Origin of the sequence: Microbacterium cremeum, from assembly GCF_015277855.1 — a bacterium.
Taxonomy (GTDB): domain Bacteria; phylum Actinomycetota; class Actinomycetes; order Actinomycetales; family Microbacteriaceae; genus Microbacterium; species Microbacterium cremeum.
This window is the reverse complement of record NZ_CP063812.1, coordinates 172,093-229,763: the sequence shown is the minus strand read 5'-3', so window position 1 is coordinate 229,763 and position 57,671 is coordinate 172,093. Positions and strand designations below refer to the sequence as shown.

Sequence of the window (57,671 nt, the reverse complement as noted above, 5' to 3'; positions counted from 1 at the left end):
CCATGATCTCGGCATCCGTCACCAGACCCCAGTCGGTGCAGACGATGCCGTCGAATCCGTAGCGCTCGCGCAGGAGCGCGGTGAGCACCGACTTGTTGAAGCCGAAGCCGACCTCCTCGTGCTCGGTGCCGACCGGCATGCCGTAGTAGGGCATCACCTGGCGGACACCCGCCTCGAACGCGGCCTCGAACGGCTTCAGGTGCAGCTCGAACTTCCCTCCCGGGTAGACCTGCTCGCGGCCGTAGGCGAAGTGGGGGTCTTCGCCGTCCTGCTGCGGGCCGCCGCCCGGGAAGTGCTTGACCATGGCCGACACCGCGCCGGGTCCGAACGAGGCGCCGTTCTGGAAGCCGCGGATGTAGGCGGCGCCGAGCTCGCCCGACAGCTCGGCGTCCTCGCCGAAGGTCTGCAGCGCGCGCGACCAGCGCGGTTCGGTGGCGAGGTCCACCTGGGGGTGCAGGGCGACGCGGATGCCGACCGCGGTGTACTCCTGTCGCGCGATGTCACCGAACCGCTCCACGAGCGCGGCATCGCGTGTCGCCGCGAGCCCCAGGGCATCCGGCCACTGCGAGAACGGCCCTGCGAGCATCGCCGCGCCGGGGTTCTCGGTGAACGAGTGGCGCGGGTCGGTCGAGATCGTCACGGGGATGCCGAGACGAGTGGATGCCGCCAGCTCCTGCAGCCGGTTGTGCCACCGCGCGATCGAGCCCGCGGTGGGGGCGACGCCGAGCAGGTTGAAGTGGTTCATCCGCCGGTCGAGCACGTACTCGCGGTTCGACGGCAGTCCGAACACCGGATCGGCCTCGGCGAGCTCGCCGTCCGGCCCCATCGTGATCATCGTCTGGAAGAGCAGGCCCGCCTTCTCCTCCAGCGTCATCTCGCCGAGGAGCAGCTCGACGCGCTCGTCGATCGGCAGGCTCGCGTCGAGCCAGGGCCGGCTCTCGGGAGCCGCCGGGGACGCGGCATCCGTCGTCGTCGCGGTGGTGTCGGACATCATTTCACTCCCTTGATGCGGTAGACGAGCACGGCGCCGGCGAGGGCCACGAGCGCGCCGAAGAGGTAGAAGGTGGCATAGCCGCCGAGGGCGGTCGTGGCGCCGATCGCGATGATCGCGGGGGCGATCGCGGGGGCGATCGACTGCGGCAGGGCGTTGGCGATGTTGAGCACCCCGAGGTCTTTCGCCGTGTCGTCGGGGTTGGGAAGCACCTGGGTCGCGAGTGCCAGATCGACCGACATGAACGAGCCCGCGCCGAAGCCGATGATCGCCTGCGCGACGATGATCGTCGCGATGTCGGGCGCGAACGCGAGCAGCACGAGCCCCGCGACCATGATGACGCCGGCGGCGGCCACGAACGGGCGGCGCTTGCCGATCCGGTCCGAGAGGATGCCGCCGATCGGGGCCGAGATCATCATCGCGGCCATCGAGGCCAGGTTCGCGAACAGGATCGTGGTGATCGCGGCCTGCTCGTCGAGGTGGAACTTCTCGGTGAGGTAGAAGGGCAGGAACGTCGCGATCCCGGCGTAGCCGAACATCACGAGGAACTTCGTCAGCCACGTCCAGCCGAAGTCGGGGTGCTTCACCGGGTTGAAGACGAACGAGCCGAAGAACTGGCCGGCGGTGAACCGCTGAGCCGGCTTCTGCTCGAGGCGACGGTCCTTGAGCACGAGGACGAACAGCACCGAGAGCACCGTCGCGATGGCTGCCGGCACGACGAAGCGCGCGAAGTCGTCGGGGAGGAACGTCACCAGGAAGTTGCCGCCCAGGATGCCGAGCGGCGTGGTGATGCCGATGACACCCGAGACCTTGCCGCGGCCGGCGGCGGGCACCTGGTCGGGGAGCGTCGCGTTCGCGGCGGCGAGCACCGCATTCATCGACGCCTGCACGATGCACCAGCCCACGAGCACCACCCACACCGACCCGGCGAGGCCGATGAGGGCGAAGGCGCCGAGCCCGACGATGCTGCCGCCGAGGATCCAGGGGCGCCGCATGCCCCAGCGCGACGTGGTGCGGTCCGAGAGCCGGCCGGCGAGCGGATTGGCGACGAGGGCGAACAGGGCGCCGACTCCGAGGACGAGCCCGAGGTTGGCGGTCGCCTGCTCGGGAGTCGGTGAGATGTGCTGGATCTTGAAGGCCATCGACACCATGACGGGCGTCAGCAGCGCCAGATACACGCCGCAGTTCACGGCGGCGAGACCCGGCGTGTAGCCGCGGGGCGTCCTGGCGGGCGTCGTGCCCGGGGCCTTGAAGCCGGTCGTGCCGACGGCCGCTGCCGTCGCGGCGGGAGACATCTCTGTCATCGCGAAGTCCTCTCTGAGCGTCGGGGTCGCTCGGCGGCGAGGCGACCCCTCCGGAACGATACATGAATATCGACCGAGTGGTAACTGAAATACGACCGAGTGGTAATCCGGGCGTCCTAGGATGAGAGACGCGAAGCGGGAGGGACACGCAGTGACGACGACGACGGGTTCGGTGCGCAGCGCGCGCACCGAGCGCACGCGCGCCGCGATCGTCGATGCGGCCCACGAGACGTTCGTCGCACGCGGGTACCGTGCCACGTCGCTGCGCGACGTCGCCGCCGCCGCCGGGATCAGCCATCCCGGCCTGCTTCGCCACTTCGCCACGAAGGACGAACTGCTCGCCGCGGTGGTGGACTCGTTCGAGAAGGAGAACGAGCGTCGCCTGCTCGACCGGCTCGCCGGCGACCAGCCCGGTGCATTCGGCTACGGCAGCGAGCTGGCACGGCACAACGAGACCGTGCCCGGCTACCTCGCCCTCTTCGCGGCGCTCACGGGCGAGGCATCCACCCCCGCCCATCCGGCGCACGAGTTCATGCGCGACCGCTACGCGCGGCTGCGAGCCCTGTCGGCCGATGCCATCGAGGAGTCCATCGCGCACGACGGTGTCGCGGCCGATCGGGATCCCGCCGGAGAGGCCGTCCGGCTGGCGGCCGCGTGGGACGGGCTGCAGCTGCTCGCGCAGTATCTGCCGGAGCGCGTCGACATCGTCGCTGCACTCGAAGCGCACGAACAGGACCTGACTCTGCCCGTCGGGTGGCGTGATCCGGCCGATCCGGCGCCCGCCGCCCACGCGGCACCCGTGCCCCCGATGCCCTCGTTCGCGGCCCTCGCGCCTGCCGCCGGCGCCGATGTCGGCTATCGCGTCGGGCGCGAACGGCGCGCGCTGATCCTCGAGGGCGCCAGCAGCCTGTTCGCCCAGGAGGGGTACGGCGACACGAGCCTGCGCGACATCGCCGAGCGGGTCGGCGTCTCGAAGTCGATGCTGCTGCACTACTACCGCTCGAAAGAGGAGCTCCTCAGCGCCGTGCTCAGCGAGCGCGACCGGCGCATCGAGACCCGCGAGTCGTACGTGCGAGCCGAGCGCGCGGCCGACGAGCTGCGCGCCCTCCCCGCCGGCGCGTCCGACAACGCCCAGGGCGCCCCCGGCCTCGTCGAGGTGTACGCGGTGCTCTCGTGCGAGGCCGTGCCCGCCGACCACCCGGCACACGCCTACTTCGAGCGCCGCTTCCGGGGTGTGGTCGACCACTTCGCGGCGTTGTTCCGCGCCGCCCGGCAGGACGGCGACCTGCCGTCGCACCGCGATCCCGAGTTCGAGGCCGTCTGGCTCGTCGCCCTGTGGGACGGCCTGCAGTACCAGTGGCTCTACGACCGCGACGCGGTGGATGTCGCGGCCGAGCTCACCGCGCACCTCGACGACGTCCTGCCCCGCGGTTGACCCGCGAGCAGGCGGCGGGCGACGGCGGGTGACCGCGAGCAGGTCAGGCGGGCGACCGCAAGCAGGTCAGGCGGCGACCGCACGCAGGTCAGGCGGCCGTCGCGACGACCTCGAGCACGGCCTCGCCATAGGCCTCGCGCTTCTTCGCCCCGATGCCGGTGACACCGTCGAGGTCGGCGAGGCTCGCGGGGCGCCGCTGCGCCAGCGCGCGGAGGGTCGAATCGCCGAACACGATGTAGGCGGGCACGCCGAGCTCTTTCGCGACGCCGGCACGCCACGCGCGCAGCGCCTCGAAGAGCGCGACGTCGCCCGGCGCGAGGTCGTCGGGAGCGGCGGTCTTGCGCACCCGGGTCGCCCCGCCGGCGCGGCCGAGCACATCGCGGCGCAACGGCACCGCCGTCTCACCGCGCAGCACGGCGGCCGCGGGCTCGCCGAGGGCCAGGGTTCCGTACTCGCCGCGGGCGACGAGGATGCCTCGGGCCAGCAGCTGCCGGATCACGCTGCGCCAGTCCTGGTCGCTGAGGTCGGCACCGAGCCCGTACGTCGAGAGCGAGTCGTGGCCCTGCTGCCGGATGCGGTCGGTCGAGGCGCCGCGCAGGATGTCGACGAGGTGACCGGCGCCGAACGCCTGGCCGCGCTCGCGCTGCAACCGCACGATCGTCGACAGCAGCTTCTGCGCGGGGATCAGGCCGTCCCACGTGTCGGGTGCTTCGAGGCAGGTGTCGCAGTTGCCGCACGGGGCGGAGTCCTCGCCGAAGTAGCCGAGCAGGTTCTGGCGGCGGCATCCGACCGTCTCGCACAGCGCCAGCATCGCGTCCAGGTGCTGACCCAGGCGCATCTTGTACGCGCGGTCGCCGGGCGACTGGTCGATCATGCGACGCTGCTGCACGACATCGCCGAGTCCGTAGGCCATCCAGGCGATGGATGCCTCGCCGTCGCGGCCCGCGCGACCGGTCTCCTGGTAGTACCCCTCGACCGACTTCGGCAGGTCGATGTGCGCGACGAACCGCACGTCGGGCTTGTCGATGCCCATGCCGAACGCGATCGTCGCGACCATCACGACGCCGTCCTCGCGGAGGAACCGGGCCTGGTTCGCCGCGCGCGTCTCGGCGGGAAGTCCCGCGTGGTACGGCAGCGCGTCGATGCCCTGGCCCGAGAGGAACTCGGCCGTCTGCTCCACCGACTTGCGGCTGAGCGCGTACACGATGCCCGCGGCGCCCGGGCCCTGGGCGCTGTCCTGAGCCTGTCGAAGGGCGCCGTCCTGAGCCTGTCGAAGGGAGCGGATGAAGGCGACCAGCTGACGCCGCGGGTCGGTCTTGGTCTCGATGCGGTACTGGATGTTGGGCCGGTCGAAGCTCGAGACGAAGTGGCGCGCGTTCGGCAGCACCAGCCGCTCGGTCATCTCGCGATGCGTCGCGGGCGTCGCCGTCGCGGTGAGCGCGAGCCGCGGCACCCCCGGGAAGCGCTCGGCGAGCGCGCCCAGCGCGAGGTAGTCGGGGCGGAAGTCGTGGCCCCACTGCGACACGCAATGGGCCTCGTCGATCGCGATGACGCTCAGCCGGCCCCGCGCGAGGAACCGGAGCATGGACTCGGTGTTGAGCCGCTCGGGTGCGACGTACAGCAGGTCGAGCTCGCCCTCGAGGTACGCGCGTTCGACCGCGGCGCGCTCGGGCGGGGACTGCGTCGAGTTGAGGTACGCCGCGCGCACGCCGTTGGCCAGCAGCGCGTCGACCTGATCGTGCATGAGCGCGATGAGCGGGCTGACGACCAAGCCGGTGCCCGGGCGCACGAGGGCCGGCACCTGGTAGCAGACGCTCTTGCCGCCACCGGTGGGCATGAGCACGACCGCGTCGCCGCCGCCGATGACGTGCTCGACGATCGCGCCCTGCTCGCCGCGGAACGCGTCGTATCCGTACACCTCGCGCAGCACCGTGCGCGCGTCGGCGCCCGTGTGTCTCGATTCGCTCGCCGCTTCGCGGCGTGCACTCGACGACCGGCGTGGCGGGCCGGCGCCCTCGGAGGCGTCGAACGCCGCGACGCCTCCTGCCTGCGGGTCGGGCGGCGGGAGCCAGCCGTCGTCCGGCCCTGCGGCGAACTCGGGGACCGGAGGATGGTCGTCGGGCGGCGGGGCGTCGGCGTCGGCCCACATGAGGTCGGCGTACGGGTCGCCCTGCGCATCGGTCACCCGTCCCAGGGTAGCCGCGGCATCCGACTCCGCCTCCGCCCACGGGGGATCCGTGGATACGCGTGCGAGGTCGCTTCCTGGGGAGGAGCGGGCGCTCAGCGCGGCAGCGGCGGCCGGCACACCAGCAGCTCACCCCGGCCGCGGATGCTCACCGGCCCTTCGGCGTGCGGGAGGACTGCCGTCGAGCCGCGGACAAGCAGCGTCGAGGCGCTGCCGTGCCCTCCGACAGCCTCGAGCTCGCCGCCGAGCACGATCACGACGGCGAATCCGCGATCGAGCAACGCCGAGCCGTCGACCACGACACGTTCGAGCCGGAAGAAGCGAGCCGCCTCGGCAGGCAGGAGCGGTCCGTCGGTGCCCGCGCGATGCACGAGCGCGGCCACGTCCTCGCGTGTGCGGGCCGTGCGTTCGACCGCGCCGAGGGCCGTCTCGAATCCGACGCCGAGGTGCCCCTTCGCCGGTCCGTCGATGGCGAAACCCTCCCACTCCACGAGGATCGACAAGTCCTCGGGCTCCTGAAGCTCGACGAGCAGGATGCCTTCGCCGATCGCGTGCAGCACTCCCGCGGGCACGTGGACGACATCGCCCGGGCCGACTTCCAGCCGGTGCATCGCGCCGAGCATCGTCGCGGTGTCCTGCCGTTGGACGACGGCGGCGAGCTCTTCCCGGCCCAGGTCGCGCGCGAGCGCGAGATGCACGTGACCGGGACGCAGGATGTACCACGCCTCGGTCTTGCCGTGAGACGCCCCGAGGTGGGCAGCCGCCCACGGACCGTCGGGATGCGCGTGCACCGGGAGCCGCTGCCCGGCGTCGAGGAGCTTGACGAGCAGCATCGGGTCTGCGCCGAAGGCGGCGGTGTGCGCAGGCCCGAGCCATCCGCGCGGGTCGGCGCCGATCTCGTCGGCGAGCAGCCTGCCGTCCGCCAGGGCGGTCTGCCCCGTGGGCGCCTCGCCGTTCACGGGCGTCACCGACGCCACCCAGTCCTCCGGTTCGTACTCCGCCGCGGGCGGTTCGCCGCGGAGGTCGGTGATGCGACGACCTCCGCGGTAGAACCGCGCGGCCGGCCGGTTGGACGGCAGCACCAGGATCGTCACGCCGCGTCTCCCTTCGCCGAGAACGCTGCTGCGGCTGGGCCCGTGCGCTCGTGGTGCGGCGCGAGTGCCGCGATGAAGCCGCCCACGAACGTATCGCCGAGCCCGATCGTGGTGGGGGATGCCACATCGAGGTCGTACGCGGGAACGCACGCGGCGCGGCCCGCGAACCGTCGCTCCAGCTCGGCCCCGAACGCGATCGCCGCGCGCTGCCGGGGAAGCTCCTGAGTCGCCGCGTACTCACGAGCGTCGAGCGCGTCGCCGATACGGAAGCGCGTCGCGGCCATAGTCGTGCCGCCCTCGAGCGCCGCCCGCCATCGCGGCGCCTCGTCGGCCACTGCGACGGCCCAGTGCTTGGTGTGCACGACCAGAGTACGGGCGGGGATCAGCTCGACCGCCCTGCTCAGCCCTCGATGCGCGGCCTCCGCGTCGAGCAGGTCGAACGCGCCGCCGAGGTAGGCGAACAGCTCGTCCTCGTTGAGCCCGTAGACGTCGACCACGGGCGCCATCGCGTCGCGCACGCGCAGTCCGTGGGCGGCTTCGTGCGAGCCGGCGTCCTCGAAGATCGCCACGGCGCCCGCGGGCCGCTCGGCGATGGCGCGCACCACGGTGGCGATCCGGTCGTCGAGGATCGAGGCATCCTGGATCGTGTTGAAACCGGAGGCGAGGAACACGTGGGCGCCCGCGATCAGCCCGGGCAGCTCCGGCGCGATGACGAGCTCACGGTTGGGCCGGTCGTTGACGTAGATGAGCCGGTTCGGATGCGGCGCAACGATGTCGGCATCGGCCAGGCGCACGACCGTTCCCGCCGGATACTGCACGATGACGTGCGGTTCGGTCGAATCCTGCTCGGCGCTGGAGACCCAGGACACCTCGGGCGGCAGGAGTGCACGCACGGTGTCGTCGATGCTCACGAGGTGCACGGTGCTCGCGATGCCCACGCGGGCCATCGCGAGGGCGGCGCGCACGCACGTGCCGCCGAGGGTCGTCTCGTGCCGGAAGCGCGAAGCGAATCGCTCGAGCACGTCGGCCGACGACACGAACCTCTCACCGCCCCGCCCGTCGCGCAGCAGCGCGAGCGTCGTGATCACGAGGCTCCGCTCGTCGTCCACCGGGACGGACGAGTCCAGATCGCGGGAGCGGATGCCGTGCTCGAGGGCCAGCGCCTCGAGCACGGCGGGATCCCACGCGATCTCGTAGTCGACGGTGCCGCCGAGGCCGAGCACCAGTTCCGGGGTCACAGCCAGATCCTCCCCCGCTCGGACCGGTCAGTACAGCGAAGCCTTGCCGGCGGCACCGAAGAGCTCGATCTTCTCGGCGGCCGTCACCTTCATCGCCGCGATCGGCGCCGGCTGGATCGCGTTCGGCTCGCGGAGGCGCTCGTCGGTGCCGAGCACCTGCCGCATGCGGTTGTGGTACGAGACCTTGATGTCGCTCGAGATGTTGATCTTGTTGATCCCGAGCTCCACGGCGCGGCTCAGCTCGCTGTCGGGGTTGCCCGACCCGCCGTGCAGCACGAGCGGGATCCCGACCGCCGCCTTGATCTCCTGCAGCAGGTCGTGGCGCAGCTCGGGATTGCGGTCTGCCGGGTAGAGACCGTGCGACGTGCCGATCGCGATCGCGAGGCTGTCGACCCCGGTCTGTTCCACGAAGCGCACGGCGTCGTCGGGGTTCGTGTAGATGATCTCGTCGGCGCCGGACTCGCCGTAGCTGTCGTTGGCGCCGATCGTGCCGAGCTCGCCCTCGACCTGGATGCCGACCGCGTGCGCCGCTTCGACGACCTTGCGCGTCAGGGCCACGTTCTCGTCGAACGGCTTCAGCGACGCATCGATCATGACCGACGTGAACCCGGCGTGGATCGCCGTGATCATCTGCTCGAACGTGCCGCCGTGGTCCCAGTGGATCGCGACGGGGACACTCGAGCGGTGCGCGCGGGCGTGCATCGCCGGGATGAGATCAGTCGTGATGTGCGAGACCTCGTCGGGGTGGATCGCGATGATGACCGGAGCCTGCGTCTCCTCGCTGATGTCCATGATTCCGTTGAACATCGCCCAGTCGCTGATGTTGAAGGCCGGGATCGCGAAGCCGTTCGCGTTCGCGACGTCGAGGATGGACTTGCCGGTGTAGAGCACGGGGTTTCCCTTTCGATGGTGGTCTGGGCGCGCGTCAGCTCTTGACCGACCCGGAGGTCAGCCCGCTGATGAAGTAGCGCTGGAAGAACAGGAAGAGGACGAGGACGGGGATCGACCCGAGGATGCTCATCGCCATGATCTCGTTCCACTCGTACGAGTGCTGGCCCATGAGCAGCTGGATGCCGATCGGCACGGTGCGCATGTCGACCGTGCGCGTGAGGGTCAGCGCGAAGAGGTACTCGTTCCACGCGATCATGAACGTGTAGACGCCGACCGAGACGATGCCGGGCACCGAGATCGGCACGAGCACGCGCCAGAGCGCGGTGAAGGATCCGGCTCCGTCGACCCGCACGGCCTCGTCGAGCTCGCGCGGGAGGGTGTTGAAGTAGCCCGTCATCATGATGATCGCGTAGGGCAGCGTGAACACCATGTACGTGAAGATGAGTCCGGGGTAGGTGTTGTACAGCCCGAGCAGCACCACGAGACCGAAGTACGGGATGAGCAGCGTGATGGGCGGCACCGCCTGAACGCTCACGATCATGACGTTGAAGATCCGCTTGCCGCGGAACTCGAACCTGCTGAACGCGTACGCCGCCTGGATCGCGACGAACAGGGTCAGCAGCGTGACCGAGCCGGCGACGATGTAGCTGTTGAGGAAGAAGCGGAGCTTCTCGGGGTCGGTGAAGATCGCGATGTACGCGTCGAACGAGAAGCTGTCGGTCAGCAGGCGCGGCGGCAGCTCGAAGATCTCGGTGTTCGACTTGAACGAGCTCGACAGCATCCAGAGCACGGGCGCGGCCGCGAAGATCGCACCGAGAACGAGGCCGATCACGACGCCGGCGCGCATCGTGCGCCGTCGCGCTTTGACGGTCATGGCCATGTCAGTCCCTCGCCTTCTGGTGACGCACGTAGAAGAACGCGAGCACCATCGACAGGAGCAGCACGAGCACCGCGCTGGTCGAGGCGAGAGCGAAGTCGTACTTGCTGAACGCGAGCTTGTACGTGTAGGTGCTGAGCATCTCGGTGACGTTGATCGGACCGCCGCCGGTGGTCATCCAGATCAGCGCGAACTGCTGCGACGTCCAGATGAGGTCGAGCAGCACCAGACTCACGATGATCGGCCGCAGCTGCGGGATGGTGACGTTGAAGAAGCGCTGGATGCCGCTGGCGCCGTCGACGCGGGCCGCCTCGTGCAGCTCTGCCGGGATGCCCTGGAGACCCGCGAGGAGGCTCACCATGAAGAAGGGGTACCCCGCCCAGATGTTGATGAAGGTCACCGACCCCAGGGCGAGTTCCGGGGACGCCAGCCACTCGACGTCGGTGTTGAGGAGGTAGTTGACGACGCCGTTGGGTGCGAGGAGCATCCGCCACAGCACCGCGATGACGGCGGCGGTGAACAGCCACGGGAGGATGTACAGCGCCCGGAAGATGGCGCGCGGCACGCGGCCGATGAGCTCGCTGTTGAGGAGCATCGCGAACGTGAGCCCGAGCACGAGGTGGGCGACGACGCTCGTGATGGTGAAGACGAGGGTGTTCGAGATCGCCCGGATGAAGCCGCTGTCACCCAGGATCGTCAGATAGTTCTGGATGCCGACGAACTCGGGGTTCTTGTTCAGGATCACGTTGTCCAGGAACGAGTACCCCACGACCATGACGATCGGGACGATCATCAGGACGAGCAGGAGGATCAGCGTCGGGGCGAGGAATCCGTAGGACTCCAGGGTCTTCGTCCGATTCCGCCGCCGCCGTCCCTGCTCGGGACCGACGACGAGAGTCACCGTGTCTGGTGCGATCACTGGTTGCATGAGTCAGCTCTTCTCTGGTCGGGTGCCACGCCGCGGCCGTTCACGGCGTGGCACCCGGTCTCGAGGGGGAAGGGGTCGTTCAGAACTCCGCTTCCCAGGCCGCCTGCGTGTTGTCGAGCATCTCGTCGACGCTCTGCTGGCCGTCCAGCATCGCCTGGAGCTGCTCGCCGAACTGGCGCATGAGCTCCTCGGCGACGGGGAGGCCCGTGAACTCGTTCGCCGGGTAGCCCGCCTGGTAGATCTCGAACGCCGTCGCGAAGAGCTCGTCGTCACCGACGAAGTCGGGAACCGAGTCGACGTTGCCGGGGAACGCGTTGGCGATCGACGACAGCTCCGAGTTGACGTCTTCACTCATGAGGAACTCCACGAACTTGAACGCCGCATCCTTGTTCTCGGAGTTCTCGGCGACGCCGATGCCCCACGAGGCGTAGGGGATGCCGCGCTCGCCGTCGTAGCCGTCCTCGGCGGGGATCGCCGAGATGGAGAAGCTCAGATCGGGGTTCGTCTCGCGGATCAGGTTGATGTGGGCGAGCGAGTCGATCATCATGCCGACGCGGCCGTTCGTGAACTCCTCGACCTTGTCCTGCTCCTTCATCGTGAAGGAGCCGGGAGCGATGACGTCGTCGTCCCACATGCCTTGGATGTACTCGACCGCGCCGCGGACGTCGTCGTTGGTGACATCGGGCTGACCGTCGTCCAGCATCGTGCCGCCCGAGGCCCATACCCACGACATGACGTCGTTCTGCACGCCGTTCGGGGCTTCGAGTGAGAGCGGGAGCACCCATCCCGATGTGTCGCCGCCGAGGCCCGCAACCGCCGCTGCGGCATCGGCGAACTCGGTGCGGGTGCTCGGCGGAGCGTCCACACCGGCCTGCGCGAGCAGGTCGTCGTTGGTGAAGAGCGGGTAGACGAAGTTGACGACGGGGATCATGTAGGTCGCGCCGTCGACCTGGATCTGGCTCGCCAGCTCGCTGTCGTCGTAGTCGGCCTCGGCCATGAGGGCGGTGAGGTCGGCGATCACTCCCTGGCTGGCGAAGTCGTTGACCCATGCGCCGTCCAAGCCGACGACGTCGGGCATTGTCCCCGACGCGGCACCCGCGAACAGCTGCTCCTTCGTCGAGGCATACGGCCCGCTCACCAGTTCGACGGTGATGCCGGGGTTCTCCTCCTCGAACTGGTCCATCAAGCCGCGGAAGGCGCCGTCGGGCAGTTCCGGCTCCCACCACTGTGCGAATTCGATCGTGACGTCGCCGGAGTCGGTGGCATCGCCGCCACCGGATCCCGAGCAGCCGGCGACCGCCAGCATGCCGACCGTCGCCACGGCCGCTCCGGCGATCTTCACCAGACGGCGGCGTCCGAGAGCGTCCTTGCTCATGATTCTCCTTCTTCCGGTATTTGCCGCTTTACGCTTTTCTTTGCAGTTTGTTGCGACGTCTGCGATGCTAGCCCTCGACGGCAGGATGGTCAACCAGCGAGATGAACTCGTGACTTTGCGGGCTCTGCCTGGCGGGCGAGTGGTGCTTAGGACTGTGCCGTTTTACGCTGTTTTCTGCACAACCGACCGTGACGGCGCCCACCGATGTGTTAGGAATTGCTTATGGCGAACGATGGGACCACGTCCGACCGGTCGCGCCGTTTGCCCGCGGGCCGCCGCGCGGCCGTCCTCGAACTGCTGACCACCACCGGCCAGCTGACGGTCGGTGAGATCGCCGAGCAGTTCAACGTCTCGATCGACACGATCCGACGTGACCTCGATCAGCTCGATGCCGAGGGACTCCTCATCCGTACCCATGGAGGAGCCGTCAGCATCGCCTCGGCGCCCCGCAGCGACCGCGGCATGGACGTGCGCATGCGCATGCAGACGGCCGAGAAGGAGGCCATCGCCGAGCTCGCCGCGGGTCTTGTCGTCGACGGATCGGTGCTCATGCTGAACGGCGGAACCACGACGCTCGCGGTCGCCCGCGCCCTGCGTGATCACCGGGAACTGACGGTCGCGACCAACAACCTCCGCATCCCGGCGGAGATCCCGGTGAAGGCGCTGCGCGACCTCTACGTGTTCGGCGGAGCCGTGCGCACGATCGCACAGACCACGACCGGTCCCGTGAGCTTCCAGCTCACGCCGGCGGGCGAGCAGCTGGAGGTGCAGGCCGACCTCGCCATCATCGCCGTCGGAGCGGTGTCGGGCACCGGCTACTCGACCAGCAACCTGGGCGATGCCGCGATGATGGCCGAGATGATGGCGCACGCCTCCAAGGTCGCGATCCTCGCCGACTCGACGAAGCTCGGTCGGCGTCTGTTCGCGCAGATCGCGGAGCTCGGCCGCGCCGACTGGTTCGTCACCGACGCGCCGCCGCCGCCCGACCTCGCGGCCGCGCTCGAGGCCGCCGAGGTGCAGGTGCTCACACCGTGACGCTCACGCCCACTTCTGCGCGAGCGTCGTCACGACGTTGAGATTGCGGTTCGTCGCGACGCCGAGCAGCTTCGCCGCGCCCAGCGGGTCGACCGTGCCCGCCTCGTACCCGGGGCGCAGCAGCGCATGCGCTGCGCGCCCGCGCACGACCATCTCTCCGGCATCCGTCTTCAGCGCCGCGATGCGGGCGACGGTCTCGTCGGGCAGCTCGTCCTTCATGAGGTAGACGTAGTGACGCGCGAGACCGGGGTTCTCGCCGCTCAGCCGGTCGGCGTCCCGGGCGATCTCGGCGAACTCGGCGATCGAGTAGACGATCGCCGGCACCTCGAACCCCCGGTCGGCGAGGAACGCCGACTCGAGCGCGGCCTCGATCTTCGCGCGCGAGCGCATGGGCGTCGAAAAGCGCACGTTGCCGGTGTTGATGTGGGTCTCGACGTCGGTGAACCCCACGCCCTCGACCGCACGGCGGATGTCGTCCTTGGGGAACTTCCGGTTGGCGCCGAGATTGATCGCGCGCAGGAACGCCACGTAAGTCGGCATGACGTCATCATGACGGATGCCGCGGCCCGCGGCATCCGTTATCGTCGTCGTCATGCAATGCCTGTGACCCGCCTTCGTCACCATCGCGTCCCGAGCGGGCGCCGAATCGGCATGCCGCGTCGCGGCTGCCAGGAAAGGCATTGCATTGTTCCCTCACACCGAACCCCTTCCGCTGCGCGGCAGGACCGCGCTCGTCACCGGCGTCTCGCGCCGTCGCGGCATCGGCTTCGCCGTCGCCCGGCAGTTCGCGCGGCTCGGCGCCGACGTCTTCATCCACCACTACTCACCCCACGACGACGATCAGCCGTGGGGCTCCGACGACCTCGACGCGGTGCGCGCGGGGCTGCGGGCGGAGCTGACGCCGGGCGCGCAGCTCGGCGACATCGGTGCCGACCTGCGGGATGCGGCATCCGTCCCCGTCGTCATCGAGGCCGCTCGCGCGTTGACCGGCCGGCTCGACGTCCTCGTCTGCAACCACGCCCTGTCGGGCGGCGACGGCTCGATCCTCGACATGACGGCCGAGCGGCTCGACGCGTTCTGGCAGACGAACGCGCGATCGACCATCCTGCTGACGCGCGAGTTCGCGGCGCTCCACGGCGGTGAGTCCGCCGGATCGCGCCCCGGCGAGCGCATCGAGCGGAAGGGGCCGTTCACCCAGCCGACGGGACGCGTGTTCTGGATGACGTCGGGCCAGATCCACGGGCCCATGCCGGGCGAGGTCGCGTACGCCGCGAGCAAGGCGGTGCTCGCGGGTCTCACCACGACGGTGGGCGCCGAGCTCCTGACCCTCGGGATCATCCTCAACACGATCGACCCCGGTCCCGTGAACACCGGGTACCTCGATCCCGAGACGACCGACCGGCCGCTCGAAGAGATCGAGGCCTGGATGCGCGCCACCCCGTTCGGCCGTTACGGCGAGCCGGACGACCCTGCGCGCCTCATCGGGTGGCTGGCGACGGATGCCGGAGCCTGGGTGGTCGGCCAGGTGCTGACCACCGACGGCGGCCTGCGCCTCGCCTAGACCCCCCCGGGCTCGGGGTTTCCGGGGCTCGGGGTTTCCCGGGGCTCCGGGGGCTCCGGGGGCTCCGGGGGCTCCGGGGGCTCCGGGGTTCCGCAGTCGCTTTTCGCGCATCTACCCCGCCCAGACCCGCACCTAGTGACTGCGGAGAACATCCCCCTCGGCGCCGCGCGCTCCCGCGCCCCGCACTCCACGCTCCCGCGCCCCGCGGCTCCGCAGTCACTTTCCGCGCATCCACCCCGCCCAGACCCGCATCTTGTGACTGCGGACCGCCATCGCGTTCCGCGTCGGAAGGCTCCGCAGTCACTTTTCGCGCATCCGAACCACGCGGAACCGCACTTTGTGACTGCGGAGCACCCGCACGTCGCACCGCGCACCCGCACCCCGCACCCGCGCCGCGCGGCGCGCCGACGCCGGGCGCTAGAGACGAACGACCTCGGTGATGCGCACCACGGCGGTGCCGGACTCCTCCGAGGCGGCGAGGTCGACGACGGCCCGGATGCGCCAGTCGTGGTGACCCTCGGGGTCGTCGATCGTCTGCTCGACGCGCCAGACGCCGTCGGCCGCGGCATCCGTCTCGTCCACTGTCACGAGGCGGGGCGAGCGCGCGGGGCCGCCGGTGAGGATCTCGTCGTGCTCGTCGAAGTAGGCGTCGAGGGCCGCCGGCCAGTCGGCCTCGGGATCGAGCTCGACGAGTTCGTCGTCACGCTGCCGGGCGGCCAGCTGCACGCGACGGAACAGCTCGTTGCGCACCAGCACGCCGAACGCGCGGCGGTTCGTGAGCACCGACGGTGGCGCGGGCGGCACCACCGGCGCCGTCGGGTCGTCGACGGGGTTGATCAGCGCCTCCCACTCGTCGACGAGGCTCGAATCGACCTGCCGCACGACCTCGCCGAGCCACGCGACGAGGTCGTGCAGGTCTTCGGTCTGCGCCTCGGCGGGAACGGTCTGCCGGATCGCGCGGTACGCGTCCGACAGGTACCGCAGCACGAGGCCCTCGCTGCGCGCGAGCTGGTACAGCGAGATGAGCTCCGAGAACGACAGGGCGCGCTCGAACATGTCACGCACGACGGACTTCGGCGACAGCTCGAAGTCGCGGATCCACGGTTGGCTCGACGCGAACACCTCGTAGGCCTGCGTCAGCAGCTCTTCGAGCGGCTTGGGGTAGGTGACCTCCTCGAGCGCCTCCATGCGCTCGTCGTAGTCCATGCCCTCCTGCTTCATGGCGGCGACGGCCTCGCCGCGAGCCTTGTGCTCCTGCTGCGACAGGACCGGCCGGGGATCATCGAGCGTCGCCTCGATGATGCTCACGACATCGAGTGCGTAGTGGCCCGTGCCGGCGCCGACGCCCGCATTCCCGGTCCCCGCGCCCTCCGCATTCCCGGTCCCCGCGCCCGTCGAGGGGTCGAGCAGCTCGATCGCGGCGAGCGCGAACGGTGAGAGCGGCTGGTTGAGCGCGAAGTTCGGCTGCAGATCGACGGTGAGACGGATGCGGGGACCGCCGTCGCCCGCACGCCCGGTGCGATTCGTCTCGCTCGCCCCTCGCTCGCTCGACGACCGGGTGCTCTCGGTCGCGGAACGAGCGAAGCGAGACGAGGCGTCGTCGGCATCCGCGCGGTCGATCTCGACCACGCCGGCCGTCAGCAGCGTGCGGAAGATCGCGATCGCGCGCCGCGCGAGCTCGTAGCGCCGCGCGCGCGGCTCGTGATTGTCGAAGACGAGCGACCGGACGTTCTCGAACACGTCCCCGCCGCGAGCGATGACGTTGATGAGCATCGCCGCGGTCAGCTGCAGGTGCGGCACGAGCGGCTCGGGCTCGGCCTCGACGAGGCGCTCGAACGAGCCGAGACCCCAGTTGACCACGCCGGTCGGCGCCTTCTTGCGCACGATCTTCTTGCGCTTGGCGGGGTCGTCGCCGGCCTTGCGCAGCGCCGCCTCGTTCTCGATCTCCCACTCGGGCGCCATCACCACGACGGTGCCGGCGGTGTCGAAGCCGGCGCGGCCGGCGCGGCCGGAGATCTGGTGGAACTCGCGGGCCGACAGCTGGCGCATCTTCGTGCCGTCGAACTTCGACAGCGCCGTGATGAGCACGGTGCGGATCGGCACGTTGATGCCGACGCCCAGGGTGTCGGTGCCGCAGATGACCCGCAGCAGCCCGCGCTGCGCGAGCGTCTCGACCAGGCGCCGGTAGCGCGGCAGCATGCCGGCGTGGTGCACGCCGATCCCCGCGCGCACGTACCGCGAGAGGGTGCGGCCGAAGGCCGTCGTGAACCGGAACCCTCCGATCGCCTCGGCGATGGCGTCGCGCTGCTCGCGGCTGACGATCTTGATCGACGACAGCGCCTGGGCGCGCTCCATCGCCGCGGCCTGCGAGAAGTGGACGACGTACACGGGCGACTGCCCGGTCTGCAGCAGCTCATCGACGGTCTCGTGGATGGGCGTGCGCGCGTACGAGAAGTGCAGCGGCACGGGGCGCTCGACTCCGGTGATGCGCGAGACCGGGCGGCCGGTGCGACGCTCGAGGTCTTGAGCGATCGCCGTGACGTCGCCAAGCGTCGCCGACATCAGCACGAACTGCGCGCGCGGCAGGAGCAGCAGCGGCACTTGCCACGCCCAGCCGCGCTCGGGGTCGCCGTAGTAGTGGAACTCGTCCATCACCACCTGGTCGACCGCGGCATCGGCGCCCTGGCGGAGGGCGAGGTTCGCGAGGATCTCTGCCGTGCAGCACACGATCGGCGCATCCGGGTTCACCGACGAGTCGCCGGTGACCATGCCGACGTTGGCGGCGCCGAAGATCTCGACGAGTGCGAAGAACTTCTCGCTCACCAGCGCTTTGATCGGAGCGGTGTAGTACGTGCGCCCGCCGCGGGCGACGCACGCCGCGTGCGCGGCGACTGCCACGAGCGACTTGCCGGTGCCGGTCGGGGTCGACAGGATCACGTGCGACTCCGACACGATCTCGATGACGGCCTCGTCCTGCGCCGGGTACAGCGCGAACCCCTGGTCGCCCGCCCACTCCACGAACGCGTCGTAGAGCGCGTCGGCGTCCGGCGATTCGCGTGCCGATGCCTCGGCCGCGGCCGCGATCGTCTCGAGGAGTGTCACCGTCCGAGTCTGCCCCACGATCCGGCGCCTGCCGCACGGTGGCGGAACATCCCCGCGCGCACCTACGTTGAGAAGAGGACGACGAAAGGATGCCGATGCCCGCCTCCGAGGACCAGATCACCGTCCGACGCAACGACGACGAGAACCGATACGAGGTGTGGGTGGGCGACGTGCTCGCCGGCTACACCGAGTTCTCGCTCGACTCCCGCGGGCGCTACGTGTACCCGCACACCGAGACCGATCCCGCGTTCCGGGGTCGCGGACTGGCGCAGACGGTGGTGGCCGAAGCGATGGCAGACTCCGCGCGCCGTGGGGAGACGGTCGTGCCGCTGTGCCCCGTCGTGGTGCGCTATCTGCGCGAGAACGACGTGCCGGGGCTCGAGGTCGAGTGGCCCTCGCGCGTGAGCGCACACTGACATGACCCGGCTGGACGCGACGCCGGGCGTCGAATCCGTCCTCCGACGCCCCCAGGAACCGGATTCCGCGGCCGACGGACCGCGGGCGCTGCTGCTCGAGACCCGCGAGGTGCCGCTCGGCGGGGTCCGGGCGATGGAGGTCCACCGCTCGCTGCCGCAGCGCGAGCTGCCGCTCGTCGGCGCGTGGTGCTTCCTCGACCGGTTCGGACCGCAGGTCGCGCGCATGCGCGTCGAGCCGCACCCCCACATCGGGCTGCAGACCGTGACGTGGCCCTACCGGGGCGAGGTTCGCCACCGCGACACCCTCGGCAGCGACGTCGTCGTGCGACGCGGGGCCCTCAACCTCATGACGAGCGGTGCGGGGATCGCCCACTCCGAGTACTCGGTCGGCGAGGATGCCGTGCCGCTCGACGCGCTGCAGCTGTGGGTCGCCCTCCCCGAGTCCCGGCGCCACGGACCTCCCGCCTTCGAGCAGCACGCCGTGCTGCCCGACGTGCCGCTCCCGGCGGCCGCGGGCGAGGACGGCAGCGCGACGGTGGTGCTCGGCGATTTCGCCGACGTCTCGTCGCCGGCGACGACGTACACCCCCATCGTGGGCGCCGAGCTGCGCATCGCGCCCGGGTCGACCGTGCGCGTGCCGCTGGACCCCGCGTGGGAGCATGCGCTGGTGGCGGTCGAGGGCGAGGTCGCCGTCGAGGCCGGCGCGGCCGGCGCACCCGTCACGCTCGACGGCGCGCACCTGCTCTATCTCGGCATCCGTCGGGATCACGTCGTGGTCTCGAGCACGACCGGCGCGACGCTGTTCCTGCTCGGCGGCGAGCCGTTCGAAGACGACATCGTGATGTGGTGGAACTTCGTCGGCCGCTCGCACGAAGAGATCGTCGAAGCGCGCGAGGCGTGGGAGGCGGACGCTTCGACCGGCGCCGGGACGGGCTCGGGCGCGGAGCGGTTCGGGCACGTCGTGGGTCACGGCGACGAGCGCATTCCGGCTCCGCCGCTGCCTGCCGTGCGGCTCACGCGCCGCCGGCGCCGCGTCTGACTCCACGCGGTCCGCAGGTGCGCCGCGCTTCGGGCGCCCCGCGAACGGAAGAGGCGCCCGGGCCTGGGCCCGGGCGCCTCCCCTTTGTGCAGTTCGTTACGGCACGTCGACCGAGACGACGGTGCGCACCTGCGAGTCGCCGTAACGGACGACACCCAGGTAGCTGCCGGCCTCGAGACCCGACCACGACAGCGTGTACTGCGTGGGCACGGACTCGGTGACCGGGAGCGGGTTCGGCGTCGCCGTGAGCGATCCGAGGCCGCCGGGCGTGACGACCGCCGAGGTGGCCGTCCACGTGAACGGAGCCGTGTACGAGTACACGTGCGCTTCGATCAGGTAGTAGCCCGGAGTCGGCGCGGTCAGCTGCACCGACTCGTCGGCGGACGCCGACGCGGACTGCCACACCTGGTAGTAGCGCCAGTCCTCGGGACCGACCACGCGGTAGACCGAGAGGTCGAGGTCCGACCCGGTGTCATCCGACGAGTCGAGCGCGAAGCGGGCGAGCTCCGTGCCCTCGGTCACCTCGACCAGCTCGTACGTGTAGCCGTCGTCGGCGGCGCCCGTGGTCTCGGTGCCGTTGATCAGCACCTGCTCCGGAGCGAGGCCCGCGAGGTTGAGCGGCAGCTCGCCCGACAGGCCCGGCGTGATCTCGATCTCGATGCTGCCCTCGGCGCCGTTGCCCTCCACGTCGGCCGGAGCGGCCGCCGTGACGGGGAAGATCGCGATCGGGGAGCGCACCGCGGTCGCGCCGGAGGTCCACGTCAGGAAGCCCGTGGCCCACTCCTCGACGGCGGCATCCGTCTTCGAGAAGGTGACCGTGAACTCCTTCGTCTCGCCCGCAGCGCCGAAGGTCAGCGTGCTGGGCTCGACGACCGCGTCGATTCCGGGGACGTCGATCGCAGCGGTGAACGTGCCGGCCTGCGTCGAGGTCACCGAGCGGGTGACGGTCTGCGGGCCGGGGAACGTGCCGATCGCGATCGAGGCGAGGTTGAGGTCGCTCGCGTCGATCGGGTCGATCCCGTCGAACGCGGCCAGGCCGAGTCCTTCGAGATAGGCCGCCCAGTCGGCAGCGCCGTTCTGGTAGACCAGGCCCGGCTCGAAGTACTTCGTCGGGTCGACGTGTCCGGCGCCCTGCGCGAACGGGTCGGTGCTGTCGGAGCCGTCGGCCCCCACCGTGTTGTACGCGGTCGTCATGAGCGCCGACTTGATCTCACCGGGAGCCGCGAGCGGCCGCTCGCCGAGGTACAGCGCGCCGAGGCCCGCCACCTGCGGCGACGACATCGAGGTGCCCGACTTGAAGCCGAAGGTCGGCGCGGCACCCGACGCGTTGTGCGTCGCCGCGAGGATCGCGACGCCAGGAGCCGACACGTCCGGCTTCAGCACGTCCGCACCGTCGGCGAGCATCGGGCCGCGGCTCGAGAACCCGGCGACCTGCGGGGTCGGGGTCTCGACGCCCGAGACGTTGTCACCCACGAGCGTCGCGGTGGCATCGGCCGTGTTGCGCACGTAGTCGAGCAGCGCCGTGCGGTGCTGCGCGTCGATGTGCACGGTCGGCACCGAGTGGAAGTCGTTGTCGAGCGAGCCCGGCGTGACGTTCACGAGGATCATGCCCGCACCACCGGCTTCGGCGACGGACTGCGACTTCTCGACGCGGGCGATGACCCCGCGGTCGCACACCACGATCTTGCCGGCGACCTTGGCGGGGTCGAGCGTGCCGAGGTAGCACAGCTCGGCCTCTGCCTGCGCGGCGCCCGCCGCGGCGACATCGCCCGAGTACACAACCGGTCCGGTCATGGTCTCGCCGAAGGGGACCGTGACCGACGCACCGACCGCCTCGAACCCGTTGGGCAGCTGGACGGTGCCCTCATACGTCGGGATGGTGGATGCCGCGACCGTGGTGTACCACGGCGACGCGTGGTCGGCCGTCACGGCGCCGGGGCCGTCGTTGCCCGCGCTCACCGCGACGAAGACGCCCGCCGCGGCCGCGTTGAAGAAGGACACGTCCTCGGGCTGCAGCACGGTCTTGGCCGCACCACCGCCGATCGAGTAGTTGATGACGTCGACGCCGTCGGCGACGGCCTGGTCGATCGCCGACAGCAGGTCGCTCAGGGCGCAGATGTCGTCGTTCGTGGCCAGCACGTCCGGGCCGACGTAGCACGCCTTGTACGACGCGACCTTGGCCGCGGGCGCGACGCCCGAGATCTTGCCGAAGTCGATGCCCTCGACGGTGGTGTCGACCCCGAAGTTGCCGGCGGCCGTGCTGGCGGTGTGCGAGCCGTGACCGTCTCCGTCGCGGGGGGACTTGAAGTCGTACTTGAAGTCGAAGCCAGCAGCCGCGGCACCGGAGTAGAACGCCTGCCCGCCGACCAGCTTCGTCGAGTACGCCTGCTTGCTCCAGTTCTGACCCGCGACGCGCGTGCTGCGGAACTGCGTGCCGTCCGCCTTCTCGTAGACGACGGTGTCACCCTCGACCCACGGCTCGGCGCCGCGCTTGTTCTTCAGCTTGGCGCCGGCGAAGGAGGGGTTCTCCGGCGCGATGCCGGTGTCGACCACGCCCACGACGACACCCTGGCCGGCCTCGTCGACGCCGCCGACGGCATCCCACACGCCTCCGCTGCCGGCATCGCCGGCACCCAGGCCCAGGAACTCGGTCGACGGAACCGCCACGGGGTGGCGGACCTCGTCGGCGAACACGCCGAGGACGTTCTTGTCGCTGCGGAGCTTGGCGACCGCCGAGCTGTCGAGGTCGGCGGTGAAGCCGTTGAGGGTCACCTGGTAGGTCGCCGCAGGCTCGACGCCTGCGGCGTCGGCGACGGCCTTCTGCTCGTTCTTCAGGTGCGCGATGTACTTCTGCGAGTTCGCGGAGTGGGCGTCGAGCTGCTTGCCCTTGTCGGGCTTCGTGCGCTGGATCCCGGCCTCGCCGCCCTCGTAGGTGGCCAGCGGTGCGTCCTTGAGCAGCACGATGTATCGGCCTGCCGGCGAATCGATCGGTATGGGTGTGTTCACCCCCTCCGGTGCTGCGCCGAAGCTGGCGGTGGCTGTACCGGTGAACAGTGCGGCGAGTGTGACGACCGCTGCTGCCCGCACGGAGGATCGACCCATGTTTGGCCTCCATCGTGGTCCTGCAGAAAGTGCTGCGCCACATCGTTGGGGCGCAGCTCGCTCCAACGTAACTCTCAGGTGAATCCCAGTAAATGAGAGCTCTGTGAGAAACGCGCCGCCGACGGCCGGTAGCCTGGGCAGGTGGCGCCGACTTTCCGACTTTCTACGAGCGTTCTGCTCACGTGTGCGGCCATCGGCGTGGCGACCGGTGTGCTGCAGGCGGGGGCGGGAGCCATCAGCGGCTTCATCTCGGCCGGTGTTCCGATCCTCTACGGGCTCGTGCTCGGCGTCCACGTGCTGCCCGGCGTCGTCGCGCAGGATCTGCTGCGGCGGCCATGGGTCGCGCTCATCACGCACCTCATCGCCGCGCTCGTCGCGAGCGCGATCGTGCCGCTGTGGATCGGCCGCTACGTCGGCACGGCGATCCTCATCGGCGGCCTCCAGGAGCTCGTCGCCGCGATGTCGCGCTACCGGCGCTGGGAGCCCTGGCGCTTCTTCGTCTCGGCAGTCATCGTCGGCGTGGTCATCGCGGTCGCGATCTGGTTCGCCGCCGACGTGTCGAAGTTCCCGTTCTGGGGCCAGGTCGTCTACGTCTCGCTGTTCGTCGTCGGGCCCGTCGCCTGGACGGCGGTGGGCCTGGCGATCGGCGCGGCCCTGCGCCGTGCGGGGGTCGCGCGCCGCAGCCGGCTCTGAGACCGGTCGCGCCCGCTGGTAAGGCTGGGCTAAATTAGGGGAGGCTAAGTTCACCTCTCCTCGGAAGTCTCCGTGACCGCACACGAGCGCGACCCTTCCGCCGCGCGTGCGGCGCACCTCGGCGTCCCCGCCTCGCGGACCCTCGCGAGCCTGCGCGCGGTCGCGATCACGCACGAGGGCGAGACCGATCCGGTTCCGGCATCCGTCACGCCCCCTCCACTCGCCGCCGGCGCGTCGAGCGGAGCCTCCGGGCAGGTGGGCCCGGTCACGTTCGACATCGCGGCCGGCGAGGTGGTGCTGCTGCTCGGCCCGAGCGGATCGGGCAAGTCCACGCTGACGCTCGCGCTCAACGGGCTCATTCCGCACGCGGTCCCCGCGGCGGTGTCGGGCACCGTGCGCATCGACGGGCTCGACACGCACGAGTCGACCGTCGCCGAACTCAGCACGCGGGTGGGCATGGTCTTCCAGGACCCCGACGCGCAGCTGGTGACCGGCACGCTCCTCGACGAGGTGGCCTTCGGCCCCGAGAACCTGCGGATGCCGGTGACCGAGGTGCTCGCGCGAGCGGAGTCCGCGTTGCGCCGGGTCGGGCTGTGGGAGCGCCGCACCGAGAACCCCGACCGCCTCTCGGGCGGGGGACGCCAGCGGCTCGCGATCGCGTGCGCGCTCGCGATGGGCTCTCCGCTGCTCGTGCTCGACGAGCCGACCGCGAACCTGGACCCGCGCGGGATCGAAGAGGTGTACGCGGCGCTCGCCGAGCTCGTCTCGGCCGGCGACCGGGCGATCCTGCTCGTGGAGCACAACCTCGACGCGGCGATCGGGTTCGTCGACCGCGTCGTCGTGCTCGACCACCACGGGCGGCTGGCCGCCGACGGCACCGTCGACGAGGTGCTGCGCCACCGCGCCGGCGAGCTGCAGGCGATGGGGGTGTGGCTGCCCGTGTCGACTCTCGCCGCGCTGCGGCTGCGGCGCGCGGGGTTCGCCCTCGACCCGCTCCCGCTCACCCCGGACGAGCTGCGCGCCGCGCTCGACGCCGAGGACGGCCCCCCGCTCCGGTCGCTCACCGGCCCCCGCTCGCTCGACGACCGTGAGCCTCAAACACCGCTCATCACCGCCCGCAACCTCACGCTGCGTCGTGGCCGGAGCGAGGTGCTCCACGGCGTCGATCTCGACATCCCGCGCGGCGAGTTCGTCGCGGTGGTGGGTGCGAACGGGGCCGGAAAGACCAGCCTCATCCAAGCGCTCGCCGGCGTCGTGCCGCCGCCGCGCGGCACCGTGCACGTCGACGGCATCGACGTCGCCCGCGCCGGGGCGCGTGCGCTCAGCGCCCGCATCGGGTACGTGTTCCAGAACCCCGAGCACCAGTTCATCGCGCACACGGTGTTCGACGAGATCGCGCACGGCCTTCGCCGCCGCCACCTGCCCGACGACGAGGTGCGCGCCCGCACCGAGGCGCTCCTGGAGCGGTTCGGGCTCGGCGACAAGGCCGACAGCCACCCGTTCCTGCTGTCGGGCGGGCAGAAGCGGCGGCTGTCGGTCGGCACCGCGCTCGTCGGCGGTTCGCCCGTGCTGGTGCTCGACGAGCCGACGTTCGGGCAGGATCGCGCGCGCGCCGACGAGCTGCTCGCACTGCTGTCGGAGCTCAACGCCGAAGGCACCACGATCATCGTCGTCACCCACGACATGCAGCTGGTCACCGACTACGCGCACCGCACGGTCGTGATGGCCGAAGGACGCGTGCTCGCGGCAGGCCCGACCTCGGAGATCTTCGCCGACGACGACCTCATCGCCCGCGCCGGCCTGCGCCCCCCGCCGCTGCGACGCGCCCTGCGCGGGCTGCAGCGGCATCCGCAGCTCTCGCGCGTGTCCCGGCTCGCCGACCTCCCCGGCCCCGCGACCGACCTCCCCCTGGCGCCGACACCTGCTCGTCCCCGGTCCGAACTCCTGAAGAACTGCGCGGATTCGCCCGAACCCGCCGATTCCGACCGCTCGACCGCAGAATCTCAGGAGTTCGGTACGCCGGCTCGGACTCCACATCCGCGCGGGGGTGCCGGATGACCGAGACCGGACCCCTGACCGCGGCGACGGCCGCGCACTCGTCGTTCGATCCGTACTCGCGGCGGGTCGAGGCATCCCCGGTCCGCTTCCTCTACGGCCTCAACCCGCTCGCGAAGCTCGCGGCGCCGCTTCCCGCGATGGTGCTGCTGGTGTTCGTGAGGGATGCCGCGACCCCGGCCGCGTTCCTCGTGCTCGCGTACGTCGTGCTGCTGGTGGGCGTGAAGTTCACGCGGCGCCTCGCGGCGATCCTGCTGCTGGCGCTGCCCCTCGGCGCCCTCGTGATCGGGTTCGGCTTCTCGCTGTGGACCGATGCCTCCCGCGTCGACCAGTCCGTCGTCGTGTGGCAGATCGGGGGGTGGACGCTGTACGGCGGCGCTCTCGACGTCGGCTTCGCGACGGGACTGCGGCTCGCGGCGATCGTCGCACTCACCCTCATCGCCGGTCTGTCGACGACCGGGCCCGACCTGGTGCGCGCCGGTGTGCAGCAGCTGCGCGTGCCGTACCGCATCGGCTACACGGCGCTCGCCGCGTTCCGCTTCGTGCCCCGCTTCGGGCACGAGCTCGACGTGATCCGCCAGGCGCACCGGGTGCGTGGCGCCCACGGCGGCCGCGGTCCGTTCGCCGCGGTGGCGCGCTGGTTCGGGTACGTCGTGCCGCTCATGGCGGGCGCGATCCGCCACGCCGAGCGGGTGGCCCTCGCGATGGACGCCCGCGCATTCGGCGCGCACCTCGACCGCACCGAGCGATATCTGGTGCCGTTCCGCGCACGCGACACCGTCTTCATCGTGCTCTTCTGGGCGGTCTCGGCCGCCCTCTTCTGGCTCCTCTTCCCGTGGAGCCTGTAGCCCCCTGACCCCGAACGGAGAACGCATGGCTCAGGCCAGTCGACTCGTCAAGCCCGAGACCCAGGGTCTCGTGCACCTGACCGTGCTGCGCACGCAGCGACTCTCGCCCCACTGGATGCGCGTCACGCTCGGCGGCGGTGAGATCTCGCAGTTCCGCGCGATGGGCTACGACCAGTGGTTCCGCATCTTCCTGCCGCTCGGCGGCGACGAGGGCCTCGAGCGGCTCCCCGCGAAGGCCAACAAGTTGTTCGGCTACCTGCGGTACCTGCGCATCCCGGACGGCGTGCGGCCGGTGATGCGCAACTACACGGTGCGCGCCTACCGTGCCGCGACGGAGACGACGGATGCCGAGATCGACGTCGACTTCGTTCTCCACGGCTCCGCGGAGGACGGCACGGCGGGCCCCGCGTCGCGCTGGGCCGAGACGTGCGAGCCGGGCGAGAGCGTCGTCATCATCGACGAGGGCCTCGCCTTCAACCCCGAGCGCGGCGTCGACCGCGTCGTGCTCGTCGCCGACGAGACCGGGCTGCCGGCGGTCGCGGGCATCTGCGCGACGCTTCCGGCCGACGCCTCGGGCCTCGCGATCGTGGAGGTGCCCTCGACGGAGGACGCGCTGGACTTCGAGCACCCGGCCGGGATCGCGGTGCGCTGGGTCGTGCGGGAGCACGGCCGCAAGCCGGGGACACTCGCGTTGCAGGCTCTTCGCGAAGCGGCGCTCCCGGATGCCCCGTTCCATGCCTACCTCGTCGGTGAGCAGGCCCTGCCGACCGACGGCCGTCGTCACCTCGTCGGCGAGCGCGGCGTCTCGAAGGACCACGTGAGCTTCTGCGGCTACTGGCGCGAGGGCGCCGCGTCGCCGGCGCCCAAGTCGCAGCGCACGGCCGAGGTGCACGCGTGAGCGCGGAGGGGTCGACCACGACGCCGGCGCAGCCCGCCCTCCGCCGGCGTTCGAACCGTGCCCAGGTCTCGACCGCCTACCTGCTGACGTGCGCCGCCATCGGCGTCGCGGGCGGCATCGTGCTGGCCGCGGGCTGGTGGGTCTCGTCGATGCTGTTCATCGCCGTGCCGCTCGTCTCGGTCGCGATCGCGGGGCTGTGGCTCATGCCCGCCGTCATCGCGCTGCGGCTCCTGCAGCGCCCGCTCGCCGGGCTGCTCGTCGGGCTCATCTCGGGGCTCGTGCTCGCGCCGTTCTTCACGATCGGCGCGATCGGCACGACGCTGTGGTGGTCGTTCTTCGCCGAGCTGGCGTTCATCCTCGTGATCTACCGACTCTGGAGCACGTGGCTGCACTACGTCAGCGCGCTGATCGTCGGCATCGTGTATCCGATCATGGCCGCGGCCTCGTTCGACCTGTGGACGATCCCGGTCGGCATGCAGATCGCCTACTTCGCGATCACGCTGGCCAGCTGCGTCGTCGGCACAGGGCTCGGCATCCTCATCGCCGACCGGCTGCGCAAGGCCGGCGTCGCGAAGCTGGCGCGCCGCCGCGGCCTCGCCTCGCGCGGCCTCGGTCGTGGCGCCGGGCCTGCCGGCCAGCACTGATCCCCCCGCCCCTTCGGCCCCCGTCGCCCGCGCGGCCCCCGCGGCCCCGCGGCCCCGCGGCCCTCGCGGCCCTCGCGGCCCCCGCGCTCTCCGCGAACCCGCCCACCGCTCCGCAGTCACCTTCCGCGCACCCCAGGGCCCACCGGCCGCAAGAAGTGACTGCGGAGCAAGAGCGCCACGCGGCGATCACGATGCGACCGTGAGCGCCGCCCCCACGACCCCGCAAACCCACCCACCGCTCCGCAGTCACCTTCCGCGCACCCCAGGGCCCACCGACCGCAAGAAGTGACTGCGGAGCAAGAGCGCCACGCGGCGATCACGATGCGACCGTGAGCGCCGCCCCCACGACCCCGCAAACCCACCCACCGCTCCGCAGTCACCTTCCGCGCGCTCCAGGGCCCACCGGCCGCGGAAAGTGACTGCGGAGCAAAAGCGCGCCATGCGGGGCGGGCGCTCGCGAGCCGGGGGCGAGTGCCGAAGACGACGGATGCCGCGACCCGCAGCCCTCGAGAGGGCCGGGGTCGCGGCATCCGTCGTTCAGTGGGCGGTGGGGGTCTCGGTTCGGGCCGTTCCTTGCCTGCTCGACCTCGACCCCCCGCGCGTCAGCGCTTGCCGACGATCTGGCGCGAGACGATGTCGCGCATGATCTCGTTCGTGCCGCCGTAGATGCGGTGCACACGAGCGTCGAGGAACGCGCGCGCGATCGGGTACTCGGTGATGTACCCGTAGCCGCCGTGCAGCTGCACGCCGATGTCGAGCAGCTCCCACTCGCGGTCGGTGGCCCAGAACTTGACCTTCGCCGCTTCTTCGGCCGTGAGCTTGGCGTCCTTGTAGAGCATCATCGCGCGGTCGATGTAGGCCCACAGCACGTCGACGGTCGTCGCCATGTCGGCGAGCTTGAAGCGCGTGTTCTGGAAGTCCGCGACCGCCTGCCCGAACGCCTCACGGCTGAGCGTGTAATCGCGGGTCCACACGAAGGCGGCTTCGGCGGCGGCGGCCGCGGCGACACCGATCGACAGGCGCTCGAGCGGCAGGTTCATCATGAGCTGGATGAAGCCCTGGCCCTCTTTGCCGCTGATGAGGTTCTCGTCGGGGACGAACACGTCGGTGAACGACAGCTCGGCGGTGTCCCAGCCGTGGAAGCCCATCTTCTCGAGCTTCTTGCCGTGGTCGAAGCCCTCCATGCCGTTCTCGATGATGAGCAGGCTGAAGGCGTCGGGGCGCGTGCCCTCACCGGTCTTGACGAAGGTGACGACCATATCGGCGGTCTTGCCCGACGAGATGAACGTCTTCGCGCCGTTGACGATGTAGCCGCCGTCGACCTTCTTCGCCGTGGTCTTGATGCCGCGCAGGTCGCTGCCCGCGCCCGGCTCGGTCATCGCGAGAGCACCGAGGATCTCGCCGGTCGCCATGCCGGGGAGCCACTTCTCCTTCTGCTCCTGCGTGCCCATGTGGGCGATGTAGGGCACGGCCAGGTCGTCCTGGATGCCGAGTGCGCCGGCGAGCGAGCCGTGGCCGGCGCTGATCGTCTCTTCGAGGACGATCGCCCGGAAGCGGTAGTCCTGCAGCATGCCGGCGCCGCCGAACTCCTCGGGCACCGAGAGGCCGATGATGCCGGCCTCGCCCGCGGCGAGCATGGTGGCGCGGTCGATCTCGCCGGCCTCGTCCCACTGCTTGCGCTTCTCTTCGGACGCGTAGCGCTTGATGAACTCCTTGACGACGTCGCGGAACGCCTCGTGGTCCTCGTCGTAGATATCCCGCTCCATGGCAGGCGAAACCTCTCTCTTCGTCGAGCCCGCGGCCTCTGGACCACGGCACGGTCGATCCTACGCCCGAACGGCGACATTCAGTCTCATGGATTCTGGGATCGAGTTCCGCGACGGATGCCTCGACCGCTCAATTGGCATACCCCGGGGCGGCCTCGAGCCCGAAGAACTCCTCCAGCGAGGTCCATCCGCCGTCGTGGTACGCCTTCGCGAGCTCCGGACCGATGTAGCGCAGATGCCACGGCTCGGGCAGATAGCCGGTGATGCCGGTCTTGCCCTCGACGTAGCGCACGATCCAGCCGTGCTCCCAGGCGTGCTCGGCGACCCACTGCCCCTGAGGCGTCGCCGCGAGCGCATCGAGACTGCTGCATTGACCGGCGCACGCCACCACGTCGGCGCCGAGACCGAGCTGGTGCTCCGAGTAGCCCGGTCGCGCGCTCACCTGGTCGGCCTGGTCGCCTCGCTCCGCGAAGTGCCGGCCGTAGGTTCGCTGCTGCGCCTCGTACGAACGGAACCCGCTCAGCAAGGCGAGCTCGCCGGCACCGGCGGTGCGCGCCGCCGCGACCAGCGAGACGAGGGCGGATGCGGCATCCGTGCGCAATGCGCCGCCTTCGATGTTGCGCACGCCTTCGGGCAGCACGAGGGGAGCGGGGCGGTACTCGATGGGCGTCGCGGGTCGCAGCTTGTTCACGACGGTCCAGATGCGCGTCGAGTCGCCGAGGTTCACGCACGGCGCCCGTCCGTCCGCGACCGCATCGCGGAACGCCTCGCCACCTCCCGCCGCGACGATCGCACCTTCATCGTCGCCGGCCTGCAGCGCGGCGGCGACCTCGGGAACGGTGCAGAGGTCGGCGACGACCGGGGACTGCTCCAGCTCCGGAACCGGCAGCTGCTCGATCTCGGGAGGATCGTTCGTGAGCGACAGCGCCGCCGGCGCGTCGGTGGCCTCCGGCGGAGTCATGAGCGCCGTGACCAGCGCCGACGACCCGAGCAGGAGCACCGCGCCCGCCGCCAGTCCCGTGGCGACGGCGATCCGCCCCATGCGCCTGGGGCGGGCGTGCTGCGCCGCCGGCGACGAGTCCTCCGACGCCTCGAGCAGCTCGGCGCCGCGCGCGGCACGCCGCGCGCTCGACACCGGCCGGCCCGCGGCCCCGGTCGTCGCCGAACCCGAACCCCTCGAACCCGAACCCCCGGTCGTTGAACCCGAAGCCCCCGTCGTCGAGCCCGAAGCCCCCGTCGTCGCCGAACCCGAACCCCCGCTCCTCGAACCTGAACCCCCGGTCGTTGAGCGAGCGAAGCGAGACGAAACGCCCTGACCCGCGCCGGCCGACCCCGGCCCGGTGCGGACGGCCGGGGGGACGAGGCCCGGAGGGAGCGCGCCGGGCGGTGCGGCAGGCACCGAGACCGGAGCGAAGTCGTCGCTCGGCAGGTCGAATGCGACGAGCTCGTCCCCCTCCGGCTGCGTCTCGCGGGCGCGCCGTTCCGCCTCTTCGCGCATCGCTCGAGCGGCACGACGAGTTCCGGGGGTGGACCGGGGGGCTGCGGGCGGGCCAGGCACCGTCACGTCTGCCATTCTGGCCCCAACGCCGGGCAGGCGCGAGGCACGAGGCAACCGCCGTCTTCGATGTTCTACTCGGACACCGACTCCCTTGACTCACGATCGAACATCTGTTCTCATGGAGTCATGCGTTGGCAGGGTCAGGAGCTGGGGGTGGCGGATGCCGCGGCCCTGCCCGGCATGGAACAGCTCAACGGCCTGGTGCGCTCGGTGACGACGCCAGAGTTCGCGGGCGTGACGTTCCACGAGGTGCTCTGCAAGTCCGCGCTCAACCACGTGCCGAGCGCCTCCGCGATGCCCTTCGACTGGACGGTGAACCCGTACCGGGGCTGCTCGCATGCATGCGTATACTGCTTGCATCCCGACACGCTCGTGCTGATGGCCGAGGGGCGCAGTAAGCGGATCGGCGACATCCGGCCCGGCGACGAGGTGGTCGGCACGCGCCGCGAGGGCACTTATCGGCGCTACGTGAGGGCGACGGTCTCGGCTCAGTGGCGCACCCGCAAGCGTGCGTATCGCATACGACTGGCCGACGACACCGAGCTCATCGCGAGCGGCGACCACCGCTTCCTCACCGAGCGCGGCTGGAAGTACGTGCAAGCGGCGGCGCCGGGCGAGGCCCAGCGTCCGTATCTGACCACCAACAACAAGCTCATGGGATTCGGGCTGGGAGGAACTCGGCCCGCGCCCGATGAGACCGACGACTATCGCGTCGGCTACCTCTGCGGCATGATCCGCGGCGATGCGATGATGCTTCGACGCGAGTATCCCCGCTCGAACGGTCGCGGCACATACCTGGCGAGCCGCTTCCGGCTTGCACTGGCCGACCACGAGGCACTCCACCGCGCACGTGACTACCTCGAGCGGGCCGGTGTGTCGACGATCACGCGCGCGTTCGCGCCCGCGACGGATCGCCGACGCGCCATAGAAGCGATCTTCACCTCGAAGTCGGCGGATTTCGATGTGATCACGTCAACGGTGGGTTGGCCGTCCGCCCCTTCGCCGGAGTGGTCGCGGGGATTCCTGGCCGGCGTCTTCGACGCGGAGGGGAGTTACAGCCGGGGAATCCTGCGAATCTCGAACAAGTCGCCTCAGATGCTCGATGCGATCGGAGCGGCGTTCACCGCACACCAGTTCGATTTCATCGTCGAGCCCGTGAGGCCGAACGGCGTGACTTCGATCAGACTGCTCGGCGGACTCGCTGCCCGCCGTCGCTTCTTCGAACTCGCGCAGCCGGCGATCTCGCGAAAGCTGAACTTGATCGGGGACGCGGTGAAGTCCGACGCACCCCTGAGGGTCGTCTCGATCGACGACCTCGGCGAGACGATCGACATGGTCGACATCACCACTTCGACGGGCGACTTCATCGCGAACGGCGTGGTGAGCCACAATTGCTTCGCCCGCGGGACGCATGAATACCTCGAGCTCGACGCCGGGCGGGACTTCGATACGCAGGTCGTCGTCAAGATCAACGTCGCGGACGTGCTCGAGAAGGAACTGCGGCGCGGATCGTGGCAGCGCGACCCGGTGATGCTCGGAACCAACACCGACCCGTATCAGCGGGCGGAAGGCCGCTACAAGCTCATGCCGGGCATCGTGTCGGCGCTCACCGCATCGGGTACGCCGTTCTCGATCCTCACGAAGGGCACGCTGCTTCGCCGGGATCTGCCGATGCTGAAGGATGCCGCGGCCAGCGTGCGCGTGACCCTCGCGATGTCGATCGCGGTGTTCGACGACGAGTTGCAGCATCTCATCGAGCCAGGAACCCCGAACGCGACCGCGCGGCTCGAGACGGTGCGGGCGGCGACCGAGGCGGGGTTCCGCGTCACGGTGTTCCTGATGCCGATCATCCCGCACCTGACCGACTCCATCGCGGCGATCGACCACGCGCTCACTCACATCAAGGAGGCGGGCGCCGTGCGCGTCGTGTACGGCGCCCTTCACCTGCGGCCCGGAGCGAAGCAGTGGTTCTTGGAGTGGCTCGAGCAGCGGCATCCGGAACTGGTCTCGTCGTATCGCGGGCTGTATCCGGGCATGAGCGCCAACGCGCCGAAGGCCTACAAGGCCTGGCTCGCCAAGCGCGTGCGCCCGCTGCTGCGGGTGCACGGTCTCGACGGGCGCGCGGAAGACGACCAGCCTCGCGGCGCGCCGGTGGCAGGGCTCGCGGCGCGGGCCGACGCACGTGCCGCGTCGATCGTCGTGACATCGCGCGGGCGCGCCGCGGCCGCGCGTCCGGCCGGCGCGGGGCGCGCCACCCCGGCGGCGACCCCGCTGTTCTGAGCCGCCTCACCGCACGAGCTGAGCGCTCGCCTGTACGCGGAGCTGTCGGCTCGGACTCGCTCGGTCATGGCCTGAGATCCTGCGGACGGCCGCGACGGTGGTGCGATCGTATCCGTGGGCGCGCGGGTCCGGGCGATCTCTCACGCTCGGCAGACGGTTCGGTAGGCTCCGACCGTGACCCCTTCGCTGCGCAAGCTCGACGTCCTGGTCGGCATCTGGATCGTCGTCGGGCCGATCCTGCTCGTGGTCGGTCTGCTGTTCGCGTTCTCGAGCCCGGGGCTGATGCCGCTCATCGGAGCGGTGTGCGCGTCGTTCGGCGGCATCCTGCTCATCGGCGCCCTCGCGGGCAAGGTCGCCCTGCTGGCCGTGCAGGCCGTCAACGAGGGCGCGCAGGCCGCCGCGCAGGAGCACCTCCCGCAGTGACGCCCTCCGGCGGCGGAATCGACGAGAACGGTCCCGCCCGTCACGACTGCCCGTGGGGCAGCCGTCGCGCGTGGGGCGCCCGGGCCGGGAGCCCCGTCAGACCAGCGCCGGAGCCGGCGGCACGACCCTTCGCACCGCGTTGCCGTCGGCGCGCGCGGCACCGTGGGGCGCGGCATCCGTCGTCACGAAATCGAGCACGGCGTCGAGGAACGCGTCGGCCTTCAGGATGCGGCTGTGCCCGAGTCCCGTCGTGGCGAGCGAGATCGACCCCGGGTTCGCTCCCGCGATGCGAGCCGCTTCGCCGAAGGGGACCACCCGGTCGCGCTCGTCGTGGACGACCAGCAACGGGGTGCCTGCCGACAGCGGCCGGCGGACGGCGCTGAGCCACGCGAAGGGGTCCTGCTCGGTGGGGAAGTAGCGCCGGACGAACCGGACGGTGAGCTCGCGCGCAACCCCGTCGGAGTAGCCGAGCATCGTCTGGAATTGCGCGAGCAGCAGCTCGGCATCCGCCGGCGACGCCACGGTCACCACGCGCTCCGCCTCGACGCCGCCCGCGACCGCGACCAGTGAGCCGAGACCACCGAACGAGTGCCCGACGACGGCGGCGAAGCGGCCGTGATGCGCCTGCAGCTGCGTCAGCACATCGATCCAGTCGACGAGATACGTGCGGCGACCCGCCGATTCGCCGTGCGCGGGGGCGTCGAAGGCGACCACCCGGAACCCCTCGGCGACGAGGTCGCGCACGAGGGTGGCGAACTGACTGGCTCGCCCGTCCCAGCCGTGTGCGAGCACGACGGTGCGCTCGCCCGATCCCCATTCGTACACCGTGACATCGGTGCCGCGCCGGTGGACCCCGGCGATGCGGATGGTGCGGCGGCGTGCGCGCGACATCGTGTACTCGTCGTCACGGTGCACCGGCCGGGGCTTGGCCACGGAGGCGAACAGCGGCATGGCGACCGCTGCGCCCCAGCGCGGCGAGACGGTCGATGCGGCACGGACGGAGGTGCCGGCGAGTGCGAGCCCGAGTTCCATGGGGCCTCCAATCCTGAAGTGTACGAACGATCGTACGTATGAATACGAACGATCGTACGGTAATCTCGTCCCATGACACAAGAGCGGATCGACGGCCGGCGGATGCGCGGCGACGAGTCACGTCGCGCGATCCTCGCCCACGCCGTCGACACCGCGTCGGTCGACGGTCTGGACGGGCTCACGATCGGACGGCTGGCGGATGCCGCAGGCCACAGCAAGAGCGGCGTCGCCACGCTCTTCGGCTCGAAGGAGCAGCTGCAGCTGGCCGTGGTGGCCGCGGCGCGCGAGGTCTTCATCGACCACGTCGTCGCCCCGGCGCGCGCGAGCACGGAGCGCGGTCTCGGGCGCGTGTGCGCGCTGTTGACGCTGTGGCTCGCCTACTCCGAGACGCGTGTCTTCCGGGGCGGCTGCTTCTTCGCCGCGACGTCGGTCGAGTTCGACTCGAAGCCCGGACCCGTGCGCGACGCCGTCGTGGCGGCGTCAGGCGAGTGGGAGGACTACCTCACCGTCAGCATCGAGCACGCCGTGGCTGCAGGCGAGCTGCCCGAGCTGATCGACGCCCGGCAGCTCACGTTCGAGATGGTGTCGTTCCTGGAGGCCGCCAACACGCGCTCGCTGCTCCACGCGAGCACCGAGCCCTACGCCCGCGCGGCGACGGCGGTCCGATCGCGACTCATCGGCCTGGGCGGCGACCCCGAGCTCGTCGCCACTGTGCGCGGGTCCCGCGCGAACTGACCCCACGCCACGAACACCGTGCACCCGGGCACGCCGCAGGGCGGGCGCACCGTCGGGTGCGTGCGCCCGCCCTGGGCAGGGTTCAGCTGCGGAGCAGCGCGCCGGTCACCGGCGCCACGGTCCGTGCTTGGCGCCGGGCACGTCGGCGCGGCTCCACCACTGCGCGGTATAGGTGACACCGCCGTAGACGACCTGGTCACCCTTGAGGTAGATGCGGTCGGCGTACCAGTCCTGCACGGTGGCGGGGTCGATGCCGCACGCGGTCAGCGTGCTCCACGGGCCGCGCACGGACGCGCCGGGCTCGTCGCCTCTCGCGTACCACTGCGCTTCGAATACGCGCCCGTCGAGGAACACCAGCTCTCCCCCGCGGTACGTGGTGCGCGCGTTCCACGGCGCGGCCGCGGCATCCGGGGTCTGCGCGCACAACAGGGCGGGCGAGCCTGCGACCGGCCCGGGCGCTGCGGCACGGAGCACGTCGGCCGATGCCGCCGAGAGGTCGCCGGCGACGTCGTTGCCGATCTCCCAGAAGTCGACGCCGCCGAGGCCCTGCGAGATCGCCCACGCCGTCTTCTCGGCGACGGCGAGTTCGTCGTCGAACGACCAGAACTCGCGGGCCGCGGCGTCGTAGCCCCACGTCGCGTTGAACGCGCCGTCGGCGGTGTACTCGTGGTGGATCTCGAGGTCGCGAGCCTTCAGCTGATCCCACGTGATCTGGCCGAGGCCGCCGCCCGAGACGCTCCACGGCTGCGGCTCGGCGTCCCGCCACCCCTGCCCATAGGCCGCGAGGCCGAGGTTGAGCTTGGCGGGATCGACGCCCGCGTTCACGTAGGCGGCGACGACGGTGTCGAGGCCGAGGCCCCAGTTGTGCGCAGGATCGCCGTACACGTTGCCCTGGTGCCCGGTCTCTGCGGTCCACGAGCCCCACAGGTCGTAGCCCTGCAGGTTGCCGTAGTCGAGGTTCGCCCACAGCTCCGGCGTGTTCCAGCCGCCGGCGGCGATCTGGGTCGGTCCGGCCGGCAGGAACGCCGAGATCTCGTAGTCGGCGCCGGTCTCGGTCTCGACGGCGTCGAGCTGCGCCCGCAGCTCCGCGACGAACGCGATGAAGTTCGCCTTGTCGGCTATCGGATCGACGCTGTTGCCGACCTCCTGGGCCCAGTCGGGTGCGCCCGGCCACTCCCAGTCGAGGTCGAAGCCGTCGAAGATGCCCGCGGCGACGCCGGCGCCGCCGCGCCCGTCGATCTCGGGCAGGTTGCCGCGGATGTAGAGGTCGATGCACGACTGCGCGAGGTTCGCGCGCAGCTGGGGCGTCGCCACCGCCCTCGAGAAGGACTTCGACCACGACCAGCCGCCGAGCGAGATGTTGACCTTGAGGTCGGGATAGAGCCGCTTCAGCTGCCGCAGCTGATTGAAGTTGCCGGCGAGCTTCTGCTTCTTTCCGTCGGGGATGCCGAGCACGGACTGCTCGGCGGTGAAGGCGTGCACGAAGTCACTGTCGGCATCGCCCGCGGTATCGGTGAGGCCGGGCCCGGCAGCCGGGGTGTCGGAGATGAAGCACGTGTGCGGGTCGACGTCGTCGAGTCCCTTCACGCCGGCGGCGCGCGCGGCGTCGAGCGCCGCCTGGTCGCCGGCGATGTTGCCGAACGAGTAGTTGAGGTGGGTGAGGTTCGCACCGGCGGTGGTGCCGACGAACAGCCGCTTGAGCGTGGCCTGGGCCTCGCCGGTCGCGCGCCATTGGCCGTAGTAGCCGACGTTGCGGTAGCCGTTGAGCGTCGTGGTGGGCGTGGGATCTTCGGAGGCGGCGACAGCGGGGGATGCCGCGAGCAGGCCGGCGACGAGCGCTCCGGCGACGGCGGCTGCAAGAGCCGGGATTCTGCGGGGGGACACACAAGCTCCTTCGATTGCGGGGGGAGGCCGCATCCGTCGGGATTAGGTAAGCGTCCTAACAAATGCGGTATGCCCATTCTGGCATGGGGCCTCCATCAGCGGAAGACCCGGAGCACTCCCCGGCCGCGCCCGCCGGTCAGCGAGGAGCGCGCAGCTCGTCGAGGATCGGGTCCCCGGGCCGCGCCTCGTCGAACGGCGCCTCGATCTCGGCGCGCTCGAGCAGCTCGGCCAGGCGCGCCCGGCGCTGACGGGTCACCAGAGTCACCACCGTCCCGGCGCGGCCGGCGCGGCCGGTCCTGCCGGCGCGATGCAGATACGCCTTGAACTCGTCGGGCGGATCGGCCTGCACCACGAGATCGATGTCGTCGACGTGGATGCCGCGTGCCGCGACATCCGTCGCCACCAGAACGCCGACCTTGCCCGAGGTCAGACGCTCGAGGTTGCGCGTGCGGCGCGCTTGATCGAGGTCGCCGTGGAGCGCGAGCGCACGGACTCCTGCCTGCTCGAACTGCTCGGCCAGCATCTCGGCGTACGCGCGCGTGCGCGAGAAGACGAGCGTCTTGCCCGGGCGGTCCACCAGGGTGCGAAGGATCTCCGCCTTGTCGCGGTGGTCGACGACGAGCACACGATGGTCGATCGCCGCCGTCGCCTGCGTCTCGCCGGCCACCTCGTACACCGCGGGATCCGAGAGGAACTCGGTCACCAGCGCCTCGACCTCGCGGTCGAGGGTCGCCGAGTACAGCAGCTTCTGCGACCGGCGCGGAGTGCGCCGCAGCAGCCGCTGGACGGCCTCGACGAATCCGAGCTCGGCCATGTGGTCGGCTTCGTCGAGCACGATGACCCGGATGGCCGAGAGATCGAGTGCACGCTGCTCGACGAGGTCCTCGATGCGGCCGGGAGTGCCGATCACGATGTCGATGCCCTTCTTGAGCGCACCGAGCTGCCGCCCGTGCGACACGCCCCCGTAGATCTGCGTCGTGTACAGCCCCACGCTGCGGGCGATCGGCTGGATGGTGGCATCGATCTGCAGCGCGAGCTCGCGGGTCGGCGCGAGGATCAGCGCTCGCGGCGCGCGACCGATCTCGCGCTTCTGCCCCGCCTGCGAGCGCAGCACGCTCTCGACGAGCGGCGCGCCGAACGCGATCGTCTTGCCCGAGCCGGTGCGCCCGCGCGCGAGCACGTCGCGTCCTTCGAGGATCGGCGGAATCGTCGCGGCCTGAATGGCGAACGGATGCCGCGCCCCCAGCTCGTCGAGCGCTTTGACGATGTTCTGGCCGAGGCCGAGGTCGCCGAAGGTCGCCCCGGCGAGATCGCCGGGAGCGACGGACTGAGCCTCGAGCCGCTGCGGCGCGGCGGGCAGCGTGCCGGGGCGGCGGGTGTCGCGACGGCCGCGGTCGGGTTCGCGCGGCGGCTTGCGAGGCGCGGAGTCGGCGCGGCCGTCGCGCGCGTGAGTGCGGATCGCGCGTGCTTCATCGCGCCCGACGCGCTCCTGCTCCGACCAGCGACGCTTGGGCGAGCCTGAGCCCGAGCCCTCGCGGCCGGAGGCTTCGGGGGCGGTCTGGCCCTGTCGATATCCGCGATGGCCAGGGCTTCTGCTGCCCGGTTTGCCGGCGGAAGCCTCGCCGGGGCGCCGTTTCGGCTCGTCGTCGCGCGTGCGTCCGGCGTCCTTCGCGGAGCGATACTTGGGGTTGTATCGGGGGTCGAAGTTCTTGGCGGGGCGACCGCCGGCCGGCTTCTTCTTCTTGGGCATGCGCGTTCCTCGTTGTGCGTCCGTGTGGACTCGCACACCGCCCGAACCCGCGCGGCGGCCGGAGCCGACCGCACCAGCGTACCCGCGCGGTTGCTCAGGGAATCCTTAGCGCTGCGAAAGACGACCAGCGTTCTCACCGCTGTCCGGGCTACTGTGTGACTGAGCGGCTTGCCGCTGACTGGGGATTTTTTGTTGTTGTCGTATGGCGGGCCCCGGTTTCGGGTCTCGTTGGGGGCGGCCCGAGGCCGGCAGGCACGCCACAGAACCGATCGTGAATCGTATGCCTCCTACGACCCTCGCCGACGCACCTGAAGCACCAGCCGTTCCTCTTCCGGTGGACGTGATCGCCGATCCGTCCGCGCACGCGCCCGTCTCGTCACCGCGGCCCGCGAGGTCCGGCGCGGTGCCCTCTCATCACGCCGTCGCGCACGGCATCGGCCGGCTGGCCGTGCTGTCGCTCCCCGTCGGCGTGGCCATCGCCGCTCTCACCACCCAGGACCCGCTGTGGTGGCATCTCCACTTCTCGCAGTTGGGAACGTTCACCGACTTCTCGGGCCGCGCGTTCAACACCACCGTGATGTTCGCGGGCTTCTTCCTCGCGGCGTACGGTGTGTTCCTCGCCGTCGCCCTGCCTGTCCACACGCGCCGCCGCACGGCGCGGGCCCTCCGCGGATCGGTGGTCTCAGCCGGTCTCCACCTCACCGCGGTCGGCCTCGTGCCGATCCCCGTGAGCTCGGTCATGCACGACATCATCGCGAGCGGGCTCGGCCTGTCGTTCCTCGCGATCGTCGTCAGCGCGCTCGGTCTGCCCGGGAGCAGCCGCGGCTTCCGGGGCGCCACCGCCCTGTGCGTCGGGCTGCTGGCCACGGGCATGGTCGTGCTGACGGCCGGCTTCATCACCCTCGCCCTGTTCGAGTTCGTGGCCTTCGTCTCGATGGGCATCTGGCTGCTGTCACTGCCCCGCGTGCTCGCGCATCGCGCACCGGTCACCGGCATCGCCCGCGCGCGCCGCGCCCGGCGCCCTTCGCCTCATGGCGCACGACGGGCGTCGGCCGCACCCAAGCGCCGCGCGAGCTGGCGTCCCGCGTCGGCGCCGCGGTCGGGCGACACCACCCGAGAATGGATGCCATGGCAGAACCAGTGGCCCACCCCATCACCGTCGCGATCGAGCGGCGGATCGATCCCTCTCGCACCGCAGAGGCCACGAGCTGGATGCAGGCGGGCACCGATCTCGCGGCAGGCTTCCCCGGCTTCCTCGGCTCGGGGTGGGTTCGCGCCGGTGAAGGCAGCGACCTCTGGTACATGCTCTACCGCTTCCGCGACATCGCCACTCTCGAAGGCTGGGAGGACTCGCCGCAGCGCGCCTGGTGGCTCGACTCGGGTCGTTCCTTCGCGCACGAGGTCAGAGTCGAGCGGCGCACCGGCATCGAAGGCTGGTTCGACGCCCCGTTCGCCACGCAGATCGAATCGCGTCCGGCCGGCGCGGCCGGGGCGCCCGGTGGCGGCGAGCCGCCGCGGACCGGGCCGATCCAGCAGCCGATCCCGGCGGCTCCCCCGCGCTGGAAGCAGGCGGTCACCATCTGGCTCGGATTCTTCCCGACGAACCTCCTGGCAAGCTGGCTCCTCGGGTTCATCCCGGGCTTCGGCGAGTGGCCGCTGATCGCACGGGTGCTGCTGGCGACCCTGCTGCTCACGCCGGTGATGACGTACGCGGTGCTGCCGTGGGTCACGCGCGTGCTTCGCCCGTGGCTGCAGCGCGCCGCGTAAGCCTCCGCCCGCCCTCGCCCTGACCCGACCTCGCCCGACCCCACCTGCGAAAACACCAGTCCGTCACCACGACACGCCGGGAACGGATGCCGGACCCCGGCGTGTCACGTCACCGGCTGGTGTTTTCGCACCTCAGTCGCGGGTGCCGTCGGGCCCGGACGGCTGCTCCGGCTCAGCGCCTGACTCCGGTTCGGTGTCGGGCTCGGGCTCGGACTCGGAGTCGGAGTCGGCATCGGGCTCGGGCTCGGGCTCGGGCTCGGCGTCGAGGTCAGCGCCGGACGCGGGCCCGGCGTCGAACGCGGACGCGGGCTCGGGCTCGGGCTCGGGCTCCGCCTCTGCCGTAGCCTCGGGCTCCGCCGATCCCGCTGCGCCCTCGGCCTCCGCCGATCCCGCTGCGCCCTCGGCCTCCGGCGCATCGGTCGCAGCGACCTCGACCGCATCGGACACGTCGGCCGACCCATCGCGCTCGGCGGAGTCGGACGTCACGGACGCCGCCTCCCCCTCCGGCTCTCCGATCGGGAGCGTGCCGTCGGAGCCGGCCTCGGCGACGACCTCCTCCGGAACGAAGGCGGCGACCTCGGGCTCGACCTCCACCTCGGGCTCGACCTTCTCCGGAACGAAGGCGGCGACCTCGGGTTCGACCTCCACCTCGGCCTCGACCTCCACCTCGGGCTCGCCCTCCGGTCCGACGTGGGGCTCGGCCTCCGGCGCGACCTCCTCGACCTCGGGCTCAGCGTCGGCCTCGACCGCCGCAGCAGGAGCGCCGGGGGCCTGCCCGCCGGGCTCCGCGTCCTGCGGCACCTCGATGTCGGGGTCTTCCTCGAGCGGCGGCACGACCATCGCCGCGGCAGCGCCGGCAGCACCGGCGGCACCCGCGGCGCCGTTCGCGGCCGCCGCTTCACGCAGCCGTCGCTGACGGCGCGTCTCGAACGCGGCACCGGACGCCTCGGCATCGGCAGCCCCGGCGCCGACGGCCACGAGCGCGAGTGCGGGCTCGGGCTCGGCATCCGTCCCCTCCGGCGCATCGCCCTCGGGAGCCGGCCCGCCGTCGCCGCCATCGCCTCCGTCGTCGCCGCGGCGTCGCGCCTCGCGGCGCTCCTTCGCCCCCTCGACGAGGTTGTAGAGGGTCGGCAGCACGAGCAGGGTCAGCACCGTCGACGACACCAGGCCGCCGATCACGACGATCGCGAGGGGCTGCGAGATGAAGCCGCCGTGGCCGGTGATGCCCAGCGCCATCGGAGTGAGCGCGAAGATCGTCGCGAGAGCCGTCATGAGGATCGGGCGCAGGCGTCGCGCACCGCCCGCGATGGTCGCGTCGTGCGCCGAGAGCCCCTTGGCGCGGTACTGGTTCACCAGGTCCACGAGCACGATGGCGTTCGTGACCACGATTCCGATCAGCATCAGCACGCCGATGAGCGAGGCGACACCGAGCGGCACGCCGGTGGCGATCTGCAGCAGGATCGCTCCGGTCGCCGCGAACGGCACCGAGACCAGCAGCAGCAGCGGCTGACGCAGCGACTTGAAGGTCGCCACCATCACGATGTAGACGATGAGGATCGCCGCGAGGAGCGCCAGGCCCAGCTGCGAGAACGAGTCCTGCTGCTGCGAGACGACGCCGCCGAGCGACGCGTCGGCGGCTGCCGGCAGGTCGGCGTCGGCGATCGCCTCGGTGACCGCCGCGGTGGCGGCGGTGAGGTCGTCGGTCGACGGCGTGACCGTCACCGTCGCGGTGCGCTGGCCGCGCTCGGTGGTGATGGATGCCGGACCCTCGCTCTCTTCGACGGTCGCGACCTCTTCCAGCGGCACGGGTCCTGCCGCGGTCGGCACGGGCAGCTGCCGCAGCTCGTCGAGCGAGGCCGGCGTCTCGGGGGCGGCGAGGTAGACCGTCAGCGACGTGTCGTCGATCTCGGCCGTCCCGATCGATCGCGGCTGCATCGTGTTCGACACGAGCGCGCCGACCGCGACCTCCGACAGCCCCAGCGACGCGGCGGCGTCGCGGTCGACGACCACGGCGATGTAGGGGAGCGATGCCGACAGGTTGCTCGACACCTGGCTGATGCCGTCGAGCCCGTCGACCGCGTCGACCACGGCATCGGTGGCCTCCTGCAGCGTCTGAGAGTCGGGCGCGGTGACGTCGATCTCGATGTCGCTCGAGCCGAATCCGCCGCCCGCGGCGGCGACGGTGACCTCGCCGACGTCGTCGAGGTCGGCGACCGCCTGCTGGACCTCCTCGCGGATGGCGATCTGGTCGGCGTCCGGATCGGTCGTGATCGAGTATGTGATGCCGGCGCCGCCGCCCGAGAAGGCGTCGCGCAGCGGCGACCCGCTCGATCCGATCGACACCTGGACGGTCTCGATGCCGGGGATGCCGATGAGGGCGTCCTCGACCTTCTGCGCAGCCTCGTCCTCGGCGTCGAGGCTGGGCGAGGCTCCGATGTCCTGCGTGACCGTGAAGGTGTTCTGCCCCGAGTCGCCGAGGAAGTTCGTCTTCATGAACGGTGCCGCAGCAGCGGTGCCGACGAGCACGAGCACGGCGAGCAGCAGCGTGACCCACGAGTGCTTGAGCGTCCACCGCAGGATCGGCAGGTACGACTTCTGCAGGCGCGACGGCGGCGCGTCGGCCGCCTCGGGGTCGACCTCGTTGCCGTCGGCGTCGAGGAGCGGCTTGCCGGGCTTGAGGAACCAGTATGCGAGCACCGGCACGATCGTGAGGGCGACCAGCAGCGAGGCCGACATCGCGATCGTCACGGTCAGGGCGAACGGCCGGAACAGCTCGCCGGTGATGTCGCCGACGAAGGCGATCGGCAGGAACACGGCGACCGTCGTGATCGTCGACGACGTGATGGCGGTCGCGACCTCGCGCACCGCGAGCGTGATCGAGGCGAGCTTGCCGGCGTCGCCGACGTAGTGGCGCTTGATGTTCTCGATCACCACGATCGAGTCGTCGACCACGCGCCCGATCGCGATCGTGAGCGCGCCGAGCGTGAGGATGTTGAGCGAGTACCCGAACGCCTGGATGCCGATGAACGTGATGAGCACGCTGGTCGGGATCGAGATCGCTGCGACGAGCGTCGAGCGCACCGACAGCAGGAACACGAAGATGACCAGCACCGCGAACACGAGGCCGAGGAGCCCCTCGACGGCGAGCGTCTCGATCGACTGCTCGATGTAGGGGGCCTGGTCGAACACGACGGTGAACTCCGCGCCGCCGAGGGACTCCTCGAGGTCGGGGAGCAGCTCGAGCACCGCATGCGAGACGTCGACGGTGTTCGCCGCCGGGAGCTTCGTGACCGCGATGGTCAGCGCGGGCTCGCCGTCGACGCGCGAGATCGACGTGACCGGATCCGTCTCCTGCGCCACCGTCGCGACATCCCCGATCGTGACCGTGCCCGCGGCGGCCTGCTCCGGCGAGGTCGGCACGAGCGGCAGCGCGGCGATGTCGTCGACCGTGGTGATCTTCGATCCGGTCTGCACCGTGAGCGTCTGGCCGTCCTCGGTGACCTCGCCACCGGGGAAGAGCACGCCGTTCTGCTCCATCGCGTCGGTGATGGCCTGCTGCGTGTAGCCGGCTTCGGCGAGCGCGGCCTGATCGGGCGTCACCGTGACGCGCTGGCCGACGCCGCCGACGATCGTGGCCGTGTTCACGCCCGCGATGTCTTCGAGATCGGGAATGACCGATGCCTCGAGCTGCGCCTGGATCGCCTCTTCATCGCCGTAGCCCGTGACCGCCAGCTGCACGACCGGGAAGTCGTCGATGCTCGCGGTGAGCACCTGGGGCTCGACGCCGTCGGGCAACTGGTTCTCGATGCGATTGATCGCCTGGGCGATCTTCTGCTCGGCCGTCGCCAGGTCGGTGCCGTACGTGAAGGAAGCCTGGATCACCGACGCGTTGGTGGTGCTCGTGGCGCTCGTCGACTCGAGGCCCGGCACACCCTGGATGGCGGTCTCGATGGGCGTCGAGACGTCGTTGTTGACGACCTCGGGCGATGCGCCGGGGTACGTCGACACGATGATGAGCGTGGGGAACTCGATCGACGGGATCAGTTCCTGCTTGAGGTTCGTCAGAGCGAGCCCGCCGAAGATGGCGGCCACGATCGTGATCAGCGCGATGAGCGCGCGGTTCTTGAGACTCAGGACGGCGAGGTTCGACACGGATGCCTTCGCTGGTGGATGGTGCAACGGATGATCTCGATACGGGGTCGACGACGTCGCCTTCCGCACTCGATCCGGCGGCGGGACGGCGCCCGCGCGGATACGGGGATGTATCGGCTTCAGTATTTCATGCGGTTCTCATCCGGCCGCGCCCGCGATCCAGCCGCCGAGCAGCAGCCCGGCCCCGGCGCCGACGACGGCGAGCGCGAACGTGCCGAACAGGTTGAGCGCGGCATCCCGCCATCGCCGTCGTTGCGCGAGCAGCACCGTCTCGACCGACACGGTGCTGAAGGTCGTGTAGCCGCCGAGCAGCCCCATGCCCACGGCGAGCGCGAGCTCGGGCGCGACGATCGCGCCGAGCGCGGTGAGCACTCCGAGCGCGAAGGACCCCGAGACGTTCACCACGAGGATCCCGACCGGGAACCGCCCGCCCTCCCGCGGCGCGAAGACGCGGTCGACGACGTACCGCAACGCTGCACCGAGGCCGCCCGACACGGCGACGACGAGCATCGGCCACCCGTTCATTCGGCGGTCTCCGGCGGCTCGACCTCGCCCGGGCGGTCCACGATCCGGCGCCCGATGAAGAGCCCGACGATCGCGGCGGCGACTCCGCCGACGACGGATGCCGCGGCCAGCCCGACCGCGAGCACCGGCGTCGAGAGCCACAGCGCCGTCTCGACCGCGAACGCGCTGTAGGTGGTGAACCCGCCCAGCACCCCCGTGCCGAGGAACGCGCGAGCGCGCGGGCGCCGATCGTCGAGCCAGCCGACGACGATGCCGAGCAGCAGCGACCCCGTCGCGTTGACGGCGAGGGTGACCCAGGGCACGACGGCGGCGTCGCCCAGCGGCGCGACGATCGCCGCGCGGGCGAGGACCCCGATCGTCCCGCCGGCCGCCACGTACGCGAGCACGCGGGCGTCGATCGGCTGGGGCATGGATTCACGGTACCCGGCTCCCGAACGGCGTTTCGTCTCGCTCGTCCCTCGCTCGCGCAACGACCGGAGGGGCCGTCGCGCGGGCGGGCTCCTCTCTCTCCCCCCCGAACCGCGCTTCCGGTCGTTGAGCGAGCGAAGCGAGACGAAACGCGCCGAAGCGAGACGAACGCGCCGAAGCGGTCAGCGGCCGGAGGTTCCGGGGCGCAGCAGCGCGCGGATCGCCGACTCGGGCGAGATCGACAGGTCGAGCAGATGACCGTCGCGGTATCGCGCGAACACCCGCGGGTCGATGTAAGACCCCCGCGCGACCGCGGGCGTGTTGCCGAGCGCCTCGGCGGTGGCGCGCACCGCCAGCTGCTCGGCGCGCTTGCGGTCGCGCGCGGTGTCGACCGTGCCGATGCGTGCGAGCGCCTCGGCCGCGAGGATCGTCCCGCGCAGCGTCCGGAAGTCCTTCGCGGTGAACGACCCGCCGGTGAGCGCCCGCACGAAGGCGTTCACCTCGGCCGGCGTCAGCGCCACCCGCCGTCGCCCCCGCTCCCACGCGAGCAGCGCCGACCGCGGCCGGCCGGCGGCCAGCAGCGCGACGACCTCGGCGAGGTCGGCGTCGTCGATCTCGATCAGCTGCCGCTTGCCGCTCTTGCCGGGGAACGACAGGGTGACCACGGAACCCTGCACCGAGGCATCCCGTCGCTGCAGGGTCGTCAGGCCCCGGCTGCCGTGCGCGGCGAGGTAGCGCTCGGACCCGATGCGCGGAGCCGCCTGATCGAGCAGGCGGAACGACACCGCCAGCACCCGCTCGCGATCGAGCGCGCCGCGCCGCAGCGACGTGGTGACGCGGCGCGGGCGCGCGGCAGCGTCTCGGCGAGCGCGAGCGCCCGCGCGAACTTGCCCCGGTCGCGGCCGGCCGTCCACTGCGGGTGGTAGAGGTACTGGCGGCGTCCGGCGTCATCGGTGCCGACCGCCTGGATGTGCCCGTCGGGGCGGGCGCTGATCCAGACGTCCTCCCACGCCGGCGGGATCACCAGCGCGTGGATGCGATCGACGTGCCCGGCGCCGGGGCTGCGCCCCTTCGCATCGAGGTAGCGGAATCCGGAGCCCGCACGCACGCGCCGGAACCCGGGATCGTGGTGGGGGCGCACGCGCGCGAGTCGCGGCATCCGTCACCCCCTTCGACGAGCCCGGATGCCGGTGCGCGGCGTCCGCTCAGTGGTTGCGCAGCATCGAGATGAGCTCGGACTTGTTCTTGCTCGAGTATCCCGTGAGGCCGAGTTCCTTCGCGCGTTTGCGCAGCTCGGGCACGGTGCGGTCGTCGTAGTCCTTGGCGCTGCCGCCGCGGCTGCCGACCTTCTTGCGCCCCTGGCTCGCGGCCGCGTTCGAGATGCGCGCCGCCTTCTCTTTGGAAGCCCCGTCCTCTCGCAGCTCTTCGTACAGCTCGCGGTCCTTGAGATTCGACCCGCGTCCCTTGGGCATGCGCTGCTCCTTCCGTCGTCGTCCGCGTTCACGGACGTCATCGATCCCGCTCTGCCGTCACAGTCCCTTGCCTCCGGTCACTGGGAGGATGGCGCCGGACGTGTACGACGCCTCCTCGCCGGCGAGGTACACGTAGGCTCCGGCGAGCTCGGCAGGCTGTCCGGCACGGCCGATCGGGGTGTCCTGGCCGAACGACTCGAGCCGGTCGGCGTCCCAGCCGGTCCCCGGGATGAGCGGTGTCCAGATGGGTCCGGGCGCGACGCCGTTCACCCGGATGCCCTTCGGCCCGAGCTCCTGCGCGAGCGCCTTCACGAACGCCACCTGCGCCGCCTTCGTCATCGCGTAGTCGAGGAGACCCGGCGACGGGTTGAACGCCTGGATCGACGTCGTCACGATGATCGAGGCACCGGGGTTCAGGTGCGGGACCGCCGCCCGCGCGGTGAACAGCTGTGCGTACAGGTTCGTGCGGAAGACGCGGTCGAGCTCCGCCGTCTCGAGCCGGTCGATGCCGTCGCGGTCCTTCTGGTAGGCCGCGTTCAGCACCAGGATGTCGAGTCCGCCGAGTTCGGCCACGGTGCGCTCCACGATCTCGGCGCAGAACGCCTCTTCGCGCAGATCGCCGGCCAGCGGCAGCGACCTGACGCCCGCCTCGCTCACCCAGCGGACGGTCTCGTCCGCGTCTTCCTGCTCCTCCGGCATGTGCGTGAGCGCGACGTCGGCGCCCTCGCGGGCGAACGCGATCGCCACCGCGCGGCCGATGCCGGAATCGCCGCCGGTGATCAGCGCACGGCGCTCGCTCAGCCGCAGCGAACCCTGGTAGGTGCGTTCGCCGTGGTCCGGTGTCGGCCGCATCTCGTCGGTGAGGCCGGGCTGGTCCTGCTCCTGCGAGGGGAACCCGCCGGCGTGGTGCTTGTCGGTCGGATCGGTCGGCGCGGATGTGCTCATGCCGCGACGCTACGGCGGCGGGACAGGCCGATCACGGGGCTTGACACGGCGGCGGGGCGCGATTATCCACCGCTCCGGCAGAAAGCGGGCCTCGCGCAGCTATCACCGCCGCGGGAAGCGCGTCAAGCCCCTACGACCGCACCCCCGCTGGTGCCACTCTCGGAATGTGCCCACGAGGCACCCGATGCGCTCCCGTGCATCGACGACACAGAAGGAGTGACTCCTATGAACCTCGCCCTGATCATCATCATCGTCGTCGCGATCATCCTTGCGATCGTCGGCGGCCTCAACTCGGCGCTGAGCTGGCTGCTGTGGGTCGCGCTCATCGTCGGAGTCATCGCGCTCATCGCGTTCCTCTTCCGGGTCATCAGCGGCAGTCGCAACACCTGACGACACGCCGCCTGCCGGAGAGCACGGATGCCGCGACCCGACCGGGTCGCGGCATCCGTGGCTCTAGAGGTTCGCCTCTGCGTACACGCGCAGCGCGTCGCGCACGAACTCGGCACCGGCGGTGCCGCCCTGGCTCGTCGCGTAGTTCGCGCCGAAGCGCGGGTCGGCCACGTACATCTCGCCGAGGCCGATGACGTAGCCCTTGACGTCGCCGCCGGGGGCGGCGGCGGGTGTGCCGGGCACGCCCGTGAGCCACTCGACATGGCGCTTGGCCAGCGCCTGCGCCTCGTCGCTGTCGGGGGCGACGCCCGCCTCGGCGGCCGCGATCCAATCGCGACCGAGGTCGGACACCCGCTGCTGCCACGCGGCCTTCTCGTCGGCGCTCATCGAGCGCCACCAGCGGTCGCTGTCGGCGTAGGCCTTCGTGCCCCAGCGCTGCTCGACCTCCTCCCTGTACTGGGTGTGGTCGAAACCGTCGAACATGTTCTCTGCCATCAGTTCTTCACCTCCTCTCAGTGCCGTGATGGTGTTCTCGACCGACGCGATCTGGCGCGCCAGCCGCTCCTGCTCCTGCCGCAGCCACACCAGGTGGGTCTCGAGCGCGCGGGCTTCGGATGATCTCGACGTGCCCCGCTCCCGGCCATTCGAGCCGGCGGGCTCGCGGTCGAGCGCCTCTGCGATCTGGGGCAGGCCGAGACCGAGCTCGCGCAGCAGCAGGATGCGCTGCAGACGCACGAGCGCCGCCCGGTCGTAGTAGCGGTAGCCGTTGTGACCGATGCTCGACGGTGCGAGCAGGCCGATGTCGTCGTAGTGGCGAAGCGTCCGGCTGGTGGTGCCGGCGAGCTTGGCGATGTGCTGGATCGACCATTCGCGATCGTGGTCCATGACGCCTCCTCTCGTGTCGTTCGCGTCGCGTGCTCCACGCTAGAGGTTGACGTCGCGTCAAGGTCAAGCTCAGTTTTGTCTCAGCAGTGGCGCACTCGCGATATATCGTGTTACCCTCTCTATACGCGATATATCGCGAATCGACCCTCGCAAGACAACGGGAGAACCAAGCCATGACCCTGGAGAAGTGGATCATCCACCCGGGCGAGACACGCGTCATCGACATCGAGGATGTGCGCTCGCTCAAGATCGGCCTCGTCGGAGGCCAGATCGACGTCATCGCCCACGACGAGCCCGGCGCGCGCATCGAGGTGCACGGCGTCACCATCAAGGACCTGCGCATCGAGGTGACCGGCGACACGGTCGAGATCGACCACCCGCAGCTGCGCTGGGACAACTTCCTCGAGGTGTTCCGCAACTTCGGCGCCGGCGGTCCCAAGGCCGAGATCAGCGTCGCAGTACCGCGCTCGGTGGCACTGAACCTCGGCGTCGTCAGCGCGAGCGCGCTCGTGTCGGGCCTGCGCAACGACGCCCGCCTCAACACGGTCTCGGGCGACATCATCGTCGACGGCCTCGCCGGCGACCTCACGGTCAACGCCGTCTCGGGCGACGTGCAGGTGCGCGAACTGGTCGGCGCACTGAGCGCCAACAGCGTCTCGGGCGACGTCGCGGCCACCGGCACTCTGCGCAAGGCCACGATCGACACCGTGTCGGGCGCCATGCTCGTCGACTCGATCGGCGACATCGCGTCGGTGAACCTCAACACCGTGAGCGGCAACGCGACGGTGCGCCTCGACAAGGGGTACCCGGCGAACTACGCCGTCCGCAGTGTGAGCGGCCGCGTGCTCGTCGACGGCGCCGTCCGCTCGGGCACCGGGGCCGGCCCGCTCACCAACTTCACCGGGTCGACCGGCGAGCTCAGCGGCAGCTTCGCCGACGTGCGCGCCAACAGCGTGTCGGGCGACGTGACCGTGCTCCGCCGCGCCGAAGGCACCTCGGATGCCTCGGCCCACACCGCGACGGCCGCCTCCGCCGCAACCGGTGTCGATGAGCCGGCACCCGCTGACGCGGCCGCCGGCGTCGACGAAGAGGAGTGGTGAGCATGACCCCCGTCTTCTCTCACGGCGATCTGCGCCTCTACCTGCTGAACCTGCTCGATGAGGGGCCCCGCCACGGCTACGACATCATGCAGGCCCTGTCGGACCGCACCGGCGGCACGTACACGCCGAGCGCGGGCACGATCTACCCGCGCCTGGCGAAGCTCGAAGAGGAAGGCCTCGTGACCAAGAGCGTCGAGGGCCGCAAGACGATCTACTCGATCACTGCGGCCGGCCACGCCGAGGTGCAGGCCCGGGCCGGCGAGCTCGAGGGCATCGAGGCGGGCCTGGCGGACTCGGTGCGACTCATCGCCGACGAGGTGCGCGGCAGCGTGCGCGAGGCGATGAAGAGCCTCCGCGCAGACCTCGCCGCCGCGTCACGCGAGGAGCGTGCCTCGGCGCCGCACGAGCCTCGTGCCGACGATCCCCGCGTGCTCGCCCGCGAGCAGCTGCAGCGCGCCGACGCCGCGGTGAACGAGTTCCGCGCCCGTGTGCGCAGCGACCTCCGCACGCACGTCGCCCGCGGCGGCGATCTCGCCGTCTCGATCGTCGATGAGCTCGCCTCGGAGCTGGACCGCATCGCCCGCGACATCACCCGCCACATCCGCGGCTGACCGCGTTTCGGCGGCGTCCGACCGCGAGAGTGCAGCTGACGGCCGAGAGGTAGGGCGGTTCCCGCTCCCTCGGCCGTCAGTTGCACTCTCGCGGTCGGGGGGAGCGGGGCCGTCGGGACGAGGGGCCGGCGCGCGGGATCAGCCGGGCCAGATCTCCTCGTCGTCGGGCACGGGCTCGCCCAGCGGAACGATCAGGATGGGGCGGTGCTGCCGATGCGCGAGCCGCGCACCGACCGAGCCCGTGAAGAACTCGCGGATCGACTCCCCGATCCCGCGCTTGCGCGTGCCCACCACGAGCAGCCGCGCATCGATCTGGTCCGCGAAGTGCTTGATCGCCATCGCCGGATCACCGACGAGCTGGCGCAGGCTCCACTCGAGCCCGGAGTCCGTAAGAGCGGCGGCCGCGGCATCCTGCACCTGCGTCAGTTCGTTCTCGCCCGACGCGATGTTCATGTCGATCGGAGCGGAGTGGACGTACCCGTCGGGGTCTTCGTACGTGACGAAGCGCGTGACATCGACATGCACCACAGCCAGCGGCGCCTGGAAGAGCTTGGCGTAGCGAACGGCCTCTTTGAGCACCCGCGGCGGCTGGCCGGGGATGACGCACGCGACCACTGCGCCGTGCAGTTTGCGGTCGTCTTCTCTGTCGTTCCCCGTCTCGGATGCCTCGTCGGCCATATGTTCCCGCTCCTCCCGCATCGGCTGCCCGGAGCCGCCGGTGTACGGGGCCCCGTGTTATCCTGAATGCTACTCTTACCGGTTCGAAGCCGGATTCGTGAATGCCCGGGTTTGCAGCGGCTGAGAGCCCGCAGATAGCCCGCGACTCTACTATGAGGGGGTCTCGCATGGGGCGTGGCCGTCAGAAGGCGAAGCACACCAAGATCGCCCGTGAGCTGAAGTACGACACGTACAACGTGAACTACTCTGCGCTCGAGCGCGAGCTCGGTCACCAGTCGAACGACGAGTACATCGACAAGTGGGCCGACGAGTACAACGACGAGGATGAGGACGAGACGTCAGCCGTCTCGTCCTCGCAAGCCTGACCCCTACCCCGCGGTCGCCGCTGGGTCGTGGCGACGCTGCGACTCGCTCTGGGCTTGTGTGCGCGCTGCCGCGCGCCGCGCGCGTCGCGCACGCCACCAGGTCCAGAATCGCTCCAGCATGCGCTTGAGCCATGCCGCCGTGCGGCGCGCCCAGTGGAACTCCGTGCCGAGCACGGCGAGGCCCAGGAACACGACGAGCCATCCGGGTCCGGGTAGTGGCACGAGCAGCAGCCCGACGATCGCGAGCGTCCCGCCGACCACGCCGACCCCGGTGCGGTAGGCGGCCTTCAGTCGCGGGTGCCGGTCGATCCACGCGCGCGTGCGGCGCAGCATCCGTCGAATCGGACGATTCGGCCGCTCGGCGGCGGCGATGTCGGCACGGACCGTGGTCTCGAGGGTGTCGGGCGACGTCATGAGGGCGACGCTAACACGATATATCGCGAACCTGCTGGGAATCCGGGATGCCTCACCAGGCGCCGTGCCGGCGCTCCCAGTCGTGCTCGACCGTGTGCGGGCGCGCAGCCACGACGCCCGCGGGAATGGCCGCCGCGACGACGCAGGCGAGCACGATGAGCGGACCCGTCCACGAGCCGGTCGCGTCGTGGAGCAGTCCGATGCCGATCGGGAACAGCGCGACGATCGCATAGCCCCCGCTCTGCACGAACCCGCTGAGCGCGACGGAGCCTTCGTGCGTGCGGGACCGGAGGCCGAGGAGCACCAGCACCAGCGGGAACAGCAGCGGCGCGAGACCGAACAGCGCGACCCACAGCCACGTCGCCACCGTCGGCACGAACAGCATGCCCGCGATGCCCACCAACCCGGCGACGACCGCGACGCCGAAGAGCACGCGGGTGGCGTTCCAGCGCGTCACGAGCAGCGGGACGAGCAGCGAGCACGGCAGTCCCATCGCCGCGAAGAGTCCGAGCAGGGCTCCGGCTGCCGCCGGGGTGACGCCCGCGATGTCGACGAGGATCGTGGGCAGCCACGCGAACGACACGTACGCCATCACCCCCGATACGGCGAAGCCCACCAGGAGCGCCCAGGCGAGGGGAATCCGCCACATGCGGCCCAGCGCACGCGGGGTCGCCGGCACGATGTCGTCGTCGGCAGCGTCGCTCACGGCGCGGTCGTGGGATGCCCTGCGCACCGCGAGCTGGATCCATGGGATCATCGCCACGAGCGAGAAGACCGCCCACAGCCCGAGCGACGAGCGCCAATGCGTGGCATCGGCCACCGGGACCGCGATGAGGGGCGGCAGGAAGGTCGACACCGCCATCGTGGTCGAGTAGATCGTGGTCAGCAGCCCGATGCGGTCGGGGAAGTAGCGCTTGACGAGCGGCGGCACCAGGATGTTGCCGGTGCCCACCGCCGCGAACACGAGCGCTGTGCCCGCGAGCAGGAGGCCGGAACTCGGTGCGAGGCTGCGTGCGATGAGCCCGGTCGTCACGACGGCCATCGCGACGACGGCGAGACGCTCGAGGCCGAACCGCCGCTCGAGCGAGGGCGTGAGCAGCCCGAAGATCGCGAAGCACACCGGGGGCGCGGTGCCGATCAGTCCGATCACGGCGGCCGGCAGCGCGAAATCCGCCCCGATGTGATCGAACAGCGGCGACAGCGAGGCGACCGCCGACCGCAGCGAGAACGCGAACAGCACGATGCCGACGACGGCGAGGGTCCTGCCCTGCCAGAGCGGGCGGGCAGGGGTCGACATCACCCACCAAGCCTAGGGCGCCCGTGACTCCTCAGGGTCGGCGCGGCCCCGCCCGCTCGCGGCTTTACCCGAACGCCCCGGGCGGGCTGTCCCCCCGCACTCGCGGGGCGCAACACGCGGAATCGCCGACGCCATCCCGCGTGTCGTGACACCCGAACCTCCCCCACCCCACCGTCCCCCCGCCCTCCCGGGCGCACCTGAAGCTCCCCCACACGACCGGCCCCCGCACTCGCGGGGCGCAACACGCGGAATCGCCGACGCCATCCCGCGTGTCGTGACACCCGAACCTCCCCCACCCCACCGGCCCCCACGCTCGCGGGCGCACCCGAACGCCCTGGGCACACCGTCCGCCGCACTCGCGGGGCGCAACACGCGGAATCGCCGACGCCATCCCGCGTGTCGTGCCACCCGAACGCGCAGTCCCGACCGACGCGACACCGCCACGCCCCCGCTACACCCCGCCCACGCCCACGCCTACGGGCCGGGCGGTCGTGCGTCGGCGGATGCCGGCGGCGCGGCCGTGCCTGGAGCCCTGCGAGACCTCCGGCGGGCGCGGATCGCGTCCACCGCGCGCCGCACGAGGTGCGCGAGCCCGTGGTTGAGGCCTGCGAGGGCCATCACCAGGGCGAACGCGAGGCCCACCAGCAGACCGATCACCGCGCCGACGATCACCGGGAGCAGGAGCATCCACATGAAGAACTCCACGGGATGGTCGCCCAGCATGCCGCCAGGCTACCGGCGGCGGCGTCAGCTCTCCTGCGAGCCTTCGACCCAGGCGAGGTACTCCTCGGTCACCGTGCCGGTGATGTACCGGCCGTCGAAGCAGCTCATGTCGAGGTCCTCGAGGTCGGAGCCCTCGAGGATCGCCGCCTTGAGGTCCTCGACCTCCTGGTACACGACGAAGTCGGCGCCGAGCTCCTGCGCGATCTCGGGGATCGTGCGGCCGTGGGCGACGAGCTCGTGGCGCGACGGCATGTTGATGCCGTACACGTGCGGGTAACGCACGGGCGGCGCAGCCGAGGCGAACGTGACGGTCTTGGCCCCGGCATCCCTCGCCATCTGGATGATCTCTTTCGACGTCGTGCCACGCACGATCGAGTCGTCGATGAGCAGCACGTTCTTGCCCTTGAACTCGCTCGACATCGCGTTGAGCTTCTGGCGCACGCTCTTCTTGCGCACCGCCTGGCCCGGCATGATGAACGTGCGGCCGACGTAGCGGTTCTTGTAGAAGCCCTCGCGGTATTCGACGCCGAGCTTGCGGGCCACCTGCATCGCGGCGGGGCGGGACGAGTCGGGGATCGGCATGACGACATCGATCGCCTCGCGCGGCGTGTGCTTGGCGATCGTGTCGGCGAGGCGCTCGCCCATGCGCAGGCGCGCCTCGTACACCGCGATGCCGTTCATCACCGAGTCGGGACGGGCGAGGTACACGTACTCGAACGAGCAGGGTACGAGCTGGGGGTTCGCGGCGCACTGCTTCGTGTGCAGCCTGCCCTCGAGGTCGATGAACACGGCCTCGCCGGGGTCGACGTCGCGCACGATCTCGAACTCGCCGTTCTCGAGCACGAGCGATTCGCTCGTCACGACCCACTCGTAGTGCCCGTCGTCGTGCTTGCGCGTGCCGAGGATCAGGGGACGGATGCCGAACGGGTCGCGGAACGCCAGAAGGCCGTAACCGGCGATCAGCGCGATCGCCGCGTACGAGCCCTCGACGCGCTCGTGCACGCGGGTCACCGCCTGGAACACCTGCTCGGGGTCGAGCTCGAGGCCCGAGATCGAGGCCTGCAGCTCGTTGGCGAGGACGTTCACCAGCAGCTCGGTGTCGGAGGACGTGTTGAGGTGGCGGCGGTCCTTGTGGAAGAGCTCGGCGGTGAGCTCCCTCGTGTTCGTGAGGTTGCCGTTGTGCACGAGGACGATGCCGTACGGCGCATTCACGTAGAACGGCTGCGCCTCCTCCTCGTTCGTCGCGGTGCCCTTGGTGGCGTAGCGCACGTGGCCGAGCCCGATCTCGCCGAGCAGCGCGCGCATGTCCCGCGTGCGGAACGCCTCGCGCACCTGACCCCGGGTCTTGTGCATGTGCACGGTGCCGCTGCGCTCGGCGGTCGAGATCCCGGTCGAGTCCTGGCCCCGGTGCTGGAGCAGGAGGAGGGAGTCGTAGATCTCCTGGTTGACGGGGCCGCGCCCCACCATCCCGACGATTCCGCACATGGGTGTTGCTCGCTCCTGCTGTTGGGGTACTCCGGCTCAGCGAGCCGGGTGTTCTGCGTACGTCTGGTGGTCTGCGTAGGCACCGACGAGACGCACCGCGCCGCCGTCGACGCCCTTGGCGCCCTGCTCCCAGTGCTCGCCGCCGGGACGGTCGCCGCCGCGGACGACGCCGACCTGCCAGGTCGCGATGCCGGCGCCTTCGAGGGCGGATGCCGCGGCCTCCGCCTTCTCGGCGGCCACGACGGCGAGGAATCCGATGCCGAGGTTCCAGGTGCCTTCGGTCGACTCGAGGTCGAGGCCGCCGAGATCGGCGAGCACGCGGAACACGGTGGGCGGTGACCACGTCGACCTGTCGACCTCGACCCACGTGCTCTGCGGGAGGACGCGGGCGAGGTTGGCGGCGATGCCGCCGCCGGTGACGTGGCTGAGGGCGTGCACCGCGTCGCCCGTCTCGGCGATGAGACGCAGCAGCGGCTGGGTGTAGAGGCGCGTCGGCTCGAGGAGGGCCTCGCCCCATGTCGTGCCGAAGTCGGCGGCGTTGTCGCCGTACTGGATGCCGGCTCCCGCGACGATGTGGCGCACGAGCGAGTAGCCGTTGGAGTGCAGTCCCGAGCTCGCGAGCGCGAGCACGACGTCCCCGTCGCGCACCCGCTCGGCCCCGAGGATGCGGGAGGCCTCGACGACGCCGGTCGCAGCTCCCGCGACGTCGTAGTCGTTGATGCCGAGGAGGCCGGGGTGCTCGGCGGTCTCGCCGCCCACGAGCGCCGTGCCGGTCTCGGCGCAGCCGGCGGCGATGCCGCGGACGATGTCGGCGATGCGCTCGGGGAAGACTTTGCCGCACGCGATGTAGTCGGTCATGAACAGCGGCCTGGCGCCCACCACGACGATGTCGTCGACGACCATGCCGACGAGGTCCTGCCCGATGGTGTCGTGCTTGTCGATGGCCTGCGCGATCGCGACCTTCGTGCCGACGCCGTCGGTGCTCGTCGCCAGCAGCGGCTTGTCGTAGGCCTTGAAGGCCGACGCGTCGAAGAGCCCCGCGAATCCGCCGACGCCGCCGAGCACCTCGGGACCGTGAGTGCGGCGCACGGCCGACTTCATCAGCTCGACGGCGAGGTCGCCGGCGGCCGTGTCGACGCCGGCGGCCGCGTACGGGTTCACGGGCGGGGCGGGGGCATCGCGTTCGGAGGAGGCCACGGATACCAGCCTACCGGCGGCTCACCGGCCCGGACGCCGGGTGACGGATGCCTCGGCCCGGGCTCGGAACGAGCCTCCGGCGCGGGACTGCGAGCCGATCAACGGTTGCTAGCGATAA

General features: G+C 70.8%; 46 protein-coding genes and 3 pseudogenes (1 of these 49 running past the window's edge). 19 read left to right on the top strand and 30 right to left on the bottom strand.

The window, feature by feature from the left end; translation table 11 throughout:
- Together IM778_RS00995 and IM778_RS00990 are read right to left on the bottom strand one after the other, a co-directional pair.
- A protein-coding gene (locus IM778_RS00995) for a glycoside hydrolase family 3 protein (protein WP_420488862.1) crosses the window boundary here: on the bottom strand, positions 1-991 show its 5' portion. It extends 833 nt beyond the left edge of the window; only the first 991 of its 1,824 coding nucleotides appear in the window; its start codon is at positions 989-991; its stop codon lies beyond the left edge, outside the window.
- Positions 991-2,295, bottom strand: a complete 1,305-nt coding sequence (locus tag IM778_RS00990) for an MFS transporter (protein WP_194410247.1) — start codon at positions 2,293-2,295, stop codon at positions 991-993. Before IM778_RS00990 ends, IM778_RS00995 begins: the two co-directional genes overlap by 1 nt.
- 151 nt (positions 2,296-2,446) lie before the next feature.
- On the opposite strand from IM778_RS00990, the gene IM778_RS00985 reads away from it, so the two are divergent.
- Positions 2,447-3,730 carry a TetR/AcrR family transcriptional regulator gene (locus IM778_RS00985; RefSeq protein ID WP_228484675.1) on the top strand — a complete coding sequence of 428 codons (1,284 nt, stop codon included), beginning with the start codon at positions 2,447-2,449 and terminating at the stop codon, positions 3,728-3,730.
- 88 nt (positions 3,731-3,818) lie between these two features.
- On the opposite strand, the gene recQ is transcribed toward IM778_RS00985, so the two are convergent.
- The 7 genes from recQ to IM778_RS00950 form a co-directional block, all read right to left on the bottom strand.
- The gene (gene recQ / locus IM778_RS00980) at positions 3,819-5,879 is read right to left on the bottom strand and encodes a DNA helicase RecQ (RefSeq protein WP_194411663.1); all 2,061 of its coding nucleotides are present in this window, start codon (positions 5,877-5,879) and stop codon (positions 3,819-3,821) included.
- 131 nt (positions 5,880-6,010) lie between these two features.
- Positions 6,011-7,009 carry a class I mannose-6-phosphate isomerase gene (locus tag IM778_RS00975; RefSeq protein WP_194410245.1) on the bottom strand — a complete coding sequence of 333 codons (999 nt, stop codon included), beginning with the start codon at positions 7,007-7,009 and terminating at the stop codon, positions 6,011-6,013.
- Entirely contained in the window at positions 7,006-8,247 is a 1,242-nt protein-coding gene (locus IM778_RS00970) for an ADP-dependent glucokinase/phosphofructokinase (protein ID WP_194410244.1), read from the bottom strand. Before IM778_RS00970 ends, IM778_RS00975 begins: the two co-directional genes overlap by 4 nt.
- A 27-nt stretch (positions 8,248-8,274) precedes the next feature.
- Positions 8,275-9,138 carry a ketose-bisphosphate aldolase gene (locus IM778_RS00965; RefSeq protein ID WP_194410243.1) on the bottom strand — a complete coding sequence of 288 codons (864 nt, stop codon included), beginning with the start codon at positions 9,136-9,138 and terminating at the stop codon, positions 8,275-8,277.
- A 34-nt stretch (positions 9,139-9,172) separates the two neighbouring features.
- Positions 9,173-10,018, bottom strand: a complete 846-nt coding sequence (locus tag IM778_RS00960; RefSeq protein WP_194410242.1) for a carbohydrate ABC transporter permease — start codon at positions 10,016-10,018, stop codon at positions 9,173-9,175.
- Position 10,019: 1 nt separating this feature from the next.
- Positions 10,020-10,943 carry a carbohydrate ABC transporter permease gene (locus IM778_RS00955; RefSeq protein ID WP_194410241.1) on the bottom strand — a complete coding sequence of 308 codons (924 nt, stop codon included), beginning with the start codon at positions 10,941-10,943 and terminating at the stop codon, positions 10,020-10,022.
- Between the two features lie 79 nt (positions 10,944-11,022).
- Positions 11,023-12,318, bottom strand: coding sequence for an ABC transporter substrate-binding protein (locus IM778_RS00950; protein ID WP_228484674.1), 1,296 nt, complete (start codon positions 12,316-12,318; stop codon positions 11,023-11,025).
- 222 nt (positions 12,319-12,540) lie between these two features.
- On the opposite strand from IM778_RS00950, the gene IM778_RS00945 reads away from it, so the two are divergent.
- Positions 12,541-13,353, top strand: coding sequence for a DeoR/GlpR family DNA-binding transcription regulator (locus IM778_RS00945; RefSeq protein ID WP_194410240.1), 813 nt, complete (start codon positions 12,541-12,543; stop codon positions 13,351-13,353).
- 3 nt (positions 13,354-13,356) lie between these two features.
- Here IM778_RS00945 and IM778_RS00940 read toward each other — a convergent pair whose 3' ends face one another.
- Positions 13,357-13,947 (bottom strand): DUF1697 domain-containing protein, encoded by a 591-nt coding sequence (locus tag IM778_RS00940; RefSeq protein ID WP_228484673.1) that lies wholly within the window; start codon positions 13,945-13,947, stop codon positions 13,357-13,359.
- A gap of 91 nt (positions 13,948-14,038) precedes the next feature.
- Between IM778_RS00940 and IM778_RS00935 the strand changes: the two genes are divergently transcribed.
- Entirely contained in the window at positions 14,039-14,914 is an 876-nt protein-coding gene (locus IM778_RS00935) for an SDR family oxidoreductase (RefSeq protein WP_194410239.1), read from the top strand.
- A 417-nt stretch (positions 14,915-15,331) separates the two neighbouring features.
- Here IM778_RS00935 and IM778_RS00930 read toward each other — a convergent pair whose 3' ends face one another.
- On the bottom strand, positions 15,332-18,016 hold the full coding sequence (locus tag IM778_RS00930; protein WP_194410238.1) for a DEAD/DEAH box helicase: 2,685 nt from the start codon (positions 18,014-18,016) through the stop codon (positions 15,332-15,334).
- Between the two features lie 95 nt (positions 18,017-18,111).
- Between IM778_RS00930 and IM778_RS00925 the strand changes: the two genes are divergently transcribed.
- Positions 18,112-18,432: a GNAT family N-acetyltransferase gene (locus IM778_RS00925; protein ID WP_194410237.1), complete on the top strand. Its 321-nt coding sequence runs from the start codon at positions 18,112-18,114 to the stop codon at positions 18,430-18,432.
- Position 18,433: 1 nt separating this feature from the next.
- Positions 18,434-19,471, top strand: coding sequence for a pirin family protein (locus IM778_RS00920; protein ID WP_194410236.1), 1,038 nt, complete (start codon positions 18,434-18,436; stop codon positions 19,469-19,471).
- A 96-nt stretch (positions 19,472-19,567) separates the two neighbouring features.
- Here the strand turns inward: IM778_RS00920 and IM778_RS00915 are convergent, their stop codons facing one another.
- Entirely contained in the window at positions 19,568-22,573 is a 3,006-nt protein-coding gene (locus tag IM778_RS00915) for a S8 family serine peptidase (protein WP_194410235.1), read from the bottom strand.
- Between the two features lie 141 nt (positions 22,574-22,714).
- Between IM778_RS00915 and IM778_RS00910 the strand changes: the two genes are divergently transcribed.
- From IM778_RS00910 to IM778_RS00890, 5 genes are all read left to right on the top strand, one after another.
- Positions 22,715-23,266 carry an ECF transporter S component gene (locus IM778_RS00910; protein ID WP_194410234.1) on the top strand — a complete coding sequence of 184 codons (552 nt, stop codon included), beginning with the start codon at positions 22,715-22,717 and terminating at the stop codon, positions 23,264-23,266.
- A 72-nt stretch (positions 23,267-23,338) separates the two neighbouring features.
- Complete coding sequence (locus IM778_RS00905) at positions 23,339-25,324, top strand: ABC transporter ATP-binding protein (protein WP_228484672.1); 1,986 nt, start codon at positions 23,339-23,341, stop codon at positions 25,322-25,324.
- Complete coding sequence (locus tag IM778_RS00900; RefSeq protein ID WP_194410233.1) at positions 25,321-26,169, top strand: energy-coupling factor transporter transmembrane component T; 849 nt, start codon at positions 25,321-25,323, stop codon at positions 26,167-26,169. The genes IM778_RS00905 and IM778_RS00900 overlap by 4 nt, the downstream gene beginning before the upstream one ends.
- 25 nt (positions 26,170-26,194) lie before the next feature.
- Positions 26,195-27,067: a siderophore-interacting protein gene (locus IM778_RS00895; protein ID WP_194410232.1), complete on the top strand. Its 873-nt coding sequence runs from the start codon at positions 26,195-26,197 to the stop codon at positions 27,065-27,067.
- Positions 27,064-27,711: an ECF transporter S component gene (locus IM778_RS00890; RefSeq protein ID WP_194410231.1), complete on the top strand. Its 648-nt coding sequence runs from the start codon at positions 27,064-27,066 to the stop codon at positions 27,709-27,711. Before IM778_RS00895 ends, IM778_RS00890 begins: the two co-directional genes overlap by 4 nt.
- 602 nt (positions 27,712-28,313) lie before the next feature.
- Here IM778_RS00890 and IM778_RS00885 read toward each other — a convergent pair.
- A complete protein-coding gene (locus IM778_RS00885) occupies positions 28,314-29,477 on the bottom strand; it encodes an acyl-CoA dehydrogenase family protein (RefSeq protein ID WP_194410230.1) in 1,164 nt (387 codons plus the stop codon).
- Positions 29,478-29,607: 130 nt separating this feature from the next.
- The gene (locus IM778_RS00880; RefSeq protein ID WP_194410229.1) at positions 29,608-30,612 is read right to left on the bottom strand and encodes a M15 family metallopeptidase; all 1,005 of its coding nucleotides are present in this window, start codon (positions 30,610-30,612) and stop codon (positions 29,608-29,610) included.
- A 549-nt stretch (positions 30,613-31,161) separates the two neighbouring features.
- On the opposite strand from IM778_RS00880, the gene IM778_RS00875 reads away from it, so the two are divergent.
- The gene (locus IM778_RS00875) at positions 31,162-33,315 is read left to right on the top strand and encodes an intein-containing Rv2578c family radical SAM protein (protein WP_194410228.1); all 2,154 of its coding nucleotides are present in this window, start codon (positions 31,162-31,164) and stop codon (positions 33,313-33,315) included.
- A gap of 174 nt (positions 33,316-33,489) precedes the next feature.
- The gene (locus IM778_RS00870; protein WP_194410227.1) at positions 33,490-33,738 is read left to right on the top strand and encodes a hypothetical protein; all 249 of its coding nucleotides are present in this window, start codon (positions 33,490-33,492) and stop codon (positions 33,736-33,738) included.
- Positions 33,739-33,834: 96 nt separating this feature from the next.
- On the opposite strand, the gene IM778_RS00865 is transcribed toward IM778_RS00870, so the two are convergent.
- On the bottom strand, positions 33,835-34,770 hold the full coding sequence (locus IM778_RS00865; RefSeq protein WP_194410226.1) for an alpha/beta fold hydrolase: 936 nt from the start codon (positions 34,768-34,770) through the stop codon (positions 33,835-33,837).
- A 72-nt stretch (positions 34,771-34,842) separates the two neighbouring features.
- On the opposite strand from IM778_RS00865, the gene IM778_RS00860 reads away from it, so the two are divergent.
- Positions 34,843-35,505, top strand: coding sequence for a TetR/AcrR family transcriptional regulator (locus tag IM778_RS00860; RefSeq protein ID WP_194410225.1), 663 nt, complete (start codon positions 34,843-34,845; stop codon positions 35,503-35,505).
- Between the two features lie 105 nt (positions 35,506-35,610).
- On the opposite strand, the gene IM778_RS00855 is transcribed toward IM778_RS00860, so the two are convergent.
- Both IM778_RS00855 and IM778_RS00850 read right to left on the bottom strand, forming a co-directional pair.
- The gene (locus IM778_RS00855) at positions 35,611-37,389 is read right to left on the bottom strand and encodes a glycosyl hydrolase family 18 protein (protein WP_194410224.1); all 1,779 of its coding nucleotides are present in this window, start codon (positions 37,387-37,389) and stop codon (positions 35,611-35,613) included.
- A gap of 136 nt (positions 37,390-37,525) precedes the next feature.
- Complete coding sequence (locus tag IM778_RS00850; protein WP_194410223.1) at positions 37,526-39,139, bottom strand: DEAD/DEAH box helicase; 1,614 nt, start codon at positions 39,137-39,139, stop codon at positions 37,526-37,528.
- Positions 39,140-39,341: 202 nt separating this feature from the next.
- Here IM778_RS00850 and IM778_RS17950 point away from each other — a divergent pair.
- A pseudogene (locus tag IM778_RS17950) lies at positions 39,342-40,034 on the top strand (hypothetical protein); the annotation flags it as partial.
- Between the two features lie 233 nt (positions 40,035-40,267).
- Positions 40,268-40,906 (top strand): antibiotic biosynthesis monooxygenase, encoded by a 639-nt coding sequence (locus tag IM778_RS00840; RefSeq protein WP_228484671.1) that lies wholly within the window; start codon positions 40,268-40,270, stop codon positions 40,904-40,906.
- Positions 40,907-41,890: 984 nt separating this feature from the next.
- On the opposite strand, the pseudogene IM778_RS00835 reads toward IM778_RS00840, so the two are convergent.
- The 6 genes and pseudogenes from IM778_RS00835 to IM778_RS00810 all read right to left on the bottom strand — a co-directional run.
- Positions 41,891-45,058 (bottom strand): annotated as a pseudogene (locus tag IM778_RS00835) (efflux RND transporter permease subunit); the annotation flags it as partial.
- A gap of 138 nt (positions 45,059-45,196) precedes the next feature.
- Positions 45,197-45,568, bottom strand: coding sequence for a fluoride efflux transporter CrcB (gene crcB, locus IM778_RS00830; RefSeq protein WP_228484670.1), 372 nt, complete (start codon positions 45,566-45,568; stop codon positions 45,197-45,199).
- 11 nt (positions 45,569-45,579) lie between these two features.
- Positions 45,580-45,993, bottom strand: a complete 414-nt coding sequence (locus IM778_RS00825) for a fluoride efflux transporter FluC (RefSeq protein ID WP_194410218.1) — start codon at positions 45,991-45,993, stop codon at positions 45,580-45,582.
- A 180-nt stretch (positions 45,994-46,173) separates the two neighbouring features.
- Positions 46,174-47,150, bottom strand: a pseudogene (locus tag IM778_RS00820) (DNA topoisomerase IB).
- Between the two features lie 46 nt (positions 47,151-47,196).
- Complete coding sequence (locus tag IM778_RS00815) at positions 47,197-47,463, bottom strand: DUF7218 family protein (RefSeq protein WP_194410217.1); 267 nt, start codon at positions 47,461-47,463, stop codon at positions 47,197-47,199.
- 57 nt (positions 47,464-47,520) lie between these two features.
- The gene (locus IM778_RS00810) at positions 47,521-48,408 is read right to left on the bottom strand and encodes an SDR family oxidoreductase (protein ID WP_194410216.1); all 888 of its coding nucleotides are present in this window, start codon (positions 48,406-48,408) and stop codon (positions 47,521-47,523) included.
- Between the two features lie 225 nt (positions 48,409-48,633).
- Here IM778_RS00810 and IM778_RS00805 point away from each other — a divergent pair, with 225 nt between their 5' ends.
- Entirely contained in the window at positions 48,634-48,798 is a 165-nt protein-coding gene (locus IM778_RS00805) for a hypothetical protein (RefSeq protein WP_164861705.1), read from the top strand.
- A 63-nt stretch (positions 48,799-48,861) separates the two neighbouring features.
- Here IM778_RS00805 and IM778_RS00800 read toward each other — a convergent pair whose 3' ends face one another.
- Positions 48,862-49,683 (bottom strand): MerR family transcriptional regulator, encoded by an 822-nt coding sequence (locus IM778_RS00800; RefSeq protein WP_194410215.1) that lies wholly within the window; start codon positions 49,681-49,683, stop codon positions 48,862-48,864.
- Between the two features lie 173 nt (positions 49,684-49,856).
- On the opposite strand from IM778_RS00800, the gene IM778_RS00795 reads away from it, so the two are divergent.
- Complete coding sequence (locus IM778_RS00795) at positions 49,857-50,783, top strand: DUF4097 family beta strand repeat-containing protein (RefSeq protein WP_194410214.1); 927 nt, start codon at positions 49,857-49,859, stop codon at positions 50,781-50,783.
- A gap of 2 nt (positions 50,784-50,785) precedes the next feature.
- Positions 50,786-51,394, top strand: coding sequence for a PadR family transcriptional regulator (locus IM778_RS00790; protein ID WP_194410213.1), 609 nt, complete (start codon positions 50,786-50,788; stop codon positions 51,392-51,394).
- 138 nt (positions 51,395-51,532) lie between these two features.
- Here IM778_RS00790 and IM778_RS00785 read toward each other — a convergent pair whose 3' ends face one another.
- A complete protein-coding gene (locus tag IM778_RS00785) occupies positions 51,533-52,072 on the bottom strand; it encodes a universal stress protein (protein ID WP_194410212.1) in 540 nt (179 codons plus the stop codon).
- A gap of 167 nt (positions 52,073-52,239) precedes the next feature.
- On the opposite strand from IM778_RS00785, the gene IM778_RS00780 reads away from it, so the two are divergent.
- A complete protein-coding gene (locus tag IM778_RS00780) occupies positions 52,240-52,437 on the top strand; it encodes a DUF3073 domain-containing protein (RefSeq protein ID WP_194410211.1) in 198 nt (65 codons plus the stop codon).
- Positions 52,438-52,440: 3 nt separating this feature from the next.
- On the opposite strand, the gene IM778_RS00775 is transcribed toward IM778_RS00780, so the two are convergent.
- From IM778_RS00775 to purM, 5 genes are all read right to left on the bottom strand, one after another.
- Positions 52,441-52,851 carry a TIGR02611 family protein gene (locus IM778_RS00775; protein ID WP_194410210.1) on the bottom strand — a complete coding sequence of 137 codons (411 nt, stop codon included), beginning with the start codon at positions 52,849-52,851 and terminating at the stop codon, positions 52,441-52,443.
- A gap of 52 nt (positions 52,852-52,903) precedes the next feature.
- Positions 52,904-54,148, bottom strand: coding sequence for an MFS transporter (locus IM778_RS00770; protein WP_194411659.1), 1,245 nt, complete (start codon positions 54,146-54,148; stop codon positions 52,904-52,906).
- 474 nt (positions 54,149-54,622) lie between these two features.
- Positions 54,623-54,871 carry a hypothetical protein gene (locus tag IM778_RS00765; RefSeq protein ID WP_194410209.1) on the bottom strand — a complete coding sequence of 83 codons (249 nt, stop codon included), beginning with the start codon at positions 54,869-54,871 and terminating at the stop codon, positions 54,623-54,625.
- A 24-nt stretch (positions 54,872-54,895) separates the two neighbouring features.
- The gene (gene purF / locus IM778_RS00760) at positions 54,896-56,356 is read right to left on the bottom strand and encodes an amidophosphoribosyltransferase (RefSeq protein ID WP_194410208.1); all 1,461 of its coding nucleotides are present in this window, start codon (positions 56,354-56,356) and stop codon (positions 54,896-54,898) included.
- A 36-nt stretch (positions 56,357-56,392) separates the two neighbouring features.
- A complete protein-coding gene (gene purM, locus IM778_RS00755) occupies positions 56,393-57,553 on the bottom strand; it encodes a phosphoribosylformylglycinamidine cyclo-ligase (RefSeq protein ID WP_228484669.1) in 1,161 nt (386 codons plus the stop codon).
- Between the last annotated feature and the right edge of the window lie 118 nt (positions 57,554-57,671).

Coding starts and splice junctions, on each gene's coding strand:
- recQ (WP_194411663.1), bottom strand. CDS start 5,879: ATGTGGGCCGACGCCGACGCCCCGCCGCCCGACGACCATCCTCCGGTC.
- IM778_RS00860 (WP_194410225.1), top strand. CDS start 34,843: ATGACACAAGAGCGGATCGACGGCCGGCGGATGCGCGGCGACGAGTCA.
- IM778_RS00875 (WP_194410228.1), top strand. CDS start 31,162: ATGCGTTGGCAGGGTCAGGAGCTGGGGGTGGCGGATGCCGCGGCCCTG.
- IM778_RS00900 (WP_194410233.1), top strand. CDS start 25,321: ATGACCGAGACCGGACCCCTGACCGCGGCGACGGCCGCGCACTCGTCG.
- IM778_RS00790 (WP_194410213.1), top strand. CDS start 50,786: ATGACCCCCGTCTTCTCTCACGGCGATCTGCGCCTCTACCTGCTGAAC.
- IM778_RS00785 (WP_194410212.1), bottom strand. CDS start 52,072: ATGGCCGACGAGGCATCCGAGACGGGGAACGACAGAGAAGACGACCGC.
- IM778_RS00800 (WP_194410215.1), bottom strand. CDS start 49,683: ATGGACCACGATCGCGAATGGTCGATCCAGCACATCGCCAAGCTCGCC.
- IM778_RS00850 (WP_194410223.1), bottom strand. CDS start 39,139: ATGCCCAAGAAGAAGAAGCCGGCCGGCGGTCGCCCCGCCAAGAACTTC.
- IM778_RS00955 (WP_194410241.1), bottom strand. CDS start 10,943: ATGCAACCAGTGATCGCACCAGACACGGTGACTCTCGTCGTCGGTCCC.
- IM778_RS00815 (WP_194410217.1), bottom strand. CDS start 47,463: ATGCCCAAGGGACGCGGGTCGAATCTCAAGGACCGCGAGCTGTACGAA.
- IM778_RS00940 (WP_228484673.1), bottom strand. CDS start 13,947: ATGACGACGACGATAACGGATGCCGCGGGCCGCGGCATCCGTCATGAT.
- IM778_RS00945 (WP_194410240.1), top strand. CDS start 12,541: ATGGCGAACGATGGGACCACGTCCGACCGGTCGCGCCGTTTGCCCGCG.
- IM778_RS00895 (WP_194410232.1), top strand. CDS start 26,195: ATGGCTCAGGCCAGTCGACTCGTCAAGCCCGAGACCCAGGGTCTCGTG.
- IM778_RS00775 (WP_194410210.1), bottom strand. CDS start 52,851: ATGACGTCGCCCGACACCCTCGAGACCACGGTCCGTGCCGACATCGCC.
- IM778_RS00925 (WP_194410237.1), top strand. CDS start 18,112: ATGCCCGCCTCCGAGGACCAGATCACCGTCCGACGCAACGACGACGAG.
- IM778_RS00825 (WP_194410218.1), bottom strand. CDS start 45,993: ATGCCCCAGCCGATCGACGCCCGCGTGCTCGCGTACGTGGCGGCCGGC.
- IM778_RS00915 (WP_194410235.1), bottom strand. CDS start 22,573: ATGGGTCGATCCTCCGTGCGGGCAGCAGCGGTCGTCACACTCGCCGCA.
- IM778_RS00805 (WP_164861705.1), top strand. CDS start 48,634: ATGAACCTCGCCCTGATCATCATCATCGTCGTCGCGATCATCCTTGCG.
- IM778_RS00865 (WP_194410226.1), bottom strand. CDS start 34,770: ATGGAACTCGGGCTCGCACTCGCCGGCACCTCCGTCCGTGCCGCATCG.
- IM778_RS00765 (WP_194410209.1), bottom strand. CDS start 54,871: ATGCTGGGCGACCATCCCGTGGAGTTCTTCATGTGGATGCTCCTGCTC.
- crcB (WP_228484670.1), bottom strand. CDS start 45,568: ATGCTCGTCGTCGCCGTGTCGGGCGGCCTCGGTGCAGCGTTGCGGTAC.
- purF (WP_194410208.1), bottom strand. CDS start 56,356: ATGTGCGGAATCGTCGGGATGGTGGGGCGCGGCCCCGTCAACCAGGAG.
- IM778_RS00780 (WP_194410211.1), top strand. CDS start 52,240: ATGGGGCGTGGCCGTCAGAAGGCGAAGCACACCAAGATCGCCCGTGAG.
- IM778_RS00990 (WP_194410247.1), bottom strand. CDS start 2,295: ATGACAGAGATGTCTCCCGCCGCGACGGCAGCGGCCGTCGGCACGACC.
- IM778_RS00810 (WP_194410216.1), bottom strand. CDS start 48,408: ATGAGCACATCCGCGCCGACCGATCCGACCGACAAGCACCACGCCGGC.
- IM778_RS00920 (WP_194410236.1), top strand. CDS start 18,434: ATGACCCGGCTGGACGCGACGCCGGGCGTCGAATCCGTCCTCCGACGC.
- IM778_RS00770 (WP_194411659.1), bottom strand. CDS start 54,148: ATGTCGACCCCTGCCCGCCCGCTCTGGCAGGGCAGGACCCTCGCCGTC.
- IM778_RS00795 (WP_194410214.1), top strand. CDS start 49,857: ATGACCCTGGAGAAGTGGATCATCCACCCGGGCGAGACACGCGTCATC.
- IM778_RS00960 (WP_194410242.1), bottom strand. CDS start 10,018: ATGGCCATGACCGTCAAAGCGCGACGGCGCACGATGCGCGCCGGCGTC.
- IM778_RS00885 (WP_194410230.1), bottom strand. CDS start 29,477: ATGGAGCGGGATATCTACGACGAGGACCACGAGGCGTTCCGCGACGTC.
- IM778_RS00840 (WP_228484671.1), top strand. CDS start 40,268: ATGGCAGAACCAGTGGCCCACCCCATCACCGTCGCGATCGAGCGGCGG.
- IM778_RS00950 (WP_228484674.1), bottom strand. CDS start 12,318: ATGAGCAAGGACGCTCTCGGACGCCGCCGTCTGGTGAAGATCGCCGGA.